This window comes from Amycolatopsis benzoatilytica AK 16/65 (assembly GCF_000383915.1).
In the GTDB taxonomy this organism is placed as follows: Bacteria; Actinomycetota; Actinomycetes; order Mycobacteriales; family Pseudonocardiaceae; genus Amycolatopsis; species Amycolatopsis benzoatilytica.
Genome location: NZ_KB912942.1, coordinates 3,221,819 through 3,277,294 on the forward strand (window position 1 = coordinate 3,221,819; position 55,476 = coordinate 3,277,294).

The window sequence follows — 55,476 nt, forward strand, 5'->3', positions numbered from 1 at the left end:
GGTCCTGGCGCGGCGGCGGCCAGCGCGCCGCCGAGCAGCGCCAGCACGGCGAGCGCCCTCCTCATCCCGGCGTGCCCGGGAAGTACGGGTTCTCGATCACCCCCACCAGGTTCCCGTCCGGAGCCCGCACCAGTGCGGTGCGTATCCCGCCGCCGAAGTCGGTCACCTTCGCGTGCTCGGTCGCGCCCTCCCCGAGCAGCCCGCGCACCGCCTCGTCCACGTCCGGCACGCCCCAGTACGTCACCGGGCCGTCGCCGTTCTCCGCCCGGCCCTGCGGATCCAGCGCCAGTTCGTAACCGTGCACGCTGAACCCGACATAGAACGGCTCGTCGAAGTAAGGCGCGATGCCGAGAACCCGGGTCCACCACTGCTTGGCGGCGGCCAGATCGTCGACCGGATACACGATCGTGCGCAGTCCCTCGAACATGTGTTCATCCTGGCATAGACTGGGTGCGTAGACCGAAACTTTTCGCGTTCCGCATATTTTTTCGCACCCCGCAACTTTCGCTGCTACGCTGGTCGCCGTGACCTCGACTGCACCAGTGGGCCTTCGCGAGCGCAAAAAACGAGCCGCGCGGCAGGCGCTGGCCCAAGCGGCACTGCGGATCGCCCTCGAACGGGGCGTCGACCAGCTGCGGGTCGAGGACATCGCGAACGAGGTGGGCGTCTCGGCGCGCACCTTCAACAACTATTTCTCGAGCAAGGAGGAGGCAGTCTGCTCGTTCATCGTCGAGCACCAGGAGCGCGTGCGGGAGGCGCTGCTGGCCCGGCCCGCTGACGAACCGCTGTGGGCGGCCGTGGTCAACGCCGCGGTCGACCGCTACGCCGAGGGCGACGGTCCCCAGCGCGAGGACGTGTGGCGGATGCGCGACATGATGCAGAACACCGCGCTGTTCAGCGAGATGCTGCGGGCGCACGCCACCGTCGAACGCGTGCTGTCCGAAGCCATCCTCGAGCGGGCGGGCAAGCAGGCAAATCCGTTGCACGCCCGGATGATGGCGAGCATTGTGCAAGGCGCCAGCCGCGTCGCCTTCGACACCTGGCTCAACGGGGCCGTCGAAGACGACTTCCTGCCGATCTTCACCGGTCTCCTGCGGGAGGCAGCAGCCGGGATGCCGGCACTCGCCGCGGCCGCCGCGGCGCGCTAGACCCGAACCGAACACTCTTCACCTGGGGGAGAAACCGACCGTGCTGGTCAAACTCATGCGCATGCACCTGCGCCCGTACCGGGGCGCGCTGTGGCTCGTCGTGCTGCTGCAGCTGGTGCAGACGATCGCCGGGCTGTACTTGCCCACGCTCAACGCCGACATCATCGACAGCGGCCTCGTCAAGGGCGACACCGGCTACATCATGCGGACCGGCGGCTTCATGCTGCTCGTCACGCTGGTGCAGATCGCCGGGTCGATCGGCGCGGTCTACTACGGCTCCCGGATCGCCGCCGCGGTGGGCCGCGACATCCGGGCCGGCGTCTTCCACCGGGTGCAGGACTTCTCCGCCCGGGAAATCGGCCGGTTCGGCACGCCGTCGCTGATCACCCGCACCACCAACGACGTCCAGCAGATCCAGCTGCTGACCGGGCTCACCTTCACGCTGATGGTGTCCGCGCCGATCATGTGCGTCGGCGGCGTGCTGCTCGCGCTGCAGCAGGACGTGCCGCTGTCCGGTCTGCTCGTGGTGATCGTTCCGGTGCTGGCCGTCGCCGTCATCACGCTGATCACCCGGATGCGCCCGGGCTTCCGGCTCATGCAGGAGCGCCTGGACAAGATCAACCAAGTGCTGCGCGAGCAGATCATGGGCGTGCGGGTGGTCCGCGCGTTCGTCCGCGACAGCCACGAGCGGGAACGCTTCGGCCACGCCAACGACGACCTGTACGCGGTGTCGATGCGGGTCGGCAGGCTGATGGCGCTGATGTTCCCGATCGTCATGCTGGTGATGAACGTGTCCACGGTCGCCGTGCTGTGGTTCGGCGGGCTGCGCGTGGACAGCGGCAGCATGCAGATCGGCGCGGTCACCGCGTTCATGGCCTACCTGCTGCAGATCCTCGCCTCGGTCATGATGGCCAGCTTCATGTTCATGATGGTGCCGCGCGCGGAGGTCAGCGCCGAGCGGATCGCCGAGGTGCTGGACACCGAGTCCAGCGTGCGCCCGCCAGTGCGGCCCAAACCGGCCGGCGCCGCGAACGGGCACCTGGACATCTCCGCGGTCGAGTTCCGCTACCCCGGTGCCGAAAGGCCGGTCCTGCAGGACGTGTCCCTGTTCGCCCGGCCCGGCGAGACCACCGCGATCATCGGCAGCACCGGCAGCGGGAAGACCACTCTGCTCAACCTGATCCCTCGGCTGATGGACGTCACCGCGGGCAGCGTCCGGGTGGACGGCGTCGACGTGCGCGAGCTCGATCCGGACGCGCTGTCGTCCGCGGTCGGCATGGTTCCGCAGAAGCCGTACCTGTTCTCCGGGACGGTCGCCAGCAACCTGCGCTACGGCAACCCCGAGGCCACCGACGAGCAGCTGTGGCATGCGCTGGAAGTAGCCCAGGGCAAGGACTTCGTCGAGCGGATGGAACAGGGCCTCGACTCCCCGATCGCGCAGGGCGGCACGAACGTCTCGGGCGGGCAGCGGCAGCGGCTCGCGATCGCCCGGATGCTGGTGCAGCGACCGGAGATCTACCTGTTCGACGACTCGTTCAGCGCACTCGACTACGCCACCGACGCGGCGCTGCGCCGCGCGCTGGCCGACGAAATCAACGACGCCACCGTCGTCATCGTCGCGCAGCGGGTCAGCACGATCCGCGGCGCGGACCGGATCATCGTGCTCGACGACGGCCGCGTCGTCGGCACCGGAACCCACCACGAGCTGATGGAAACCAACGAGACCTACCACGAGATCGTGCTTTCGCAGCTGACCGAGCAGGAGGCGGCGTGAGCGAGGAGACCAAGGCCCCGCCCGCTTCGCCGGGCGGCAAGGGCGCGATCGAACGGAAAAGCGCCGCGCGCAACGCGCATCAGCCCGCCGCGCGCGGACCCGAGCGGTTCATGTCCGGCGGGATGCCCGCGGAGAAGGCGCTCGACTTCAAGGGCTCGCTGTCGCGGCTGCTCCGGCTGCTGCGCCCGCAGCGGGTGATGCTGATCGCCGTGCTGGTGCTTGGCGCGGCCAGCGTCGCGCTGACCGTGATCGGCCCGAAGGTGCTGGCAAAGGCTACCGACGTGATGTTCGCCGGCGTGATCAGCCGCGACCTGCCCGCGGGGGCGACCAAGGAGCAGGTGATCGAGGGCCTGCGGGCACGCGGCAACAACACCCTGGCCGACACGTACAGCGCCATCGACCTCAACCCCGGGCACGGCATCGACTTCGCCGCGCTCGGCCAGGTGCTGATGATCGTGCTGGCGCTGTATGTGATCGCGTCGTTCTTCGGCGCGGTCCAAGCCCGGCTCACCACTTCCCTGGTGCAGGGCGCGGTGTTCCGGCTGCGCCAAGACGTCGAGGCGAAGTTCGCGCGGCTGCCGCTGCGCTACTTCGACCGCCAGCCGCGCGGCGAGGTGCTGAGCCGGGTCACCAACGACATCGACAACCTGGCGCAGTCGCTGCAGCAGACGCTGTCGCAGATCATCACGTCGCTGTTCACCGTCATCGGCGTGCTGGTGATGATGCTGCTGATCTCGCCGACGCTGGCGGTGGTCGTGATCGTGACGGTGCCGGCGTCGGTGTTCGTCGCGGCGAAGATCGGCAAGCGGGCGCAGCCGCAGTTCATCACCCAGTGGGGCACCACCGGCAAGCTCAACGCGCATGTCGAGGAGATGTACTCGGGCCACTCGCTGGTGCGCGTGTTCGGGCGGCGGGCCGATTCGGAAGCGATTTTCCGCGAGCACAACGAAGCGCTGTACCAGGCGAGTTTCAAAGCGTCGTTCATCTCCGGCACCATCCAGCCGGCGATGATGTTCATCGGCAACCTGAGCTACGTCCTGGTCGCCGTGGTCGGCGCGCTGCGGGTCGCCTCGGGTTCGCTGACCCTCGGCGACGTGCAGGCGTTCATCCAGTACTCGCGGCAGTTCAGCCAGCCGGTCACGCAGATCGCCAGCATGGCGAACCTGCTGCAGTCCGGGGTGGCCTCGGCGGAGCGGGTGTTCGCGCTGCTGGACGCCGCCGAGCAGGAGCCGGAACCGGAGCGGCCGCAGCGGCCCGCGGTCGTCCGCGGCCAGGTCGAGTTCGAGCACGTGTCGTTCCGCTACCTGGAGGACACGCCGCTGATCGAGGACCTGTCGCTGTCGGTCGAGCCCGGGCACACGGTCGCGATCGTCGGCCCGACCGGTGCGGGCAAGACCACGCTGGTCAATCTGCTGATGCGGTTCTACGAAATCGACGGCGGCCGGATCACTCTGGACGGCGTCGACATCAAGGCGATGAACCGGGAAGAACTGCGCGCGAAGACCGGCATGGTCCTGCAGGACGCCTGGCTGTTCGGCGGCACCATCGCGGAGAACATCGCCTACGGCGCGGACAACGTGACTCGCGAACAGGTCATCGAGGCCGCGAGGGCGACCTACGTGGACCGCTTCGTGCGCACCCTGCCAGACGGCTACGACACGGTCCTGGACGACGAGGGCGGCACGGTCAGCACCGGCGAGAAGCAGCTGATCACCGTCGCCCGTGCCTTCCTGGCCAAGCCCGCGATCCTGATCCTGGACGAGGCCACCAGTTCGGTCGACACCCGCACCGAGGTACTGATCCAGAACGCGATGAACTCGCTGCGCTCCGGCCGCACGAGCTTCGTGATCGCGCACCGCCTGTCCACGATCCGCGACGCGGACGTCATCCTGGTGATGGAGAACGGCAACATCGTCGAACAGGGCAACCACGAAACCCTGATCAACGCGGGCGGCGCCTACTCGCGGCTCTACGCCGCCCAGTTCGCCGAGGCGATGGCGGAGACGGAGTAGTCCCGGAGCCGATCACGCCGCCGCTGTCGTTCCTCTCCCCGTGCGGCGGCGTCCCCTCGGAGACGCACGTTCCGTGAAGGACCCCTTGAGGGACTCAGATTCCCGCAAGGGGCCCTTCACGGCCGGAAGACGCCACGGACCTGCCCAAACCGGGGCAGGGCGGCTAACCCCCGCCCCGCCACCTCGGTCTGCAGCGCCGACCGGACGGCTCAGGCTTCGGGACGGCAACACGGCATTCCCCGCGAAGCCCCCGACCGCGAAAACTCACCGCACCGGACCCCCGAGCACCCCGCCGTCAAGGCAGGGGAAGGTTCCGCAGATTGGACTTCGCCAGCTCCAGCATCTTCCCCACCCCGCCGCTCAACACCGTCTTGCTGGCCGCCAGCGCAAACCCCCGGACCTGCGCCGCGGTGATATTCGGCGGGATCGACAACGCGTTCGGGTCCGTGACCACATCGAGCACCGCCGGGCCGTCGTGCGCCAGAATCTCCCGGATCCCGTCCCGCACCTCCCCCGGCTTCTCCACCCGCCGCGCGTGCAGCCCCGCCGCCCGGGCGATCCCCGCGAAGTCCACCTGATCGTGATCGGTGCCGAACTCCGGCAACCCGTCCACGAGCATCTCCAGCTTCACCATCCCGAGCGACGAGTTGTTGAACACCACCGCCTTCACCGGCAGCGCGTGCGTCTTCAACGTCAGCAACTCCCCCATCAGCATCGCCAGCCCGCCGTCCCCGCACATCGCGACGACCTGCCGCCCCGGCGCGGCGGCCTGCGCGCCGATCGCGTGCGGCAACGCGTTCGCCATGCTCCCGTGCACGAACGACCCGAGGATCCGCCGCCGTCCGTTCGGCGAGATGTACCGCGCCGCCCACACGTTGCACATGCCGGTGTCCACAGTGAACACCGCGTCGCCGGCGGCCTCCTCGTCCAGCACATCCGCGACGAACTCCGGATGCAACGGGACGTGCTTGGCCACCTCGCGGGTGTACGCGTCGACCACGCGCTGCAGTCCGCGCTCGTGCTTGTGCAGCATGGAATGCAGGAACGAGTGGTCATCCCGCGAGCGCAGCATCGGCAGCACCGCCCGCACCGTGGCCCCGACGTCGCCCTGCACACCGAATTCCAGCACTGACCGGCGGCCCATCCGCGCCGGGTCGATGTCCACCTGCACGGTATTGCGCTGCGGCAGGAACGTGTCGTACGGGAAGTCGGTGCCGAGCAGCAGCACGAGGTCGGCAGCGTGCATCGCGTCGTAGCAGGCGCCGTAGCCGAGCAGGCCGCTCATCCCGACGTCGTAGGGGTTGTCGTACTGGATGAATTCCTTGCCCCGCAACGAATGCCCGACCGGCGCTCCGGTCGCGGCGGCGAGCGCGAGCACCTCGTCGTGCGCGTCGCGGCAGCCCGCCCCCGCCATGATCATCACCTTCTCCGCCCGGTTGATCCGGTCGGCGAGCCGGGCGATATCGGCCTCGGCGGGCACCACGGCGGGCGCGCTGCCCAGCGACGCGGACTCGCCGGTCGGGTGCGCGGCGGTTTCGTGCGACACGTCGCCGGGCAGCACCAGGACCGCTGCCCCGCGCCGGCCGACCGCGTTCTGCACCGCGATCCGCGCGAGCCTCGGCATCTGCTCGGGAGAGCTGACCAGCTCGCAGTAGTGCGAGCATTCCGCGAACAGCTGCTGCGGATGCGTCTCCTGGAAGAAGCCGGTGCCGATCTGCGTCGACGGGATGTGCGAGGCGATCGCGAGCACCGGGGCGCCGGAACGGTGCGCGTCGTAGATCCCCTGCAGCAGGTGCAGGTTGCCCGGCCCGCAGCTGCCCGCGCACACCGCGAGCCGCCCGGTCAGCTGCGCCTCGGCGGCAGCGGCGAACGCGCCCGCCTCCTCGTTGCGCACGTGCACCCAGTCGATCCCGCCCCGCGCGGACCCGCCGGTGCGCCGCACCGCGTCCACGACGGGGTTGAGGCTGTCGCCCACCACCCCGTAGATCCGGCGTACGCCGGACTGCACGAGAACGTCGATCAACTGGTCGGCCACGGTTGCCATGCGTCTGCGTCCCTTCGTCGAGCCTGTTGCGCAGTCTGGCGCCGATCGCCGGAACCGCCCACCGGATTGACAACTAATCTTGTCAATGGCACCGTGAACCCGACCGGCCCGGAGGAGGAGCCCGCAGATGCCCGGTGAATTCGAGGTGCGCAAGGAGATCTCGCTGCCCGCCGATCCCTCGGCGGTCTGGGACGCGGTGGCCTCCGGGCCCGGCATCGATTCCTGGTTCATGGGCAGGCACGAAGTGGACGCCGTGGCCAAGCGGGTCCGGTTCCGGCTCGGCGAGCTGAGCACCGAAGCCCGGATCACCGCCTGGGACCCGCCGCACCGGTTCGCCTACCGCGGCCCGGCGGCCGAGGACGGCACATTCGACGCGATGGAGTTCCTGGTCGAAGCGGCCGAGGGCGGCACATCCGTGCTGCGCTTCATGCATCGCGGGTTCGCCGCGGACGGCTGGGAAGACGAGTACCACGAGTCGTTCGGCGCCGGCTGGGAAATGTACCTGCACACGCTCGGGGAGCTGTTGCGACACTTCCGCGGCCGCTACGCCGCCTACGTGACCGCCGACGGCCCAGCGTCCTCAGCCCGCCCGGACGCCTGGCCGAAGCTGCTCGCGGCGCTGCGCCTGCCCGAGCCGGCAACCGGCCAAGAGGTCCGGTTCGCCTTCGGCGGCAACGAAATCGCCGGTGTCCTCGACTACTCGACCCGGCATTACGCCGGGATCCGCACCTCGGACGCGCTGTACCGGTTCCACGAGCGATCACTGCTCGGGATGCCGATCGCGGTCGGGCATCACCTGTTTCGCGCCGTGGACGAACCGGCCGAGACAGCCGGCTGGCGCGACTGGCTCGCCGACGCGCTCAGCTGAGCTCAGCGACGCCGCACCAGCACCGCGATCCCGCCGAGCGCAGCCACCGCGCCGGCGACGACATTGCCGATCGTCGCCCCGGTCGACGGGACTGTCTCGCCGCCGTAGCGCAGCACGAACGGCGACACCGCCGCCCATCCGCCGAGCACCGGCAGAACCCAGGTCAGTGTCGAGTTCCGGGTGCTGATCGACGCGAACACCACGATGGCCAGCCCGGCCACCGTGTTGCTCACCGCTAGTTCGGCCGCGCCGCCGAAGCGGGCCAGCCAAGGCGCGGCGATCAGATACAGACCGGCCAGAACGGCCAATCCCGCCGCGCCGCCGACGGTCGCGGTCTTGCCGGACATGGTGCTGCCGGACATCGGGTCATCACCTCACCAGAGCTCGGGTCCAGCTGCCGGGTACCCGAGATCGGCACCGGGAATCACTTCCCGGCGGCAGCGCTCGCCTCGCGCAGCCCCCGCCGCACCGGCACTTCGATGCCGGACACCGCGAACGCCCGCAGCACCAGCGGTCCGGTCGCCACGATCGACAGCGCCGGCCGCGCGCGGCGCGTCTCCTCGATCGCACGCAGCCCGGCACAGCTGAGATAGCCGACCCGCGACAGGTCCACCACCAGCTTCTCGCCGACCCCGCATGCGTGGCTCAGCGCGGCCCGGAACTCCGCTACCGACGCGACGTCGATCTCCCCCGCGGCGGTCACCAGCACGACGTCGTCCCGCTTGCTGGTGAAGACGGTGAGGCCGGCACCGCCGCGAGAAGAACGCATTCGGGGGACGGTACGCGGTCGCGCGGCCGCGGCAAACCGTCCGGCACCCTCCGGGTGGGCCGCCTCACCCGCCCGTCACCTCACAGCAGCGCGAGCAGTTTCTCCTGGAGTTCCGGCTGGCCGGCGAGCCCTTCCCGGACCAGCCGCTCGGTCCTCGGCCGCATCCACTCGCCGGGAGCGAGCGACCAGTCGAGCGCGCCCAGCGGCGGCTGCGGGTCGTATTCGACGCCGAACTGGACCAACCGCGCCACGTCCGGCCCGGCCAAGCGCTCCACCAGGTGCAATGCCAGGTCGATCCCCGCCGAGACACCGGCCGCGGTGATCACCTCGCCAGTGTCGACCCACCGCTCCCGGACCGGCTTCGCGCCGAACGCGCGCAGTGCCTCCAGGAACGTCCAGTGGGTGGTGGCCTCGCGCCCATCGAGCAGCCCGGCCTGGCCGAGCAGGAGCGAACCCGTGCACACGGACGTCATCAGCTCAGCGCTGGCCGCCGCCCGCCGGAGGTAGCCGACGAGCGCCGGGTCGCCGAGCGCCCGCAAGGTCGGCGCCCCGCCGCCGGGGACCACGACCCACGACGGATCCGGAATTTCCGCGAAGGTGTGGCTCGGCGCGATCCGCAGCGGCGTGTCGGTCCCGACCGTCGCGGGTTCCGCGCCCACCACCGCCACCCGCACCGACGGCTCGGCCTCGGCGAAGGCGGAGAGCACCTGAAGCGGCCCGACCAGGTCCAAAATCGTCAATCCTGGGTACACCACGAAGGCGAACGTCTTCTGGGTCATGCCCGCACCGTCCCGCGCCCGCTCGGCCGACGGGACTCGCGTGTCCGAAATCCTGCGAACCCTGTTAATCGGCCGGTCGACCTGCTACCGTGCCGGGCATGCCGAGTCCCGCCCGGCAGGTCGTGATCCTCGGGTACCCCGACGCGGAACTGCTCGACATCGCCTGCGTGTCCGACGTGTTCGACGCCGCGACCCGGCTCGGCGCGGCCCGGCCTTACGACGTCCGGCTGGCCACCGTCGAAGGGCGCCCGTTCGCCTGCCAGTCCGGCCTTGCCCTCGCCCCGCACCTGCGGCTGGACCAGGTCCGCGGGCCGATCGACACGTTCGTCGTCGCGGGCGGCATCGGCCACCGCGCCGCCGCCAGGGACGAACGGCTGCTCGCCCACACCCGCCGGCTGTCGCAGCTGAGCAGGCGCACCGCGTCGGTCTGCACCGGGTCGTCCGTTCTCGCCGCCGCCGGTCTGCTGAGCGGCCGCCGCGCGACCACGCACTGGGCGCACGCGGCCCGGCTCGCCGAGGAGTACCCGTCGGTGACGGTGGATCCGGTGCCGCTCTTCGTCCGCCACGGCGACATTTACACCTCCGCCGGCGTCACCAGCGGTCTCGATCTCACCCTGGCTTTCGTCGAGGAGGACCACGGCCCGACCCTCGCCCGCGAAGCCGCCCGCTCGCTCGTCACCTACCTGCAGCGGCCCGGCAACCAGGCGCAGGTGAGCATGTTCCTGTCCGGACCGCCGCCGGAGCACCGCCAGGTCCGCGACCTCACCGCCTACGTCGCCGAGCACCTCGCCGACGACCTCGGCACCCCGGCGCTGGCGGCCAAGGCCGGGATCAGCACCCGCCAGCTGACCCGGCTGTTCGACGCGCATCTCGGCACCACGCCGGGAAAATACGTGCGGACCGTCCGCGCTGAACACGCCGCCCGGCTGCTGTCCGGCACCGATCTGCCGCTCACCGCGGTCGCCCGCCGCTGCGGCTTCGGCTCCACCGAAACGCTGCGCCAGGCGTTCCTGGACCATTTCGACACGCCGCCGTCCGCGTACCGGCGGGTGCACCTGCGCTCCGCGCACGCCTGAACGAAACGCCGGGTACGCCCGTCTCCTCCCCCACCCGGTACCGGCGAACCCCGGACCGGGAGGGCAGGATGTCCGCCGTGGCACCGCGCGACTACTCCGACGACGACACCGGCCCCTTGTCCCGGGTTCCGGGCGAACCGCCTGTGTCCCCGTCCGATTCCGCGCCGCCACGCCCGCGTCCGGACCAGTCGCGGCGCCCTCGCCGCCCGGACGCGGCGCGGCAGTCCGAGCGCACCGGCGAGCCGCGCCTTCCCCGCGCCGACGACTCCGGCGTCGCTTGGCCCGCCGCGGACGAGAAGCCCGCTCCCCCTCGGCGGGCAGCGCCGCCCCGCGCTCAGCGCAGCGACGGACGAGCCGGTAACCGCCGTGCGACCCCCGGCTCCGGGCAGTCCGGCGAGCTGCGCCTGCCCTCCGCCGCCCGTGCTCCGCGAGACACCGCGAACCCGCGCAGGAGCACGCAATCCGACGAACTGCGCGTGCCGCCCCGTCCTGGCGGCCCCCCGCCCCCGACCGCCCGCCGTCGCCCGCCGAGCCAGCCGAAGCAGTCCGAAAAGGACGCTTCGGCCACGGATGACCCGATGGGCCATGGACACGGACATGGCCACGGACATGGCCCGGCCGCCCCGGCGTCGCAACGGGTCCGCAAGCTGCTCGTCTGGTTGCTGGCCCCGCTTGCCGTCCTGACCGTCGTCGGCATGGCGGTCCTCTACCCGTGGGGCACCTCCCTGCCGACCAGCACCGTCCCGCAGGGCACTCCGGTGCAGGCGACGATCACGACCGCCACCTCCGGTCCGTGCCTGCAGCAGGGCCAGGTCCAGGTCGGTTCGCAGCCGGACCCGAACGCCAAGCCGTGCCTCACCGCCGATCTGCAGATGACCGACGGCGCGGCCACCGGGAAACCGATCCGGCTCACCGTCCCGATCGAACCCGGCACCCCGCGGTTCTCCGCCGGCGACAAGGTCGTCCTCGCCTACAACGGCGGCAACCCGGCCGATCCGCAGTCCTACGTCCTGGTCGACTTCCAGCGCGGCACGCCGCTGGTGCTGCTTGCCGCCCTGTTCGCCGTCGCGGTGCTCGTGCTGGGCCGCTGGCAGGGCCTGGCCGCGCTCGTCGCGCTGGGCCTGAGCTTCGTGGTGATCGTCCTGTTCGTGCTGCCCGCGATCCTGGCCGGCGAGAATCCGCTGCTGGTCGCGATCGCCGGCGCGGGCGCGATCATGTTCATCGCGCTGTACCTGACCCACGGGCTGACCGCGAGAACCTCGGTCGCGGTGCTCGGCACCCTGGTCAGCCTCGCGCTGATCGGGATCCTGTCCGCGATCTTCTCCGCCGCCGCGTCGCTGACCGGTCTCGACGAGGGCACCACGACGCTCATCTCCTCGCTCGGCCACGGCATCGACGCCCGCGGGCTGTTGCTGGCCGGGATCGTGATCGGCGCGCTGGGCGTGCTGGACGACGTCACGATCACCCAGACCAGCGCGGTCTGGGAGCTGCGGCGCGCGAACCCGGCGCTCGGCTGGCGCGAGCTGTACCGCTCCGGTCTGCGGATCGGCCGGGACCACGTCGGCTCCGCGGTGAACACGCTGGTGATGGCCTACGCGGGCGCCGCGCTCCCGGTGATGCTGTACTCGGCGATCTCCGGCGTCGGCCTCGGCGCGCTTCTCGGCAGCGAGGACATCGCCGCGGAAATCATCCGGACTCTGGCCGGTTCGGTCGGCATCGTCGCGGCCGTCCCGGTCACCACCGTGCTGGCCGCCCTGATCGCCGCACGCGAGCCGGTGGACCACCTCCTCAGCACCACGAACCTCGCTGAGACACACGAGTAACACCCGGCATCCCCCGGCACGGGCGGACACCGCGCGGGCGGCTACGTTGGCCGCGTCGCCGCATCCGAGGAGGCGTCGTGTTCTCAGCCGTCCTGGCCGGACCCCGGGTCACCGTGCACCTGATCCGAAGGCTGTTCGCGTCCGCGCTCGAGGCAGCCGAGACCGTCCCGCGGATCGCGACCGCGCTCGACGAGGTCCGCGCGACGCTGCGCCACCTGGAACGGCTGCTCGCCTACGTCGCCGAAGAACTCCCCGAACTGACCGACCAGCTGGACCGCATCCGCGCCCAGGTGGCCGCCCTGGAAACCCGCGCCGAAGAACCCGCCGGACGCGAATAGCCCATTACAGCGTGGCGACAAAGCGGCTGACCGCTTCCATCGGGAATCGCTGCAGGTATTTTCCCGCCGGGGCCGCCGAGGCAAGCCGGTAGAGCGGCCGTTCCGGCACCGCGTCTCCGCGGGCTTCCGCGCGCAGCTCCGCGACCAGCAGCTCGGAGAACACCAGGCCGTTGGCATCGGTGTTGTTCAGCACCGCGTCCGCCAGCCGGCGCAGCTGCAGCGCGCCGAGTTCGCGGCCGCCGGTGCCGGAGAACACCGCCAGGTCGAGCTTTACCGCACGCCGCCGGCGCGGGACGGTCACCAGGAGCGAGACAGTGCGGCTGCCCCGGACGTCGCTGATCACCACGTCCATCCGGGGCGCTTCCAGCAGGTCCATCCGCCGGGTGCCCCAGGTGCGGACCACCAGTGTGGTGCCCTCCAGCCAGATCCGCCTGCGGTACGCGTAGAGCACCACGTACACCAGCGGCAGCCCGACGACCGCGGCGACGATCAGCCCGGGCAGCTGCCCTCCGATCAGGCCGACGATCCCGCCGAACCCGGCGGCGACGATCAGCACGCCGAACACGCCCGACCAGAGCCGGCGCTTGCGCAGTTTCGGCTCGTCGGCGAACAGCGGCACCCGCTCCGCGGCCGGTTTGTCGTCGGTCATTCCGCGGCCCCCGGCAGGAACGGGTTGGCGGCGCGTTCGCGGCCGATGGTCGTCGCCGGGCCGTGGCCGGGCAGGACGACCGTGTCGTCCGCGAGCGTGAGCAGTGTGCGCAACGATCTCTCCAGGTCGGCGCCGGATCCGCCGGTGCGCCCGACCGACCCGGCGAACAGCGTGTCCCCCGTGAACACCAGCCTGCCACCCTCGCCGGACTCGACGGCGAACGCCACCGATCCCGGCGTGTGCCCCGGCAGCGGGAGCACCCGGACGGCCAGCCCGGCCGCGTCGAGCACGTCCGCACCGCCGAGCGGTTCGAACGGGCCGTCATACCACTCCGCGTCGCGCGGGTGCAGCCAAAGCGGGGCGCCGTGGCTGCGTGCCAGCTCGGCGGCGGCCCCGACGTGGTCCGGGTGGCCGTGGGTGGCCAGCAGCGCGACCGGGGTCAGCCGGTGCTCGGACAAAGCCTCGGCCAGCGGGGCGGCGGCGCCCTCGCCGGGGTCGACGACGACGCACGGCCCTCCGGCGGCGGGCGCCAGCAGGTAGCAGTTGGACTGCAATGGACCGGCAGCGAACCCGGCGACGAGCACAGCGCTCACCTCCCGGGAAGCGGCCTTGATCACGACGCGGAGAAGACTAGCCGCCCCTGTACAGAGTCCTAACAGGCTGTGCCCATACACTGCCGCTACCTCAGACGTGTGACTTCGAGCGGAAACTGGAGGGCGGGTGGCGACCAACCAGCAGCGCCGAGAAGCCGCTAAGCGCAAACTCGAGCGGCAGCTCGTGCGCCGGGCGGAAAAGGCGAAGCGACGCAAGATCGTGGGCGCTGGAGTGGTCGGCGGTGTCGTCCTCATCGTCGCCGGGCTCGTGGTGTGGATCGTGAACAGCAACGGCAGCAGCGACACGCCCGCCGCCGCCGAGTCGCCGTCCAGCAGCGCGGCACCGGCGCCGAGCGCCACGAACATCCCCACGCAGCGCACCGCGCTTCCCAAGCGCACCAAGGCCCTGCCGAACCCGACGACCTGCTCCTACGCGGCGGACACCAAGCCGTCGTCGAAGAAGCCGACGGTCCCGGACGGCAAGAACGTGCCTTCGACCGGCACCGTGACGATCACGATGAAGTCGACGCAGGGCGACATCCCGCTGACGCTGGACCGCTCGCTCGCGCCGTGCACCGTGAACGCGTTCGAAAGCCTGGCCAAGCAGGGCTTCTACACCGACACGATCTGCCACCGCCTCGGCGTTTCCGGCCTGCAGATGCTGCAGTGCGGCGACCCGGACGCGAAGGGCGACGTGACCACGGACGGCCGTGGCGGCCCCGGGTTCACCGTGCCGGACGAGTTCATCGACGGCATGAAGTACGGCCGCGGCATCCTCGCGATGGCCAACACCGGCCAGCCGAACAGCGGCGGCAGCCAGTTCTTCATGGTCTACGGCGACGCCGAGCTGAACCCGCAGTACACGATCTTCGGCAGCATCTCTGACGAGGGCCTCAAGGTGCTCGACAAGATCGCGAAGACCGGCATCGGCGCGGTCGGCCAGGACGGCATGACCGGCGAGCCCAAGGAACCGGTCAAGTTCACCGCGGTGACCGTCTCCTGACGGCAGGTTCAGACCGAAAGTCCGGGAAGGGGCCCCTTGAGGGAATCTAAGTCTCTCAAGGGGCCCTTCCCGGACTGCGCGACCGTCAGCGGTAGGTGAACTGAGGGGCCCGCCGGTTCAGGAACGCGTCCACGCCCTCCGCGTAGTCCTCCCCGTGCAACGCGGCCAGCCGGATCTCCTCGACCTCCCGGTCCGGCTTCTCCGCCCCCGCCACGATCTTCTCGATGATCCGGTTCATCCCCCGGATCGACGCCTGCGACCGCCCGCACAGCGTCCCGGTGAACCGCGCCGTCGCAGCTTCCAGCCCGTCCGCCGGGAACACGTCGTTGACCAGCCCGACCTCCCGCGCCCGCCCGGCATCGACGAGTTCCCCGGACAGCAGGAAGTACTTCGCGTGCGCCGGCCCGACCAGCGACACCAGCTGCCGCGTCGAGGCGAAGTGGTAGACGATGCCCAGCTTCGCCGGGGTGATCCCGAACCGGGCGTCCTCGGCGGCGAACCGGAAATCGCAGGCCACCGCGATCTGGCAGCCGCCGCCGATGCAATTGCCCTGGACCATCGCGACCGACGGTTTGCGCATCGCGGTCAGCGCCGCGACCGCGGCATCCACCGCCTCGTCATACCGCGCGGCCGCGTCGGCAGTCGATCGCAGCTCCCGGAACTCGCCGATGTCCGCGCCCGCGGAGAAGTGCTTGCCCGCACCGGTCAGCACGAGCACCTTCACCTCCGGATCGGCCTCGACCTCGGCCACCACCCCGGGGATCGCCGCCCACATCCCGTGGCTGATCGCATTCATTTTCTCCGGCCGGGAGAACGTCAACCGGGCCACAGCACCGTCGCGGGTGAACTCGAGTCCGTCCATTCCCGCACCCTAACCGGCACCAGCCCGCAAATCCGGGCGCTGTGAGCCGATCGGCTCACCGCGCAGCCAGTTCCCTCACCTCGCCGAACACCGGCTCCAGCTGGTGCCGCACGATGTTCGCGCAGATCTCAGCCCGCGCCGCGGCGTCCGAAGTGGACAGTCCGGCGAGGGCACCCGACGCTTCCGCCGGGGCGCTTCCCGCCGCCGGCCGCGACCGCGTCGCGAGCTACGACGCCGAGGTCACCCGGTACACGTCGTAGACCCCCTCCACGCCCCGGACCACCTTCAGCACGTGCCCGAGGTGCTTCGGATCGCCCATCTCGAACGAGAACCGCGACACCGCCACCCGGTCCCGGGAGGTGGTGACCGACGCGGACAGGATGTTCACCTTCTCGTCCGCGAGCACCTTGGTCACGTCCGACAGCAGCCGGTGCCGGTCCAGCGCCTCGACCTGGATCGCCACCAGGAACACCGAGGACGACGACGGCGCCCACTCCACCTCGACCAGCCGCTCCGGCTGGTTGCGCAGATCGTCGGCGTTCGTGCAGTCGGTGCGGTGCACGCTGACGCCGCCGCCGCGGGTCACGAAGCCGAGGATCTCATCGCCCGGCACCGGCGTGCAGCAACGGGCCAGCTTCGCCCAGACGTCGCTGGCGCCCTTGACGATCACGCCGACGTCGTTCGACCCGCGACGCCGGGTAACGGTGGACGGCGTGGCCCTCTCGGCCAGCTCCTCCTCCGCCTCCTCGACCCCGCCGATGAGCGCGACCAGCCGCTGCACCACGTGTTTCGCGCTGGTGTGGCCCTCCCCGACCGCAGCGTACAGCGACGAGATGTCACCGTGCCGCAGCTCGGTCGCGACCGAGCCCATCGACTCCGCCGACACGAGCCGCTGAATCGGCAGCCCGACCTTGCGGATCTCCTTGGTGATCGCTTCCTTGCCCGCGTCGATCGCCTCGTCGCGGCGCTCCTTCGCGAACCACTGCCGGATCTTCGCCCGCGCCTTCGGCGAACCCGCGAACTGCAGCCAGTCGCGGCTCGGCCCGGCAGTCTCCGCCTTCGACGTGAAAATCTCGACGACCTCGCCGTTCTCGAGCTTCCGCTCGAGCGCGACCAGCCGCCCGTTCACCCGGGCGCCGATGCAGCGGTGGCCGACCTCGGTGTGCACCGCGTACGCGAAGTCCACCGGCGTCGAGTCCGCGGGCAACGTGATCACGTCGCCCTTCGGCGTGAACACGAAGATCTCGCGCGCGGCCAGCTCGTAGCGCAGCGATTCGAGGAAATCGCCCGGGTCCGCGGCCTCGCGCTGCCAGTCGAGCAGCTGCCGCATCCACGCGATCTCGTCCAGCTCCATGCCGCTGTTGCTGGCGTGAGTGCCCTTGGTTTCCTTGTACCGCCAGTGCGCGGCGATGCCGTACTCGGCCGTGCGGTGCATGTCGTAGGTGCGGATCTGCACCTCGAGCGGCTTGCCGTCCGGCCCGATCACCGTGGTGTGCAGCGACTGGTACACGCCGAACCGCGGCTGTGCGATGTAATCCTTGAACCGCCCCGGCACCGGCTGCCACAGCGCATGCACCACACCCATCGCGGCATAACAGTCGCGCACGTCCTCCACCAGGATCCGCACACCGACCAGGTCGTGGATATCGTCCAGGTCGCGGCCGCGGACGATCATCTTCTGGTGAATCGAGTAATAGTGCTTCGGTCGCCCCTCGACCTTCGCGGTGATCCGCGACGACACCAGATTGTTCGTCAGGTCCGCGATCACCTTGCGCAAGTAGGTGTCACGCGAGGGCGCGCGGTCAGCGACCAGCCGGACGATCTCGTCGTACTTCTTCGGCTGCAGAATCGCGAACGCGAGATCCTCCAGCTCCCACTTGACCGTCGCCATGCCAAGCCGGTGCGCAAGCGGAGCCAGCACTTCGAGCGTCTCACGCGCCTTGCGAGCCTGCTTCTCCGGCGGCAGGAAGCGCATCGTGCGCATGTTGTGCAGCCGGTCGGCGAGCTTGATGACCAGCACCCGCGGGTCCTTCGCCATCGCGATGACCATCTTGCGGATGGTCTCCGCCTCAGCCGACGTGCCGAGCTTCACCTTGTCCAGCTTCGTGACACCGTCGACGAGCTCGCCGACCTTGTCGTTGAAATCCGACTTCAGCTGCTCCAGCGAGTAGCCGGTGTCCTCCACCGTGTCGTGCAGCAACGCCGCGACCAGCGTGGTGGTGTCCATGCCAAGCTCAGCGAGAATGGTCGCGACCGCGAGCGGATGGGTGATGTACGGATCGCCGGACTTCCGCCGCTGCGAACGGTGCAGCTCCTCGGCCACGTCGTAGGCATGCTGCAGCTGCGTCAGGTCCGCGTTCGGATGCATCTCGCGATGGATGACGGCGAGCGGCTCGAGCACCTGCTTGACCGGAGCGGCACGCTGCGCGGTGATCCGCCGCGCCAGCCGAGCCCGGACCCGCCGGGTCGCCGAGGGACTCGGCGCCGCGCCGTTCACCCTCGCCCCGTTCGTCCCGGTCTCCGCGGCAGTGACCCCGGCGTCGAGCTCTTGGCTCACCCGCACCTCCAGCTTGCGTTCGTGCGGCCTGCGAAGCTCCAGCGTAGCCGCTGAAGCTGTGGCGACCGACACCCACGCCCGCTCCCGGGTGACCAGGCCGCCGCCTTCCCTGATTACAACGCGTGGCGAGGGCAATTAATTCGTGTCTTTGGCGCCGACTCCGTCGGCGCGGGCGGGATCGCCTTTAAGTCGGCGTCTGGAGGGAGCGGCGAGCCCGGCCGGGGGCCGGTCACGCCGCTCCCTCCAGACGCCGACGCGATCCCGCGGGGGTGGTCGGGTGAGGGGGGTAGCTGGCCGGAGGGGGGCAGGTGAGCGGTCGCGGAACTGCGGGGGCGCGTGAGCGTTAGCGGTCGCGGGACCGCGGGGGCGCGTGAGCGTTGCGGTCGCGGGACGGCGAGAAGGGGCGAGTGAGGCGGGTCATGCGAAAGGCGCTGTCCCGGAGAGTGGGACAGCGCCTTCGTCACGGCATCTCAAACGTCAGACCTTGCGCAGGGCCTCCACGCTCCGTCCGCCCAGCGCTGCCCGGCCGCCCAGGGAGGCCAGTTCCAGCACCACCGATACGCCGGTCACGGTGGCACCGGCGTCCTCTAGCAGCTTCGCGGTCGCCGCGACTGTGCCGCCGGTGGCCAGGACGTCGTCCAGCACGGCGATCCGCTGGCCCGGCTGGACCACGCCGGCGGGCAGTTCGACGCTGGCCGTGCCGTACTCCAGCGAGTAGTCGACCCGGCCGGCCACCGCCGGGAGCTTGCCCGGCTTGCGAACCAGCACCACTCCGAGGCCGCGCGAGTACCCTGCCGCCGCGGCGAGCAGGAATCCGCGGGCCTCGACGCCGGCGACCAGGTCGGCCTCCGGGTCCAGGCTTTCCGCCAGCGCGTCGGTGACCGCGGCGAAGCCGGGACCGTCGGCGAACAGCGGGCTCAGATCGCGGAACAACACGCCGGGTTCCGGGAAGTCCGGCACCTCCGCGATCAGATCCAGTGCTTCGTCGAGCCTCAACGCTTCTTCTTCCCCGCCGGCCGCTGCTTCGGGTGCCGCGCGGGGACGCCGGACGCCGCCGCGAGCGCCTTTTCCTTGCGGAGTTCGGCCGCCAGCTGGTCGTCGTCGTTGGCGTCGAAGCTGTCGTCGCCGGCTTCGCGCTTCGCGGCCTTCGCCCGGCGAGCCGCCACGCGCTCGGCCTGCTGCCGGTACTGCGGGTCGCGCATCTTGAAGTCGACCAGCAGCGGCGTCGCCAGTGCGACCGACGACAGGACACCGACCAAGGTGCCGGTGAGCTGCACCAGCGCCAGGTCCTGCAGTGTGCCCGAGCCGAGCAGGATGTACCCGACGATCAGCAGCCCGAGGATCGGCAGCAGCGCGATGAACGCGGTGTTGAACGACCGCATCAGAGTCTGGTTCAGCGCCAGGTTCGCCGCCTCGGCGTAGGTCCGCCGCGACAGGCCGAGCAGTCCGCGGGTGTTCTCCCGGACCTTGTCGAACACCACCACGGTGTCGTACAGCGAGAAGCCGAGGATGGTCAGCAGGCCGATCACCGTCGCCGGAGTGACCTCGAAGCCGACCAGCGAGTACACGCCCGCGGTAACCACGATGTCGTGCAGCAGCGAGATCAGCGCGGCCAGCGCCATCCGCAAGTCGAAATAGATCGCCAGGAAGAGCACGACCGCGACGAGGAACACCGCGAGCGCGATCAGCGCCTGGCGGGAAATCTCGTTGCCCCAGGACGCGCTCACCGCGCTGTCGCTGATCGCCTGCTCGCTGGACTTGCCGTTGCTGCCGATCGGGCCCAGGTCCTCGAAGATCTGCTTCTTGACCTTGGCGACCTGGTCCGCGGTGAGCGCCTCGGAACGGGTCTGGATGGTCGAGGCCGCGCCCGCGCCGACGGTCTGGGTCGAGGCCGGGGCCTCGCCGAGGGCCGTGTGGAACGACTTGATCACCTGGTCCTGGGTGATCTGGCCGTGCGAGCCGTGCGCGGGCAGCTGGATCTGCGTGCCGCCCTCGAACTCGATGCCGATGTTGAAGCCGCGGAACACCATCGAGGCGAGGCACACCAGCACCAGCCCGACGAAGAACAGGTACCACTTCTTGCGCGAGCCGACGATGTCGACCGCGCCGGTGCCCACGTAGAGCCGGTGGAAGAAGCTTTCCTTCTTGCCCGCCGGCGCGGAGCTCGTGCCCGACGGCTGTTCGGCGTCTGTGCCCAGGTCTTCGATACCCACGTCAGGCCTCCTTCACGTTCGCGCGACGACCCGGAGCCGGACGCGTGGACTTGCGCTGGGCGCCCAGCTTCTGCACGGCGCCGAGGCCGAGGTTCTTCGGGTTGGACAGGAACTTCGACTTCGACGTGGACACCATCGCCACCAGCGGGTGGGTGACCAGGTAGACGACCACCAGGTCGAGCACCGTGGACATGCCGAGGGTGAACGCGAAACCCTGCACGTCGCCGACCGCGATGATGTACAGGATGGCCGCGGCGAGGAAGCTGACCGCGTCCGAGGCGAGGATCGTGCGCCGGGCGCGGGCCCAGCCGCGCGGCACCGCGGACCGGAACGACCTGCCCTCGCGGATCTCGTCTTTCAGCCGTTCGAAATAGATCACGAACGAGTCGGCGGTGATGCCGATCGCGATGATCAGGCCGGCGACGCCGGCGAGGTCGAGCGTGTAGCCGATCCAGCGGCCGAGCAGCACCAGCACCGCGTACACGAGCAGGCCGGACATGATCAGCGACCAGATCGTCAGGATGCCGAGCAGCCGGTAGTAGAACAGGCAGTACACGAACACCACGAGCAGGCCGATCGCGCCGGCGATCAGGCCGGCTTCGAGCGAGGCAAGGCCGAGCGTCGCGGACACCGTGGTGGCGTCGGACGAGTCGAACGACAGCGGCAGCGAACCGTACTTGAGGATGTCCGCCAGGTTCTTGGCGTCGGCCTGAGTGAACTTGCCGCTGATCTGTGTGTTGCCGCCGAGGATCGCGTTCTGGACGGTCGGCGCCGACACCACGTCGGTGTCCAGCACGAACGCTGCCTGCTTGCCGACGTTGGCCGAGGTGAAATCGCCCCAGGCCTTGCTGCCCGCGCTCTTGAAGTTCAGGTCGACGACCCACTGCCCGTTCTGCTGGTTCAGGCCGGAGTTCGCGGACGCGATCTCAGTGCCGGGGATGATCTCCGGACCGAGCACATACTTGTTCGCGTCCTTGTCGCCGCAGGTGACCAGCGGCTGGTTCGGCAGGTCGTTGCCCTCCAGCGGGTCGGACACGTTCGGCGCGCACGTCAGCGCGGCCAGCGCCTTCTGCTGCGCGGCCTGCGCTGCTGCTGCTTCCTGCTGGTTCTTGGGGTCCTTCGGCACGAGCGCGGCCGCCTGGCGCAGCGCGCGGGCCTCCTCGATCGGGTTCTTGCCGTCGGCCGAGGCGGGCGCAGAGGGCGTCGCACTCGGCGGCTGCTGGGCCGGGGCACCGGCCGCTCCCCCGCCGCCGGCTGGCTTGCTGGGCGAGGTCGCCGGAGCGGACGGGCTGCCGGTCGCCGAGGGGGCACCGGACGCGGGCGGAGCGGCCGGAGTGTTCGGGACCGAAGTGATGACCTCGCGGATCCCGAGCTTCGCGGTGCGGCCGAGGTTCTTCGCCTCGTCGCCCTGCTCGCCCGGCACCGTGATCACGATGTTGTTGCCGTCGAGCAGCACCTCCGCGCCGCCGACACCGATCCCGTTCACCCGGGTCTCGATGATCTGGCGCGCCTGGTTCAGCGACTCTCGGGTGGGCTGGCCGCCGTCGGGCGTGCGCGCGGTGAGCGTGACCCGGGTGCCGCCCTGCAGGTCGATGCCGAGTTTCGGCGTCGCTTTGCCGCCGCCGGTGAAGAACACCAAGGCGTACAGCACGACCACGATCAGGGCGAAGAAGGCGAGATAGCGTCCCGGGCGCAGATGCCCGGCCGATGGTGCCACGGTGCGTCGGTCTCCTCGAACTGGCACGGACTGGGTCGACCCCAACTGGTGCGGCGCGCGAACCGGAAGGGGTCCTCCGGACGCGGCTGGGCGTGAACTATGACGTCGAACACGCACGCAGCACCGAGACAGTACTCGGTGCTGCGTGAGCCCTGCGTTCGCCCGTACCGACTTTCGTCGGCTGTGGGCGGTTCACTGCCCGGTGAGCGGGAAGCTACTTCTTCCCGTGCTCGAGCGGGGGCGCCACCTGCGCACCGGAGGTCTGGTTCTCCTCGGCGGAGATCGTCTCCTGCGCCGGGGCTTCGGCCGGAGTTTCGACGGCCGACGCGACGCCGGACTCCTCGGACTCCTCGGGCTCGACGGCCGGCTCGACCTTCTCGCGCACCGCGAGACGCAGCCAGGTGGTGACGAGGCCCGGCGCGATCTCGATGTCGATGGTGGTGTCGCCGGAAGCGTCGGCGACCGTGCCGTACAGACCGGAGGTGGTCATCACGCGGTCGCCCGGGGCGAGACCGTTCTGAAGCTCTTGCTGGGCAGCCTGCTGCTTCTTCTGCTTGCGGGTACCCATGACGAGCGGGACGGCCACCACGAGCAGCAGCAGCAGCGGCAGCAGCATTGAGTTCATGATTCTCCATTCGACGGACGCCGGCGCACGCCGCCGAGGCCCGGTTTGGGACGGGTGTGCTCTTCTCGAGTGTGCCAGGTACCGGCGGAAACGCCACCACCCGGCCCGCCGTCGGCCCTCGTCAGGGCTGGTCGAACAGCGTCGGGCCGCCTGCTTCTGCGCGGCCTGCCTCGGGCGGCGGAACCAGTCCGAGGTGCTCCCACGCCGCCGCGGTCGCGACCCGGCCGCGCGGCGTCCGGGCGAGCATACCGGCTCTGACCAGGTACGGTTCGCACACTTCCTCGACCGTGGTGGCCTCCTCGCCGACCGCGACCGCGAGCGTCGAGATGCCCACCGGTCCCCCGCCGAACGAGCGGGTCAGCGCGCCGAGCACGGCCCGGTCGAGCCGGTCCAGGCCCAGCTCGTCGACGTCGTAGACCTTCAGCGCGGCCTGCGCCACCTCCAGCGTCACCTTGCCGTCCGCCCGCACCTCGGCGTAGTCGCGGACCCGGCGCAGCAGCCGGTTGGCGATCCGGGGCGTGCCGCGCGAGCGGCCGGCGATCTCGGCGCAGCCGTCGCGGTCGATGTCGATGCCCAGGATGACCGCGGCGCGCCGGACGACCAGTTCGAGTTCGGCGGCGGAGTAGAACTCCATCTGGCCGGTGAAACCGAACCGGTCGCGCAGCGGACCGGTCAGCGAACCGGACCGGGTGGTGGCCCCGACCAGGGTGAACGGCGCGATCTCGAGCGGGATGCTGGTCGCGCCCGGGCCCTTGCCGACGACCACGTCGACCCGGAAGTCCTCCATCGCCAGGTACAGCATCTCCTCGGCGGGCCGGGCGATCCGGTGGATCTCGTCGATGAACAGGACGTCGCCGGGGGCCAGGTTGGACAGCATCGCGGCCAGGTCGCCCGCCCGCTCCAGCGCCGGGCCGGAGGTGATCCGGATGGCCGCGCCCAGTTCGGCGGCGACGATCATCGCCATGCTCGTCTTGCCGAGGCCGGGCGGTCCGGACAGCAGCACGTGGTCCGGCGGCACGCCGCGCCGCCGGGCGCTTTCCAGGACCAGTTCCAGCTGCTCGCGAACGCGTTCCTGGCCGACGAACTCGTCCAGTTTGCGGGGCCGGAGGCTGGTTTCCAGGTCGCGTTCGCCGGTCTGGGCGAGCGCGGACAGCGTTTCGTCGTCGGCTTCGTAGCCGCCGGTGTCGAACTCGGTCACTTCGTTCATCGGCTGTTACCGCTTGCGGCCCAGCGCGGCCAGCGCCGCGCGCAGCACCGATGCCGTGGTGTGGCCGTCGCCGTCGGCGAGCACCCGGTCGACCGCCTGCTCGGCCTGCTTCGCCGCGAAACCCAGCCCGGCCAGCGCTTCCACCACCTCGCCGCGCAGCGCACCCGGCGCGGCGACGACCGGCGCGTCGCTGGTCGAGCCGAGCGCGGTGACCTTGTCCCGCAGTTCGAGGCTGAGCCGCTCGGCTCCCTTGCGGCCGATGCCGGGGACCTGGGTGAGCACGGTGATGTTGCCTTCGACCAGCGCGGCCCGCAGCTTGTCCGGCTCCAGCACGGCGAGCGTGGCGAGCGCGAGCCGCGGCCCGATCCCGGACACCGTCTGGAGCAGGCCGAACAGCTCGCGCGCGTCCTCGTCGGCGAACCCGAACAGAGTCAGCGAGTCCTCGCGCACGACGAGCGCGGTGTGCAGCCGCGTCTGCTCGCCGCGGCGCAGCGTGGCCAGCGTCGCCGGGGTGGCCTGCACGGCGAAGCCGACCCCGCCGACCTCGACCACCACGTGGTCGAGCCCGACGGACAGCACTTCGCCGCGTACCGAGGAGATCATCGTCGTGCTCCAGTTTCGTTCTGCTTCATCGCTTTTTTCGCCGCCGCGGCGAGCCGGGCCTGGTGCGCGCGGGCCAGTTCGGCGGCCCGCGCCTCGGCCTCGGCGAGCCGGACCCGCATCGGCTCCCGCCAGAGGTGGCAGATGGCGAGCGCGAGCGCGTCGGCGGCGTCCGCCGGATGCGGTTTGACCTCAAGCCCGAGCAGCCGCATGACCATGGTGGTGACCTGCGCTTTGTCCGCCCGGCCGGAGCCGGTGACGGCGGCCTTGACCTCGCTGGGCGTGTGGAAGACGACCGGCAGCCCGCGCCGGGCCGCGGCCAGCGCGACCACGCCGCCGACCTGCGCGGTGCCCATCGCGGTGCGCACGTTGTGCTGGGCGAAAACCCGCTCCACGGCGACCGCTTCGGGCCGGTACCGGTCGAGCCAGCGCTCCACCTCGTCGGCGACGCCGAGCAGCCGGCGGGCGAGATCGTCCTCGGGCGGGGTGCGCACGACGCCGACCGCGACCGGGCGCACCGAGCGGCCTTTGCCGCCGTCGACCACGCCGAGGCCGCACCTGGTCAGACCGGGGTCGACCCCGAGCACCCGCACCGTTTCTCCTCCGCCCGCGCGAACATTAGTTCGAGATGCAGGCTAACGGTCGGGGTCCGGCGTCTCGTGGACGGACACGCGAAACCTCGCGGCGAAACCCGGTCAGGGGCCGTCGACGCCGGGAGTCCAGCTCTCCGGGTCTCCGCTTTCGGTCAGCACCGGCTGCCACTGCGCGAAGCCTTCCGGAGCGCCCGGATGCCACGGGAACTGCCCTTCCGGGGTCGCGACGATCATCTGCAGCGCCGGGAAGTCGCCGTCCGGGTAGACCAGGAACGCCGACCCGAAGTACTCCGGGTAGTGGCCTTTCGCGACCCGCTCGAACACCACCGGCGCGCCGTCGAAGAAATCGTCGTAGCGACGGCCGACCTCGAAGATCTCGCCGTTGGCGGAGCGGTCGACGTAGGCGTCGAGCAGCACTGGGGCCATCTGGTCGGGCAGCCCGACCACGACCGCCTCGGGGACGTTGTGCAGCGCCCACGCGCACGCGGTGAAGCAGTAGCCCGCGCCCTGGTCGTCGGCGGGCACGGCGATGACCGCGTTCCCCCGTTCCCGCGCCTGGGTTTCGATCCAGGCGATGAGGCTCTGCTCTTGCTCGGTGAGGGCGGAGGTCGTCACGGGCGACATTCTGCCCCACGCGCGCCCATGATCCCAGCCCCCGCGCCGGTCATTTTCCGCGGCATGCCAAGGATTCCGCGAATTCCCCTGCACCGCAACGGAATCCGCGACGCAAAACGGCCGCGCCCGGGAACCCCGGCGGCGCGGCCGTTTCGCTCTCGAATGGATCAGTCCACCGCGTCCGCGGCCTCGTCCGGCCCGCGGAATCCGGCGCGGTGCGCGGACGTCGCCATCGCCCCGGTCAGTCCACCGCGGCCATGACCTCGTCCGACACGTCGAAGTTCGCGTACACGTTCTGCACGTCGTCGCAGTCCTCGAGCGCGTCGATCAGCTTGAAGACCTTCTTCGCGCCGTCGACGTCGAGCGGCACGCTCACCGACGGCAGGAAGGTGAGCTCGGCCGACTCGTACTCGAACCCGGCCTCCTGCAGCGCCTTGCGCACCGGCACCAGGTCGGTGCCCTCGGAGACGATCTCGAAGTTCTCGTCGAGGTCGTTGACCTCCTCGGCCCCCGCGTCCAGGACGGCCATCAGGACGTCGTCCTCGCTGGCCCCCGCCTTGGGCATGATCACGACGCCCTTGCGGGTGAACATGTAGGCGACCGACCCCGGGTCGGCGAGGGAGCCGTTGTTGCGCGTGAGCGCGGTGCGGACCTCCATCGCGGCGCGGTTCTTGTTGTCGGTGAGGCACTCGATCAGCACCGCGACGCCGTTCGGGCCGTAGCCCTCGTACGTGATCGTCTGCCAGTCGGCGCCGCCCGCTTCCTCGCCGGCGCCGCGCTTGCGCGCGCGCTCGATGTTGTCCTGGGGGACGGAGTTCTTCTTCGCCTTCTGAATGGCGTCGTACAGCGTCGGGTTGCCGTCGGGGTCTCCCCCGCCGGTCCCGGTGCGAGCGGCGACCTCGATGTTCTTGATCAGCCGCGCGAAGAGCTTGCCCCGCTTGGCGTCGAGGTTCGCCTTCTTGTGCTTCGTCGTGGCCCACTTGGAGTGGCCGCTCATCTTTCCTCCATCTGTTCCCGCGGCCGCGTGCCTCCCGGAGCGGCCGCCGCAATCCTTTTGCTCAGGCTTCTCGCACGAGCTCGACGAACAGCCGGTGCACGCGCTCGTCCCGGGTGATCTCCGGGTGGAACGCCGTGGCCATCACCGCCCCCTGGCGGACGGCGACGATCCTATCCGCCCTCGGCCCGTCCGGCGGGTCGTCCGGGTCGGGCACGGTGGCCAGCACCTCGACCCCGTCGCCCGCCTTCTCCACCCACGGGGCCCGGATGAACACCGCGTGCAGCGGACCGCCGGGCAGTCCGGCGAACGGGAGGTCCGCCTCGAACGAGTCGACCTGCCTGCCGAACGCGTTGCGCCGCACGATCACGTCGAGACCGCCGACCTGCTGCTGGTCCGGACGCCCGTCGAGCACTTGCCGGGCCAGCAGGATCATCCCCGCGCACGAGCCGAACGCGGGCAGACCGCCTGCGATCCGCTCGCGCAGCGGCTCGAGCAGCTCGAACGTCTCGAGCAGCCGAGACATCGTCGTGGACTCCCCGCCGGGCAGGACCAAGCCGTCCACTTCGGACAGCTCGGACGGGCGGCGCACCGAAACCGCGCGGGCGCCCGCGCTCTCCAGCATCGCGACGTGCTCGCGCACGGCGCCTTGCAGGGCGAGCACGCCGACCGCCGGCCGTGCTCCCGTAGCTGTCGCCACCAAACCTCCCGTGAGACGTTCGCACCAGCTTAGGGGGGCCGACCGGTGCGCTTCCGGCCAGGTCAGGCGGGCGGCGCGGGGGCCGCCGACCACCCGGCCGGAGCTCCGGCGGCCGACCCCGGGCCGGCACGAAGTGGACTGCTGAAATTCGTCACCAGTGGACACCTCGAAGGTGATCTCCACTGGCACCGGGCCGACGGGCTTCCGCTCCGCCGTTCCCGTTGTCCATGGTAGGCCGACCAGGAACGCACTGGTCAACGCTCCCCGACCGGAGAACCGATCGATTTCCGGCTCGAAAAGTGGCCTTCCGAGATACCTCGTCAATGGCCTGCCTCAGCGGTCCACCGGCGGCCTACCCTTGAGAGCAGGACCCATCCGTCTTCCGAGAAAGGCCCGCAAGGTGTCGCAGCAGCAGAACGCCGAACCCCAGACCGTCACCGGCACCGCGAAGGTGAAGCGCGGCATGGCGGAGATGCTCAAGGGCGGCGTGATCATGGACGTCGTCACCGCCGAGCAGGCGAAGATCGCCGAGGACGCCGGCGCGGTCGCGGTCATGGCGCTGGAGCGCGTGCCCGCGGACATCCGCGCGCAGGGCGGCGTCGCCCGGATGAGCGACCCGGACCTGATCGACGGCATCATCGAGGCGGTGTCGATCCCGGTGATGGCGAAGGCCCGGATCGGCCACTTCGTCGAGGCGCAGGTGCTCCAGGCGCTCGGCGTCGACTACATCGACGAGTCCGAGGTGCTCACCCCGGCCGACTACGCCAACCACATCGACAAGTGGGCGTTCACCGTGCCGTTCGTGTGCGGCGCGACCAACCTGGGCGAGGCCCTGCGCCGCATCACCGAAGGCGCGGCGATGATCCGCTCGAAGGGCGAGGCCGGCACCGGCGACGTCTCGAACGCGACCACCCACATGCGCAAGATCCGCGGCGAGATCCGCCGCCTGCAGTCGCTGCCGGAGGACGAGCTGTTCGTCGCCGCGAAGGAGCTGCAGGCGCCGTACGAGCTGGTCAAGGAGGTCGCGGAGGCCGGCAAGCTGCCGGTCGTGCTGTTCACCGCGGGCGGCATCGCCACCCCGGCCGACGCGGCGATGATGATGCAGCTGGGCGCGGAGGGCGTGTTCGTCGGCTCGGGCATCTTCAAGTCCGGCAACCCGGCCCAGCGCGCCGAGGCGATCGTGAAGGCGACGACGTTCTTCGACGACCCGGACGTGCTGGCGAAGGTCTCGCGGGGTCTCGGCGAGGCGATGGTCGGGATCAACGTGGAAGAGCTGCCGGAGCCGCACCGGCTCGCCGAGCGCGGCTGGTAACGAGCAGGCATTCGCCGCTGCCGCGGCGGCGTATTTCCGGACAACCGGCGAGGGGCCAGCGCCCCTCGCCGGTTGTCGCGTGGACGCCCGATTCTCGTCTGCGCGGCCCGTGCGCGAACGCCGGTCCCCTCGCATGAGTCACCGAGCGAAACGGGCAGCCGAACCCTTCGCCTCCCGGCGCGGATTCGCCGCAGCCGACGGTTGCCCGGCGCGTTCGCGGGTATCCGTCAGCGTGCAGTCGCGAACCGGGCTCAGGGAATCCCGCATCGAGGGGGCGCTATGACCGAGACGACCGGACGGGAACGACGGACCTCGCGGGCGCACTTCCGGCCGAGCGCTCCCCGGCTGGCATCCCGCGGCGCTGGCGGGAACGCCGCGAGCCGGCCGGCAGGCTGGGCCATGGCGCTGCTGACGAGCGCAGGCGTGGTTCAGCTGTCCATGCTGGCGGACACGCTCCGGCCCGACCGTCCGGATCTCGGTTCCGGGTACGTGAGCGAGCTCGAGGCCAGCGGCGTCGCCGGCGCGCTCTGGTTGCGGTGCGGGTTCGCGCTCGCGGGCGCTCTCGCCGCCGCGGCCGGTTCGCTGATGGTGGCCCGGACCAGACGGCACGGTCCACTGTGGAGCGGCCACATACTCGAACCAGCAGCCTGGGCAGCGCTGGCCGGATACGGTGGCTGCTCCGCGACCGCCGACCTTATTCCGATGCCCTGCGCGCCGCATCTGTCCGCCGGATGCCAGGCAGGGCCGACCGGGCGAGCGCTGAGCTGGACCGACATTGCGCACAGCGTGCTGAGCACGCTGACTGTCGCCTGCCTTCTCCTCTGCACGGCTTGCTTGGTTCTGCTCTGGTGGCAGGCCAGCCGGCGGGATCCGCGGCTCCGCGGCTGGGCGGCCCGGGGTCTTGCGGTGCTCGTGGGGGGTCTGCTCGCGGAGTCGGCTTCGGGGCTCGGCATCGAACTCGGCCTCGCGACCGGCAGTCTCAGTCGGCTGGCCATCGGCTTCGAAGCTGTCTCGCTGCTGTTTCTGGCGACTGCGGTCGCCCCCGGCACGTTCCGGACCACGGTGCCCGCTTCTGCCCGAGGCGGCCCGGGAACGCGAAGCTGAGCGGCCAGCCGCCGCGACCGCGGGCTGTCCCCTCCGGTGCGCACGGCGGCGCTTTCCGCGAAGACTGCTGGCTTTTCTCTCGCGCAGAGCCGGAGAGCCCTATCCAGGCTGCTCCTCGGCCGCCGCGGCCAGCCCCTGCAGCACAACGCCGGCTGACGCCAAGCCGTCCGCGATGCTCCGCGCATCCGCCCGAGCCTGACCGAGAGCGTGGCCTACCGCGGTCACCGCATCGACAGCCGCGCCGACCGGGTGGCCACGCCGCTCGATCCGCCCGCCCAGCAAACCGTCCTCCAACAGACGCTGAAGCGCTGGCAACACTTCGGCTACGTCGTCGGCCAACAGCCGCAACGCGGCGACGACCCGAGACAGCTCCTCCGGCTCGCTCCGGGCCGTCGCCTCCAGCGTTCCGGCAAGACGGCGAGTCGCCGACCGAGCCTGCGCGGCGAGCAATGACGGCGGGACCGACACGACCAAGTTCATACTTCGAGATACCCGGCTGGCGACGAGCGAAACTTGATCATGGCGACCGGATGGACGGTTCGCGCGGAGGGCCCGCCGGTTCACGAACGCGCAGCGGGAGATCCGGTTCCGCGGGCCTGGCTGGCATCGCGCGCGCGACCGAATGCTTGCCAGCTCGCCGGCGGCGGCACGAGGAAGGCGATCACGAAGCTGACAAGCCAGGCCAGCAGGCCGGGATGAGCCGCGAGCGGCGCGGTCAGCGACAGGAAAACCCGCAAGGTGCCCGAAATCGTCCATCGCCACCACCGGGGAGTCATTCCGGACGGATACCCCGGAGCCAGAGCCGGAAACCCGGCGGCTACCGCCGTCCGGCTGCCGCGCAAGAGTTCTGTCTGCCCCGCGATCGCGCGCTCGGGTGCCAGCGGATCGCGCGCTTTCGGGATCGGAGACCCGGCCCGCTCAACCGGGACGGGAGATCATCGCCAGCCGGGGCCGCCGGGTCTCCCCCAGCATCGGCCCCGGCCGGTGCGCGCGGCACACCGTGCAGACCACCGCGTGGCTCACTGGCGTGCCGTCCTCCTTGACCAGCCGTCCGACGTGCACCGCTTCGCGTCCGCACTGTCCACACGGGACAGTCGCACTCTGCGGATCGACCAGTAACCTGCTCATTTCCCTCTCCCTTCGACAGTTGCGTCGCCCGGCGGATTACCCGGTGCGTTCCCGGGCAAACCGGACGCTTGCGCATTTTCGGCCTTTCGTTTCTCCCGGGGCGGCAAGCGATCCGGACGGACGGCAGCCGCCCGGCGACGGCTGGCGATTTCTACGCAGAATCCCTTACGCCAGCGCGGAAACCGCAGCGGTCGCCGGCAATTCGAGCACCCAGCCACTCCAGCGACAGCCGCTGTGATCACCTGCGGGTCGAGCGCGAACCCGACCGCGCGGAAGTCAGATGTACTCGGAGATCTCGACCCCGTAAGTTCCCGGTTCCAGCGCCTCGAAGAGGTGCGGCACGTCGCCCGGGTAGGAGATGTAGTCCCCCGGCTGCAATTCCTCGGGCGCCTCCAGCACGCCCACCCGCGCTCGTCCCGCGCACAGCACGATGTGCTCCATCACTCCGGTCATGTGCGGGTCCGACCGCCGCGGCGTGCCGGGCTCGGCGCGGATCAGGTAGATGTCGCGGCGCGCGGAGGGCGGGCAGGCGGACAGCAGCGTGGCCGCGTAGTCGGCGTGCTCGGCGAATACCGTCGGGCCCTTGCCCGCGCGGATCACGCGCACCTTCGGCCGTTCCGGTTCGACCAGGCGGGAGAACGGCACGTCCAGCGCGACGCCGAGCGCCCAGAGCGTCTCGACGCTCGGGTTGCCGGTGCCGGATTCCAGCTGCGACAGCGTGGATTTCGCGAGGCCGGCACGGCGCGCGACTTCGGTCAGCGAGAGTCCGGTGCGGGCCCGTTCGCGGCGCAGCGACTCCGCGATGATCTCCAGGGGCGCGCCGGTGCTCTCGTTCGCCATGTGTGTTCGCTCCATCAGTCTTCCCGTTCGTCTTGACGAACAGCCTGGGTCATGTTCAGCATAGGACACTATGCGTTCGATTTGGCGAACACTCGATCGCGGCCTCGCCCGCGACATCGGCCTGGTATGCCTGGCCGACACTCTCGTCGGAGTCTCCTACGGTGCCATCACGGTGAGCTCCGGCCTCCCGCTGTGGGCGCCGATGCTGTTGTCCCTGCTCGTTTTCGCCGGCGCGTCGCAGTTCATGTTCGTCGGCATCGTCGCCTCCGGCGGCAACCCGCTGGCCGCGGTCGCCGCCGGGCTGCTGGTGAACGCCCGGCACGTGCCGTTCGGGTTCGCGGTCGGCGACGTGCTCGGACGCGGCCGGCTCGGCCGGCTGGCGGGCAGCCACCTGATGATCGACGAATCGGTGGCGTTCGCGCTGGCCCAGCGTGACGCGGACCGGCGGCGCGCGGCCTACTGGGCGTGCGGCATCGGGCTGTTCGTGTGCTGGAACCTCGGCGTGGTGGCCGGTGCGTTCGCCGGTTCGGCGATCAGCAACACCGACGCGTTCGGCTTGGACGCCGCCTTCCCGGCAGTTCTGCTGGCCCTCGTGCTGCCGTCGCTGAAGGACCGCACGGCGCGGCTGCCGGTGCTGATCGGCGTGGTGGTCGCGCTCGTCGCGACGCCCCTGATGCCGGCCGGGCTGCCGGTGCTGCTCGCGCTCGTCGGCGTCGTCGCCGGTGCGGCGGCGAAGGAACCCAAGACGTTGGAAGGGGCGCACTGATGGACGGCGCGGAACTGATCGTCGCGACGCTCGTGCTGGCGGCGGGCACCTTCGCGTTCCGGCTCGCCGGCCCGCTGCTGCGGACCCGGGTCCGGCTCTCCCCTCGCGCCGAGAAGCTGATGACGCTCTCCGCGGTCGTGCTGCTTGCCGCACTGGTGGCGACCAGCGCGTTGACCCAGGGCCACGGTTTCGCCGGGATCGCCCGTCCGGCCGGGGTCCTGGTCGGCGGAGTGCTGGCGTGGCGGAAGGCGCCGTTCGTGCTGGTGGTGGTCGCGGCGGCGGCGACCGCGGCGCTGCTGCGGCTGGCCGGAGTGCCGTGAGCGAAGGCCGGGCGGAACACTCCCCAGCCTGGTCTCGGCTCTCTCGTCTTGCTTCCCGGCGGGTCGCGGGTGTGTGATCGAGGACACAGGTGTTCCGCCCGCCGTCGCTGAGGAGGCCGCCATGGCCGACAAGCAGAACAGGAGTGCCGACACCGGGGCCGCCGTCGCTGTGGACGACCCCGCCAAGGTGCGCAACGTCGTTCTCGTCGGGCCATCCGGCTCCGGGAAGACCACCCTGACCGAAGCGCTGCTGGCCGCGTCCGGCACCGTGCCGCGGGCCGGGTCGGTGGTGGAGGGCACCACGGTGTGCGACCACGACCCGGCCGCGGTGCGCCAGCAGCGTTCGGTCGGGCTTTCGGTCGCTCCGGTGCTGCACGCCGGACACAAGATCAACCTCATCGACACCCCGGGGTACGCCGATTTCGTCGGCGAACTGCGCGCCGGGCTGCGGGCCGCGGACGCCGCGCTGTTCGTGGTCTGCGCCGCCGAGGGCGTGGACGCGGCCACGGTCGCGGTGTGGGAGGAATGCGCTTCGGTGGGGATGCCGCGCGCGGTCGTGGTTTCCCGGCTCGACCACCACCGCGCCGACCCGCTCGCCGAGATCACCGCCTGCCGGGCCGCGTTCGGCGACGGCGTGCTGCCGCTCTACCTGCCCGCGCCCGACGGCCTGGTCGGGCTCATCACGCAACGCCGCTACGACTACTCGGCCGGCTACCCGCCGCGCGTCGGCGAACCGGTGCCGCTGGAAGCGTTCGCCGACCAACGCAACGAACTCATCGAGGGCATCATCGCCGAGAGCGAAGACGAAACCCTCATGGACCGCTACCTCGGCGGCGAAGCGATCTCCGAAGACGTGCTGATCTCCGACCTGGAAACCGCCGTCGCGCGCGGATCGTTCCACCCGGTCATCCCGGTGTGCGCGACCACCGGAGTCGGGCTCGCCGAGGTCCTGGACGGCATCGTGCGTGCATTCCCGTCCCCGCTTGAACACCAGCCGCCCGGCGTGACCAGCCCGGACGGCGCCCCGCACGAGGCGCTGGCAGCCGATCCGGACGGTCCGCTCGCCGCCGAGGTCGTGCGCACCGCGGTCGACTCCTATGTGGGGCGAGTTTCGCTCGTCCGGGTGTTTTCCGGGACGCTCCGGCCGGAGAACGCCGTGCACGTCTCCGGACACGGTCTCACCGAGCGCGGTCACGAGGACCACGACGCCGACGAACGCGTCGCCCACCTGTATTCGCCGCTCGGCGCGAACCTTCGCGAAGTCCCGTTCTGCGTGGCCGGCGACCTGTGCGCGCTGACCAAGGTGGGCTCCGCGGAAACCGGCGACACGGTGTCGTCGCCGGACGAACCGCTGCTGATGAAACCGTGGCGGATGCCCGAACCGCTGCTGCCGGTAGCGGTGGTGGCGAAGTCCCGCAGTGACGAGGACACCTTGTCCCGCAACCTGTCCCGCCTGGTCGCCGGGGATCCGACATTGCGGCTGGAACGCAACGCCGAAACCGGTCAGCTCGTGCTGTGGTGCATGGGCGAGGCGCACGCGGACGTCGTCCTTTCGCGACTGCGCGCGGGCGGCGCGGACGTCGGCACCGAACCGGTGCGGATCAGTCTGCGCGCGACGTTCGCGAAACCGGCGCGCGGGCACGGCCGGCACGTGAAGCAATCCGGCGGGCACGGGCAATTCGCCGTGTGCGACATCGAAGTGGAGCCGCTGCCCCGCGGCAGCGGATTCGAGTTCGTCGACAAGGTGGTCGGCGGCGCGGTGCCGCACCAGTTCATCCCGAGCGTCGAGAAGGGCGTACGCGCACAGCTGCAGCGGGGTGTCCACGATGGACATCCGGTGGTGGACGTCCGGGTGACGCTGGTGGACGGGAAGGCGCACAGCGTCGACTCGTCGGACGCCGCGTTCCAGACCGCGGGTGCGCTGGCGGTGCGGGAAGCCGCCGCGGCCAGCCGGATATCGCTGCTGGAACCCTTGGATTCGGTGCAGGTGACCCTGCCGGACGAACACCTCGGCACGGTCCTGGGCGACCTGTCGTCCCGCCGCGGCCGGGTCATGGGCACGGAATCCGGGCAGGGCGGGCAAACGCTGGTGTATGCCGAGGTCCCGGCGGTGGAACTGCTGCGGTACGCGGTCGATCTGCGTTCGCTGACCTCGGGGACGGCGACGTTCACCCGGCACCATGCCCGGTTCGAGCCGATGCCGGAAGGAGCCGTAGTCAGCTCGTGAGCGGGGACGAGCCGTGAAGGGCCCCTTCAGGGAATCTAAGTCCCGCAAGGGGCCCCTCACGGAATCCAAGTCCCTCAACGGGCCCCTCACGGAACCCAAGTCCCTCAACGGGCCCCTCACGGACGCGCGGTGCGGGGCAGGGCGGGACGCGCGTCAGAACTCGAAGCCGCCCGGCCGCCCGTTCCGGTCCGCGACCAACCCGGCCAGCGTCGCGATCGCGATCTCGGCCGGCCGGCGCGAGCCGATGTTCAGCCCGACCGGCCGGTGCACCCGGGCGATGTCCGGCTCCGCCACGCCCAGCGCGCGCAGCGCTTCCACGTGCGGTCCCGGAAGCCGCGGGTTGCCCAGTACGCCGATCCAGCGCGTCGGCACCGCCAGCACGGCCTGCAGCACCGGGCCCAGCTCCGGCCGGTGGTGATCGGTCACCACGACATCGGCGTCCGGCCCCGGCGACGGCATGGTCGTGCGGACCTCGACGCCTTCGGGAGCGTCGCTCGCGCGCGCCTCGTCCGGCTCGAACAGCACCACGTGATAGTCCAGATCCGCCGCATACCGCAGGAGAAACCGCGCTACCGGCGAAGCGAACACTGCCACCAGGGTCCGCGCAGCGGGCACCTCGACAGTTTCTCCGTGCGCGACCGCACAAGCATCGGGTTCGGTCATGGCCCCAGTCTGCCTCAGAGGTCCGGCTCGGCGAACTCGAAGTACTCCGGCAACGGCGCGGTCCCGGCCAGCTTGAAGTACCGGACCTTCCGCCGCCGCCGCAACGCCAGCGTGTCCCGCACCGCGTCGTTGTGCACCCGGCGCGCGATCACCACGCGGTGTTCCGCGTCGGTCAGTTCTTCGGACAGCACCACCGGCAGCCGCGACCGCTCGACGCGGGCCAGCGCCAGCGTCAGCTCGTTCTCCGCCGCTTCGCGATCGGCGCGGTCGGCCGACTCCGCTTGCGCGGCCGCGCTGTGCAGATCCGAACCGTCGTGCAGCACCGCCGCGACGGCACGGGCGACCACCGCGCGGCGAGCCAACGCCGCCTCGAGCGCGGCCCAGCCGGCGTCGGTCCGTACGTGCAGCCGGTCCAGCCGATTGGCAGTCGCGACCAGGAACAGGCCGCCGAGCACCACGATCACGGCCGCGGCGATCAGCAGCCATTCCAGGAACGTCACGCGAGCTCCCGGTCCCCCGCTGCGACCAGCCGCGGGTCCGCCGCGATCGCGGTTTCGTAGACCCGCAGCACCTGCGTGACCACCACGGCCCAGTCGTACGCGGTCACCCGCTCTCCTGCGGCCGCCGCGAGCGAGGCGCGGCGGGCCGGATCGCTCAGCAGCTCGCGCAGGCCGTCGGCGAGCGCGGCCGGGTCTCCGGTCGTGGCGAGCAGACCGGCCCGTCCGTCGTCCAGGACACGGCGGAACGAGTCGAGGCTGCTGGCCAGCACCGGCGTGCCGGCGGCCATCGCCTCGGTGAGGACCATCCCGAAGCTTTCGCCACCGGTGTTGGGCGCGCAGTACACGTCGACGCTGCGCAACGCCCGGGCTTTCGTCTCGTCGTCGACCTGGCCCAGCAGTTCGACGTGCGGCCACAGCCTCGGCCCGGCCATCCGCCGCAGCTGTTCCGGATCGCCGCGGCCGACGACCAGCAGCCGCAGCTCCTCGAACTCCGGCAGCAGCCGGCGCGCGGCTTCCAGGAGCACTTCCATGCCCTTGCGCGGTTCGGTGAACCGGCCGACGAAGCCGATCGTCCCGCCCGCCCTCGGGTAGCCGTCCAGCGGCAGCGCCCGGGAGAAGAATTCGACGTCGACGCCGTTCGGGATTTCCACCGCGTCGCCACCCGCGTGTTCCACCTGCACCCGCCGGGCCAGCGCGGACACCGCGATCCGTGCGGTGATCTTCTCCAGCAGCGGGCGCAGCACCGGCTGGAACGCCGACAGCGTCCGCGAACGCGTGGTGGCGGTGTGGAAAGTCGCCACGATCGGCCCGTCCGCGACCTTCAGTGCCAGCAGCGAGAGGCTCGGCGCGGCCGGCTCGTGCAGGTGCAGCACGTCGAAGCCGTTGTCCCGGATCCACCGCCGCACCCGGGCATAGGACACCGGGCCGAACTGCAGTCGCGCGACCGAGCCGTTGTACGGGATGCCCAGCGCCTTGCCCGCCGGGTGCACGAAGTCCGGCAGCTGCGCGTCCTCGTCCGCCGGGGCCAGCACGGACACCCGGTGCCCGCGTTCGAGCAGGGCTTTCGCCAGGTCGATCACGTGCCCCTGGACGCCGCCGGGGACGTCGAACGAGTAGGGGCACACGATCCCGATCTTCAACGCGCGCGCCACCGGGGTCAGCTCGCTTCTTCCAGCGTCGGCGCCGCGGTGTCGGCGGGCCAGAACGGCTGCAGCATGTGCCAGTCCGCCGGATGCCCGGCGATGTCGCCGGCGAACACGTCGGCCAGCGCCTGGGTCGCCGCGGGCACCTCGGCCCGCGCGGTGACCCGGATCCGCGGGTGGATCCGGATCTCCCAGCCGTCCTCGGTGAACCAGCAGCCGGTGGGCAGCAGCGCGGCGCCGGTGGTCGCGGCCAGCCGGGCCGGGCCGGGAGGCAGCGTGGTGCGCTCGCCGAAGAACCGCACCGGCACGCCGGACGCGGTCAGGTCCCGGTCGCCGAGCAGCACCACCAGCTTGTTCTCGCGCAGCCGGCGCAGCAGCAGCCGCATCGCCGCGCTGTCGCCGGTGAGCGGCACGATCTCGAACCCCAGCGACTCGCGGAACGCCACGAACCGGCGGTACAGCGATTCCGGCTCGAGCCGCTCCGCGACGGTGGTGAAGGTGCCGGCGTAGCTGGCCAGCCAGACCCCCGCGATGTCCCAGTTCCCGCTGTGCGGCAGCGTCATCACCGCGCCGTTGCCCTCGGCGAGCGCGGCGTCGACGTTCTCCGCCCCGCTGACCGTCACCTGCTTCGCGACTTCGGCGAGGTCCATCGCGGGCAGCCGGAAGGTCTCGAACCAGTACCGCGCGTACGACCGCATCGCGCGCCGGACCAGCTCGTCCAGCTCGGTCTCGTCGGCCTGCGGCACCACGCGCGCCAGGTTGGCACGCAGCTGCTTGACGCTCCCGCCGCCGCGCCGGGCGGCCAGGTCCGCGCCGAGGGCGAACGCCGTCGACCCGAACGACCGCGGCAGCCGGCGGGTCATCCGCCAGCCGGTCGCGTAGCCGAAGTCGGCGAGCCGCTGGGACAGTCCGCTCACGGTTGTGTCCCGCCCGCCTGTTTCGCTTTGGCTTCCCGCGCGGCCTTCGCGACCGCGTTCGCCCGCTGCAGCAGCGTGATCACCGACAGCACGGCGAGCAGCCACAGGGAGATCTCGACGGTGTAGGGCACGCCCAGGCCGTGCAGTCCGGTGCCGACGAGCGCGATGATGAGCCGCTCGGCCCGTTCCACCAGCCCGCCGTCGGCCTCCAGGCCGGACGCTTCGGCGCGCGCCTTCACGTACGAGATGACTTGGGCCAGCACCAAGCAGATCAGCGCGGCGGCGGCAGCCCGGTTGTTGTGGTCCTCGACGAAGCACCACCACGCGATGGCCGCGAACAGCGCGCCGTCGACCAGCCGGTCGCAGGTCGCGTCGAGAACGGCGCCGAACGGTGTGCCGTACCCGCGGGCGCGCGCCATCGCGCCGTCGAGCAGGTCGAGCATCGCGAAGCCCCACACGGTGAACGTGCCCCACAGCAGCATGCCCTGCGGGAAGAACGCCAGCGCGCACGCGACAGCGCCCGCGGTGCCGATGACGGTCATCGCGTTCGGGGTCAGTCCGGCGCGGACCAGCGCGGCGCCGATCGGGTCCGTCACGCGGGAGACCGAGGCACGGGCGAAAATGTTGAGCATCTTCCTCGTCTGTGCACCTGAGTCGGGAGCGGGTGGGCGACGAAAGCCTATCGACCCCGCCGCGCGCGCCCGACGTGCCCGCCCGCGACCCGCCGGAGGATCAGCCGGATGTTGCGGTCGCGGCGACCGGCGAGACCAGCTCAGCGGCCTCGTCGGCGGCGTCCGCCGCCTCCCGCACGGCCTGGCACCGGGGGCGCATCCCGTTCGCGATGGCCTCCGAGATCTCGCCGAGCTGCCGCACCTGCTCCGGCGTCAGCTGGTCGAAAAGGGCCTCCCGGACCGCCTCGACGTGCCCGGGCGCGGCTTCCGCCAGCGCGGAGAACCCGGAGTCGGTGAGCACCGCCCACGAGCCGCGCTTGTCCGTCGGGCAGGATTCGCGCCGGACCCAGCCCTTGGCCTCCAGCCGGGACACCGCGTGCGACAGCCGGCTGCGCGACGAGTCCAGCACCGAGGCCAGCTCGCTCATCCGCATCCGGCGGCCGTTCGCCTCGGACAGCGAGACGAGGACCTCGTAGTACGACGGCGGCATCCCCGATTCGTGCTGCAACTGCCCTTCGAGGTGTGCCCGCAGCATCGCGCTGGCGGCCTGGTAGGACCGCCAGACCTGCTGTTCTTCGGCGGTCAGCCAGCGTGGTTCGGACATAATGCCATCATACGCTGGTTGAGCACTCAATTACCGGCGCGCGACCGGCCTCACCACGCGCCCGCCAGCAGGTCACGGGTTTCGCCGAGCAGCTGCGGCAGCACCTTGGTGTGCCCGATCACCGGCATGAAGTTCGCGTCCCCGCCCCAGCGCGGCACCAGGTGCTGGTGCAGGTGCGCGGCGATGCCGGCACCGGCGATCACGCCCTGGTTCATCCCGATGTTGAACCCGTGCGCCGCCGACACCGCCCGCACCACGCCCATCGCGTGCTGGGTGAACTCGGCCAGCTCGCGGGTCTCCTCGGCGGTGAGGTCCGGGTAGTCCGCGACGTGCCGGTACGGAACCACCATCAGGTGGCCCGGGTTGTACGGGTACAGGTTCAGCACCGCGAACACGGTCTCGCCGCGCGCGATGATCAACGCTCGCTTGTCGTCGCCGAGCCCGGGCAGCCGGCAGAACGGGCAGCCGTCGGGCTCGTCGCCGTCCGGCTTCTCCTGGCCGCGAATGTAGGCCATCCGGTGCGGGGTCCACAGCCGCTGCAGCGCGTCCGGGACCCCGACCCCGTCCTGTTCGACGAGTTCCGGCCCGGTCACTGCAGGATCTTCTCCACGGCCTGGGCCGAGGGCGACGCGTTCTCCCGCCGGGCGACCCATTCGGCGATCGCCTCGACCGCCTGCTCGACCGGCACGCCGTTGATCTGCCCGCCGTCGCGGAACCGGAACGACACCGCGCCGGCCTCCGCGTCCTTCGCGCCGGCCAGCAGCAGGAACGGCACCTTCTGCGTGGTGTGGGTGCGGATCTTCTTCTGCATCCGGTCGTCGCTCGCGTCGATCTCGACGCGGACGCCCTTGTCGCGCAGCGCCTTCTCCACCCCGGAGAGGAACTCGACCTGCTCGGAGGTGATCGGGATGCCGACCACCTGCACCGGCGAAAGCCAGGCCGGGAACGCGCCCGCGTAGTGCTCGGTCAGCACGCCGAAGAACCGCTCGATCGAGCCGAACAGGGCGCGGTGGATCATCACCGGCCGCTGCCGGGACCCGTCCGGGGCGGTGTACTCCAGTTCGAACCGCTTGTTCTGGTTGAAGTCCAGCTGGATGGTCGACATCTGCCAGGTGCGGCCGATGGCGTCCTTGGCCTGCACGGAGATCTTCGGGCCGTAGAACGCCGCGCCGCCCGGGTCCGGGACCAGCTCGAGACCGGAGTCGATCGCCGCCTGCCGCAGTGTCTCGGTGGCCTCCTCCCACTCCCATGCCTCGCCGATGAACTTGTCCGAGTCGTCGCGGGTGGACAGCTCGAGATAGAAGTCGGACAGGCCGTAGTCGGCGAGCAGGTCCAGCACGAACTTGAGCAGCGACCGCAGCTCGGACGGCATCTGCTCCTTGGTGCAGTAGATGTGCGAGTCGTCCATGGTCAGCCCGCGCACCCGGGTGAGGCCGTGCACCACGCCGGACTTCTCGTAGCGGTAGACGGTGCCGAACTCGAACAGCCGCAGCGGCAGCTCGCGGTAGGACCGGCCGCGCGAGCGGAAGATCAGGTTGTGCATCGGGCAGTTCATGGCCTTGAGGTAGTAGTCCTCGTCCTCGAACTGCACCGGCGGGAACATGGTGTCGGCGTAGTAGGGCAGGTGCCCGGAGGTGTGGAACAGCTCGCCCTTGGAGATGTGCGGCGTGTTCACGAACTCGTAGCCGGCTTCCTCGTGCCGACGGCGCGAGTAGTTCTCCAGCTCGCGGCGGATGATGCCGCCCTTCGGGTGGAACACCGGCAGACCGGAGCCGATCTCCTCGGGGAAGGAGAACAGGTCCAGCTCGGCGCCGAGCTTGCGGTGGTCGCGGCGCTCGGCCTCGGCGATCCGCTCCAGGTAGGCGTCCTGCGCCTCGGCGGATTCCCATGCGGTGCCGTAGATCCGCTGCAGCTGCGGGTTCTTCTCGCTGCCGCGCCAGTAGGCGGCGGCGACGCGGGTGAGCTTGAAGACCGGGATGAACTTGGTGGTGGGCACGTGCGGGCCCCGGCAGAGGTCGCTCCACACGCGCTCCTTGGTGCGCGGGTCGAGATTGTCGTAGATGGTCAGCTCGCCGCCGCCCACCTCCATCACCTCGGTGGTGTCCACATCGGACTTGAGGTCCACCAGCTCGAGCTTGAACGGCTCGTTCGCCAGTTCCTGCTTCGCTTCTTCGGTGCTCTCGAAGACGCGGCGAGAGAACTGCTGCGCGCCCTTGACGATCTGCTTCATCCGCTTCTCGAGCTTCTGCAGATCCTCGGGCGTGAACGGCTTTTCGACCGCGAAGTCGTAGTAGAAGCCGTCGCGGACCGGCGGGCCGATGCCGAGCTTGGCGTCCGGGAACTCCTCCTGCACCGCCTGGGCCAGCACGTGCGCGGCGGAGTGCCGGATCACGCTGCGGCCGTCGTCGGTGTTCGCCGCGACCGCTTCCACCTGCGCCTCGGCTTCCGGGGCCCAGGCGAGGTCGCGCAGCTTCCCGTCGGCGTCACGGACGACGACGATCGTGTCCGGGCCTTTGGTGGGCAGTCCGGCCTCGCGCACCGCGGCGCCCGCCGTAGTGCCCGCCGGCACCACCACGCGCGGGGCGGGTACGGCGGCAGCTGACGACGGTTGGGACACGATCGGACTCCTTAGGAAGAAGGAAGGGAACGGCTTCCGGTGATGCTAGTCGGCGGCGGTCCTACCGCTTCGGGCGACGTCCCCCGCGGACGCGCAGAGGCCGCCCCGGGCGTGCGGGGCGGCCTCCGTGCGCGGGACCTGCGGGTCAGAGGGTCTCGACGACCTGCTCGAAGTCGAGCCGGGGCAGGCGGTCGAACCACGGGTTCTCGCCCGGCTTGCCGACGTTGACCACGACCAGCGAGCGCCAGTTGCTGTCGGCGAAGAACTCCTTGTCGACGCCCTCGGCGTCGAAGCCGGTCATCGGGCCGGCGGCCAGCCCGGCGGCGCGCACGCCGATGATGAAGTAGCCGACCTGCAGCAGCGAGTTCAGCTTGGAGAACTCGACGCGGCCGGACTCGTCGGAGAACATGTCCTTGACGCCCGGGTTGTGCGGGAAGACCTGCGGGATGTTCTCGTGGAAGTCGACGTCCGCGGCCAGGATGACGGTCAGCGGCGCGCTCTCGGTCTTGGCGCGGTTGCCCTCCATCAGGTGCGGGAGCAGGCGCTCGCGGGCCTCGTCGCTGCGCAGCACCAGAGCGCGCAGCGGCTGGGTGTTCATCGAGGTCGGCGCCCACTTGACCAGGTCGTAGATCGCCCGGACCTGCTCGTCGGTCACCGGCTCGGAGCTGAAGCTGTTAGCGGTCCGTGCCTCGCGGAAAAGCAGATCCTGCACCTCGGCGGGCACCTGCAGCTGCTTCGCGGACTCAACGAAAGTAGTCATCGGTTTCGGCGTTCCTTCCCGTGCTGTCGCCTACTTCGCGATGCAACCTGGTTGAACGCTTGACTATTTCGCGCCGACGATCTTTGTGGCCCAGCACACAGCGAGCGCCGCGGCTCAGTAGGCGCCTTTCCCGGCCAGCACGGCACGGAAGGTCTTCCAGAGGATCACCATGTCGAGCGCCAGCGACCAGTCCTCGACGTAGCGCAGGTCGAGGCGGATGCTGTCCTCCCACGACAGATCGCTGCGGCCGCTGACCTGCCACAGCCCGGTGAGCCCGGGCTTCACCAGCAGCCGCCGGCGCGCGGCCGGCACGTACTTCGCGGTCTCCTCCGGCAGCGGCGGCCGAGGCCCGACCAGCGACATCCGCCCGGCGACGACGTTGAACAACTGCGGCAGCTCGTCCAGCGAATACCGGCGCAGCAGAGCGCCCACCTTGGTCACCCGCGGGTCGTGCTTCATTTTGAACAGCGGCCCGGCACCCTCGTTCGCCGCCTCCAGGTCGCACCGGGCGAGGTGCGCGTCCACCACCATGGTGCGGAACTTCAGCATGGTGAACGCTTCGCCGTCCTTGCCGATGCGGCGCTGCCGGTAGACCACCGGCCCGCGATCCCCCGCCTTCACCGCGACCGCGATCGAGAGCAGCAGCGGAAGGAACAGCGTCAGCAGGACCGCCGCACCGCACCGGTCGACGACCTCCTTGACCAGCCGCCGCCCGCCGGTGAACGCGGGCGCGGTGACCCGCAGCAGCGGCATCCCGAGCACTCCGCTGACGTTCAGCCGCGGCCCGGCCACCTCCATCAGCACCGGCGCGACGACCATCTCCGAGGACGTCCCCTCCAGGTCCCAGGCGAGCCGCTGCAGCCGCTGCGGGTTCCAGTACTGGTCGGCGGTGATGGCCACGACGCGGTAGCCGCCGCGCCGCACGTGCCGGGACAGCTCCTCCAGCCGTCCGACGACCGGGACTCCCTTGATCTCGCCGTGCCCGCTCGAGGTGCAGACCGCTTCCACCCGCCAGCCGACGTGCGCTTCCTTCCGGGTGCGCTCGATCAGGTCGGCGACGGTTTCCGCGCTGCCCGCGGCCATCACCGGCAGCAGGCACAGCCCGCGCCGCCGTTTCCGGTGCAGAATCTGGCGCAGGACATACCGCTGCGGGAACAGCACCAATGCGACGGCCGGCACGACGAAAAAGACCCACGGCTGCACTTCGAGCGCCCCGAAAAGCAGTCCGCCCAGCGCGACGAGAACCGCGGCGGTAATCAGGCCGCGGCCGAGCGTGCGGTATTCCTCCGGTCCTTCGCCCAGCACTCGCGGGCTCCAGGCCCGGCTCACCGGCAGCGAGCACAGCACCGCGAGCGCCGTCCCGAACGCGTGCATGTCGTGCGGCGCCAGCCGGTCGATGACGAACGCGCTGATCGCGATGACCAGGCAGGCGGCCACGAGGTCGGCCGCGACGACGGTGAGCCGGTAGCGCTTCTCCCATTCCGGCGCGTGCGATTTCGGCGACACGGCGGCGGTTTCGGCCGGACCGGCAGTTTCCTCGGGCAGCGCCGCGTCGGCCGAGGGCGGAGCAGGCACCGCCTTCAGCTCGAACCGCGGCAGCGAAATGCCGTCCGCGGCCAACGGCCGCACCGGTTCTTCCATCAGTCCTCCCGCACTGGGCAAGCTCCCCGGACCTGATTCGCCGCCGGCACACCGAACTTGCACCAGTAGTCACAACCCGTGATCACCGGTCGAGTTCCGCTCCCTTGGCCGAAGGTGTGACACTCGCCAAGATATCGGTGCCCCACCAAGCGGTGTTACACGGATTTGAGCCACTGCCTGCGAATCTTCCGACCAGGAAGCACCGAGTGGATCACGACGCGGTCGCGATGGGTTATTTCCCGCAGCGCGAGGTGGCTACGTTAGGTAATCACCGATTCGGCTTCGTTGACCTGGCCGGCCTACCCGTTCCACAGTGGAGTGCCGCGCGCCCAGCCGCCCCGAGACGCTTCGCCGGACCTTTCGGCGCGAAACGCGAAAGCCCGGCGCGAGACGGTACCGGTAGCAATCAACGTACTTCCCGGAATACGGAACGAGCGGGCACCACCGAAGCTGCCTTCCGGATCCGGCGCGGTCGGTCGGAACCGCCACCGGAATCGTTGCCGGGCAGGCGTTTACCGCGGCAGTCCACCGGATCGCGCCCGCCTGGCAGGTTCTCCGCCGGGGCAAGCCAACCTGCCCGGTTCTCCCGCCTGGCACGAGGCCGGCCGCCGGGTCCGCTCCGGCGGGAGAGCAGCCGGATTGCCCCTCTCCCGCCCGCGGCATCACGCGATCGGCGGAGCAGCCGCGGTCGCGTTGAGCGCAGTAACAACGGCTCGCTCTTCGAAGTCGAAGTGCGCCTCCAGCTCGCCCGCGAGCCGGTCCAGGTCCGACCGCAGCCGCTCCGGATCGGATTCGCCCGGAACGAACCCGTCGACCAGCTGCTGGATCGAACGCTGCAGCCGCGCGACGGCCTGGTGCTGCTCGGCCAGCTGCGCGAGGGTCGGCCCGAGCGCCGGGAACTGCTCGGCCAACTGCGGGAACACCACCGCGTCCTCGCCGCCGTGATGCCGGCGGCTCAACGCGGTACAGAAGCCGGCGCACCGCATGCGCAGCTGCTGGGCCAAGTCCGGCGCCGGCCGGGAGATCGCGACCCCGGCACCGCCGACGATCGCGTCCGCCTGCGCCCGCACCGCCTTCAGCTCGGCGCGCAGCCAATCGTGCACCTCGACGAGCCAGTCCCCCCCCCCATCCCCTTGACGCGTTCTTCTCCGGCGCGCGGGTCGATCCGGTGCAGCACGACGACGGGGATTCGCCGGGTCGTCTTCGCTTGGTAATCGCCGTATCCGGGAGCTTCCGCGACCACTTGCGCGAACAGCTCCGCATAGTCCTTCCCTTGCGGAACGGCCGCGATGGCTCGATACTTTTCAGCGCCGGTCTCGACGGTCACGATCGGATTCTTCCGGATGTTGTGATACCAGCCGGGATTGCGGTCCGCACCGTTCGCCGAGGCGACGACGACGCCCTTGCCGCCGATTTCCAGATAGCCGAGCAGTGTTTCCCGGTCCCGTCCGGTCCGGGCTCCCACAGTGGTGAGAACGGTCAGCGACCAGCCCTCGAACCTGCCGGTCAGCGCTCCGCCGCTGGCCCGGAACTCGGCGATCAGCCGTCGTTGGAAGGCGTCGTGGCCGGTGTTGTGCGCATTGCTCATTCAGATCCTTTCGAACAACGGAAAGGAGGCAGCGCACCGATTTCGGACGCGAAAAAACCCCGCAGGCACAAGGCATGGCGCAGTGCTCCGGACAAGAAGCTGCGAGAGGCGGAGTTTCCGACTCGGTGCTGGCTGGTTAGCCGCTACCTCCATGCGATAGGCCCATACGGGGCGCGTCGCCAAATTAGCACAGCTTCGCCGGGCCGGGCAATTCCCGGTTCAGCCGGCGCCGAGGTAGGCCGCGGCGACCTTCTTGGGCACGCACATAGTCCAAGCGTTGATCACCAGTTCGGCGAGTTCGTCGGCGTCGAGCTCGCTCAGGCTCGCGTGCACCCAGTTGAACCTCAGGTCAGATTCCCGGGGCAGCTGGAACTTGCGCGGCTCGGCAGCGACCAGCCCGGCGCGATGCTCCTTGGGATACGCGAACCCCAGCGTCGTCTCGTCTCGCGACAAGGCGAGGTAGACCAGCCGGCCGACCCGGAATTTCACCTGGTCCCGCACGAGGTGCTCCTCGCTGCGGGGCAACGGCGAAGCGAGCGCGCGAACATCCTCGACGGTGACCACCGCTGCTCTCCCCCTCATGCGGGACCGGGACTGAACCCATGCTGTCACGCGCGCCGCCGGATCCTCCCGGCCAATTGCCCGCCAACGATCGCCGCCAGCGCCAGCGCGAACCCGAGCAACTGCAGCGGCCGCAACGCCTGCCCGAGGACCAGCCAGCCCAGTACCGCCGCCACGATCGGCGACAGCAAGCCCAGCAGCGCCGCGGAGGTGACCGGCAGCGTGCCCAGGCCCCGGAACCACAGCAGGTACGCCCCGAGCCCGCCGATCAACCCGAGCCACAGGTAGCCGCCCGCCGCCGCCCCGCCGATCGCCGGCGGCGCGCCTTCGATGGAGAACGTCATCGGCAGCAGCACCAGTCCGCCCGCCGTCAGCAGCCAGCTCACCAACACCGACGAACTGACGCCTGCCGGACGGCCCCAGCGCCGGGTCAGCACCACTCCGGTCGCCATCGACAGTGCACTGCCCGCGCCCGCGAGCAGCCCGAGCGGATCGAGTGCCGCACCCGGACCGAGGACCACCAGCGCGACGCCCGCGACTCCGGCAAGCGCCCACGCGATCTTCGCTGCCGCGGGCCGCTCCCCCAGCAACGGCAGCGCGAGCGCGATCACCAGCAGCGGCTGGATCGCGCCGATCGTCGCCGCTACGCCACCGGGCAACCGTTCCGCCGCGGTGAACAGGAGGGGGAAGAAGAAGCCGATGTTGAGCGCGCCCAGGACCAGCGCGCGCCACCACCACACGCCGCGCGGCAGCCGGCGGAAGATCAGAAGCAGGAGCAGCCCGGCGGGCAGCGCGCGGAGCAAGCCGGCGAAGAGCGGGTGGCCCTGCGGAAGCAACTCGGTGGTGACGAGATAGGTCGTGCCCCACACCGCCGGCGCGAACGCGGTCAGCACGGTGCGCCCGGCGACCCCGGGAGAGGAAGCGGCGGCCGGCGCTGCCGGGGCCGGAAGGTCAGTCGTGGTCATGCGTCGAGCCTGCGCCGAGCCGATCGATGAGTCCAACACATGCTTGTCATCGGATCAATCATGAATCACGATTGATCGCATGGAGCTCCGGCAGATGCGGTACGTCGTCGCGGTGGCCGAGCACGGCAGCTTCACCCGGGCGGCGGAGAGCTGCTTCGTCGTGCAGTCCGCGCTGAGTCACCAGATCGCGCGGCTGGAGAAGGAACTCGGCGTCCAGCTGTTCCACCGGACCAGCCGCCAGGTGCGGCTCAGCCCGGCCGGCACGGCCTTCCTGCCGGTCGCCCGCCAATGCCTGGACGCCGCCGACCGCGCCGCCGCGGAAGCCGCCGCCGCCGAAGGCGAGATCCGCGGCCCGCTCACCCTCGGCGTGATCCCGACGGTGGCCGCCGTCGACGTCCCCGAGGTGCTCCGGCTCTTCCGCACCCGCCACCCGCAGGTCCAGATCCGGCTGACCGGCGGCACGAGCGGCTCCTTCGTCCGGCAGGTCGCCGACGGCGCGCTGGACCTGGCTTTCCTCGGCTTGCCCGAAGGCTTCGAACTGACCGGCGTCGCCCACCGTCTGCTCGCCGAAGACCAGCATCGCGCCGTCCTGGCCGCCGGTCACCCGCTTGCCGCCCGACGGCGGCTCACCCTCGAACAACTGGCCGACGAGACGTTCATCGACTTTCCCGCGGGCTCGACCGGACGGCAGCAGGCCGACCAGGCGTTCGCCACGGCGGGACTGATCCGGCACGTCGCGTACGAAACGAGCGACATACTGCTGCTGAGCCGTCTGCTTCGGGCCGGGCTGGGCGTTGCGCTGCTGGCCGCTTCGTTCGCCGATCAGCTGCCGGAGCTGGTGAAAATCCCGGTCGCGAACGCCCCGACCCGCACCGAACACGTCATCTGGAGCACCTTCGGCCCGGCCCCGGCAGCTGCGGAATTCCTAGCCCAGATCGGGGTCGCCCCCTAGTGACTCGTGATCCCGGTGTTTTCAGTTTGCGTTGTTGTCGACGAGTTTCTTGTGGTGATCTGGCCGAGACGGACCTCGACGCCGGTGCCGGTGCCGGTGCCGCGATCCCGGCCGCGAAGGGCCGCTTGAGAGCATCTGAGTCCGGCAAGGGCCGTCGCCGGTGAGCTCGTCCGGCTTCGCCGGGTCAACTCCCACTTTCACGTCCTAGCGGGAAACCCGGTATCCCCATTGCCGTCCTGGGGCCCGTACGGGTCGCCGACGCCAGCGGAGGCGACTGACGCTCCGAACATCATGCAGGCGAGCAGTGCTCCCCCAGTCAAAGAGCCGCGTTTCATTACTGGTAACACGTTTTCTCCTTACGCTGGCAGCGGTTCAGAACGGAACGGCGTCGGACATCCAGTCGGGATGGCCGGGCATCGGCGACGCCTTCTTCCCGTATGACCACCGGCTCGACGGGCTGGCTGATCACTGGTCGAAGCCAGCCGGAGTTGCCGGGCTGGGATCGCTCTGGAGGTCCTGCCACTGCCGAAGGCCGGCTCGCCGGGGCGGTTTCTGACACGCCAGCACCAGCGCAACGCCGGCACCCGGTTCGTGTTCACCGGAATCCACGGCGAACTGCACCGGCGATCCCGCTTCCGCCGCCTCGTCCGGCTGCCCGCCTTCGCCGGCGGCGAGACGAAGGGGATGGTCACCGGTCAACCAGGCGCTGCACTTCCACGACTCCGCCACAGCCACACCGCCTCGCTGGTCGAAGACCAGGTGCGCGGATCATGCGACCGCTACGACTCGGCCGTCAACGCACGGACGTCGTCGACGGCGGATCGCAGCTCACCAACACTGTGATCGAACGCATACTCGACGTCCTCCAGCAACACTGGGACGCGACGGCCTGGGACTGGCCACGACAGCTGCGCAAGCCCAGAGAGCGGCCTGGCCTCTTCACGCGCCAAGTGCGGCCAGCAGGCCCGGCCACCCTTTTGGTCCCCACAATCACCAACGGCCCGCCGATGAAGATCATCGACAGGCCGGGTGAGCTGAACAAACGCTGGGTGGGCGATACTGGGATCGAACCAGTGACCTCTTCGGTGTGAACGAAGCGCTCTCCCGCTGAGCTAATCGCCCTCTTCCGTGCCACTGAAGGGTACCGCACGACTTTCGGAGGGCGTGCAAACGGGTGGTTTGCCTTCGACTACCGCCTGTCTGCCTGCGGATACGGAACGCACAACCCCGAGCTAGCCAAGGCCCTTCGGGACCGGGGCCGCTTGCGGCGGGGCGCGCCGTCCATGCGACGGTGCTACCGCACGACGGCCGAACCGCGCAGTATGTACCGGTGGCGCCCCATCGGGTGCCCGCTGAAGGCTGCGCGGCACGGACGGCGACGGACCGGACGGACCTCGGGCTGACGGTCCCGAACGGGTGATCTCGACCGCACTCGCGACGGATCCGGGCCTCTGGTGCGTCTCACCGTTGTCCTCGGTCGTCCGGGCCGGGAAGGGAGACGAAGGGTAGGACGATGCGCAACGATCACGTGACGCTCCGCTCGACGGCGGTCTTCGACCTGCTGGCGCCGCGGACCCCGGCGGTTCCGGTCAAGGTGGAGCTGCGCTACGACACCCGCGACCCGTACGCCGTCGTCGCCGCCTTCCGCACCGGCCGCGCTGGCTGGGTCGAATGGGTTTACGCGCGCGACCTGCTCGCCGACGGCCTGCTGGCCGACGCCGGCGACGGGGACGTTCGCATCCGGCCGTCGGTGGAAGACCCCGAGTCGGTCCTGATCGAGCTGAACTCGCCGTCCGGGCACGCCATGTTCGAGGCGTCCGCGCAGGAGCTCGCGGACTTCCTGGACCGCACCTATGACGTCGTGCTGCCCGGCAACGAGCACCTGTGGGTCGACGTCGACGACGCGCTCACTCACCTCATCCCGAACGATCGGGCCTGATCACCGGCCCGGCGACGGGCCAACCGCCCCCCGGTGCCAGCCCGGTTCCGGGGGTTCGATATGGTTCTTCCACACCACGGCGACACGGTGCGAACCGGAAATCCGGATCATTCCTCGCCGAGGCGTAGTGCGGACGTAGCGCAGCTGGTAGCGCATCACCTTGCCAAGGTGAGGGTCGCGGGTTCGAATCCCGTCGTCCGCTCGGAGGGCTCATGCCCATGCGGTGGAGTGGCCGAGAGGCGAGGCAACGGCCTGCAAAGCCGTGTACACGGGTTCGAATCCCGTCTCCACCTCGCGCGATTAGCTCAGCGGGAGAGCGCTTCCCTGACACGGAAGAGGTCACTGGTTCAATCCCAGTATCGCGCACCAAACGTTTACGCTCGACGGAAGCCCTGCTCCTCTTCGGAGGAGCAGGGCTTCCGTCGTTCAAAGGCGATGACAAGCCGATGGCCGCAGGAGCGCCCTCGAGCAACCGCCGCCGGACCCGGTCGACAAGCTGACCGTTGCCGAGCGCCGACGGACCTCGAGGTGCTCACCGGCGCACGGTTCGTGGACATCGCGGCCACAGCAGATCTACGTCCAGGGTGTCTACCTGTGCTCGGTGTCCACGATGTATCGGGTGCTGACGGAGAACTCCTGACGGCTATGCCCGGCACGGCGCCGATGCCCGTGCGGTCATCGGACAAGGCCCGCCACCGGTTCAGCCGTGTCGGCAACCGCCAACACAACGCCGCGTTGCACCGAGCCGCGCTCACCCAGGCCCGCTGCCACGCCGACGCACGGGCTTTGTTGGCCCGCCGTCGAGCGGCCGGCGACGGGGGCTGGAGTCGCTTCGCGCGCTCAAACGACACCGGCCCGACGCGGTCTACCGAGCCCTGCGCACCGACGGGGTCAACGATCGATCAGGCCTGGCTTGGCTTGGCAGAGGAGCGTTCTACGGTCCCCGCCAAGCCGGCACCAAGCAGAAGCTCAGCAGCGGAGAGCGGGTTATCAAGCCCAGCCGCCACAAACACCCCGCACGCAGGCTCGGATGTTTACAGTCCGCGACGCGTGCTGTCGTCCGCTCGCGACGTTGTCGATGATTTTGCCATCAGCCCTGACTTGAAGATGAGCATCAGCAGTGGTCGTCGAGGTGGTGGACCATTGGTATTCATCCGCACCGAGGTAACCGTAGGACCAAACGCTCGAAATCTGCATCACCACGCCATAACCGGGCACACTGAGGTCGGTGATGTACGTTTGAGCCGTGCCGCGTTCTGGCCTGGCAAGGGCGTCCGCGGTGGCAGCACCTCCGACCGACAGCGTGCACACGGCAGCGGTGGTGGCCAATACCGATGCGATCTTGTTCTTGCCTGCAGTGGACAAGATATTCTCCTCATTATTCGTAGGTGCGAGCCCTTACCAAATGAAAAGCCGAGCTCGATAACTTCAATTCGGCGACAGATTCTTCGGGGTCACAACACCGGAAGTTTCAATTCTTCGGGCAGATCCGCAGTTTCTCGAGATCGGACGCGTTGACTTTTCCCCGGTTTTGGTGGCGGTTGTGGCTGTTTGGTCCGTTCAGCGGGCGGCTTGCACCACCCAACATCCTCCGCAGCCGGTCGCCTCGACCCGGGAGATGGCGACGGTCATGGTGCGTCCGCGCGGCTCGCCGCAGCCGAGCGGGACGGTGATTTCGGCACGCCGTGCGCCCGCGTTGCCCAACTCTTCAACCCCAGCGCGCATCCATACCACCGCCTGATTGGACGGCAATGTCGTCGACTACGAATTCCTCGGGACGATCCAGGTGGCACTCCTAGCGTCTCGCAATACTGCTTTAGGGCGGAACTGCCGTGAAGGGACCCTTGCCGGACTCAGATTCCCTCAAGGGTCCCTTCACGGACCTGGTTCACCGCACCTTCACCGGCGTTCGGGCAGGCAGCTCACACGCTCACGAAACCGGCCGACCGCTCGCTAAGCTCGCCCCTGCGGGTCGCCGACGCCGCAGCACACAACCGGGTCGAATTCTCGGGTCTCACCCGAAGTGTTCGCGCCGTGCCCTGGGCGACAAATTCCTGCCCTCCGAGTGATTTACAGCTTGACCTCCAGCGCATCGCTGCAACCTGCCTGGTGGCAGACTACCGCCTTGAAGGAAGTATTGGCTTGATATGGGAAGATCTCCGAATTTCCGGTTGCCTTCAACTTCTGGGCAGCCCTGCCGGGAACTTCCCCAAATGCCACATGCCCGTCCGGCAGATAGCCACCCCAAGAAAGCTTGTTGAACTTGTAGGTCACGGTGTACGGAGGATGGATGGAACCACGTTTGTCGAAATAGAAGCAGACATCGGCAACAGTGCCGCCATTGATTTTGAAGATTTTACAGATCGATTTGTCCGAGGATGCCTGCAGATTACCTGTTTCGCGACCGGCAGAGGCCGAGGCGGTCCCCATACCAGTGAGCAGAAGCGCAGTGGCGACCACGGTTGCAGCCAGCGGTCTCGTCAATCCTTTACGCACACGATCTCCTTGAGATTCACCTATAACCGACAATTTACGTGCAACTATCCCGAAAAGGAAACAAATTTCACGGATCCAAGCCAAGCTCCCGTCACGAATCAGGCAGATTCTTCTCATTTATCCGCGTGCGCCGCAGATTCGCCGCCCGCGCCGAACTGGGCCCCGGAAACTCCGCGGCGCCCACGAACGGGTGCTATTACTCCTGCGACACTTCGCGGGAGAGTTCTGCTTCCAGTCGCTCCGCCGTGGCCTGGATTGCGCGGACGCCGTAACGTTCGCATTCGGCCAGCGCCCGCAGCCGGCATTCGCGGGCCTTGGCCCGTTCGCCCCGCTGGTCTGCCAGCTGGGCGAGTGCCACCAGCACGTCGATCCGGACCTCTGGTGCACGGCCGACGCCGGGCATCGACCGCAGCTCGTCGTCCGCCTCTTCCAGTATTTCTTGGGCGGGACCCGGCTGTCCCGCGGCTGCCATGCTCTCCGCTAGCCGGAACAGCACCGTCGGCAGCAACCGGTCGTTGCCCGGGCGGTCGGCCGCGCTCCGGAAGTATGCCGCCGCCACCCGGTTCACTTCGACAGCCTCCTCGAAATCGCCGAGCGTCTGAAGCAGCGAGCCCAGCAACGACAACGCCAGGTGGTGTCCGTCCGCGTCGCCAGCTCGTGAGAACAGGGCAACGGAGTGCCGGGCGAGATGCAGCGCGGACCGGGCGGAGGTCGAGCAACGTTCGATGCTCGCCCGCCCGTACCACGCCCATGCCTCACCCACCACGTCCTCGGCTTCCGCCGCGGCCGCGGTCGCGAGATCGTTCGTCACTTGCGCCTCGGCGACGCGGCCGCACAACTGGTGCTGAGTCCAGGCGAGAAGGTTCAACTGCTCGACGGTGGCTTCGGCATCTTCCAGCGCCCGGGCCGCGTTGACGCCCATGGTGTAGACCGCAGCCCACAGCCTTCCGGTGCCCCACCGGACCGAGTACCAGAAGATGGACCTGGTCACGGCGAGAACCAACCGATGTTCGTGGTGCAACGCAGCATTCCGCAGTGCGAAGAACCATGTCTCCGCCTCATGATCAAGCCATCGCATCGCCGACACCCGGTCGTGCACCGGGTCCGGTCCGGGTGCGGCCAGCGCCGCACCGGCCTTGCCCGAATCGATCACCTGGGCAGCCTTCTGCACGACGGCGAGCGACCACTCCCTCAGCCGTTTGGCCGCGGCCGTGATGTCCTCGGGCCGCTCGTCCTGTTCCAGCCGCTCCCTCGCGAAAATACGCAGTAGTGTGTCGCAGCGGTAGCGACCCGCCTCGCAGCCGATCTTGAGCAGGCTGGAATCGACCAGCTCTTCCAAACTCGCTTCGCACGTCTCGCGCGACTGCCCCGCGAGCACCGCGAGCACTTCCGCCGACGCGTCCGGCCCGAGAGTCAACGCCAGCAAGCGGAAAATCCTCGCCGTAAGAACTCCGAGCTGGCGGTAGGAAACTTCGAACGCCGCCCTGACCTGAAGATCCCCCGCCGCCAGCAGCGACAGCCTCCTCCGCTCGTCCTTCAGCTGATCAGCAAGATGAGAGATGCCCCAATTCGGCCGGCTCGCCAGACGGTTGCCTGCGATGACCAAGGCCAACGGAAAGCCACCACAGTGATCGACCACCCGCCGCGCAGCATCCAGCTCCGCGGCGACGCGACCAGAACCGACGACTGACGCAAGCAATTCCAGGCCGCTGCCCTGATCGAGGGTGGACAGCGGTATCCGGTGCCGCACGCTGAGACCGCTCATGGTGCTCTGGCTGGTCACCACTATCGCCGAGCCGGAACTGGCGGCGAACAGCGGGCGTACCTGTGCTTCGTCAGATGCGTCGTCCAGGATCACCAACACCTCTTGATCGGCGAGCAACGACTGATACAGCGCGACCCGCTCGTCCTCCGCTGCGGGGACTGCGCGCTCGTCCACCCCGAACGCGCGAAGCAACCGGTAGACCACCCGAGACGGGCACAGCGGCTGGGAACTCGTGCCGCGAAGATTCACATACAGGCACCCTCCGGAGAATCGTTCGGCAAGGGCATGCCCCGCTTCCAGGGCCAGCGCGGTTTTGCCCACTCCGGGCGGTCCGTGGATCACCGCCATCGGCACTCGGCGCGAAGCCTTCGCGTCCTGCGCGAACTGTCCCAGAGCCCGATACTCCAGGTCCCGGCCGACCAGGGGATGCAATATCGGC

Annotated in this window: 59 protein-coding genes, 4 tRNA genes and 1 pseudogene (2 of these 64 only partly in view); 21 read left to right on the plus strand and 43 right to left on the minus strand. The window is 70.0% G+C overall.

The features are described 5' to 3' along the window. Together AMYBE_RS41715 and AMYBE_RS0114740 are read right to left on the minus strand one after the other, a co-directional pair. A protein-coding gene (locus AMYBE_RS41715; protein WP_084470008.1) for a S41 family peptidase crosses the window boundary here: on the minus strand, nt 1–65 show its start. 880 nt of this gene lie to the left of the window's left edge; the window shows 65 of its 945 coding nt (coding positions 1–65); the start codon lies at nt 63–65; the stop codon falls past the left edge of the window. Further along, nucleotides 62–427, minus strand: coding sequence for a VOC family protein (locus tag AMYBE_RS0114740; protein WP_020660161.1), 366 nt, complete (start codon nt 425–427; stop codon nt 62–64). Before AMYBE_RS0114740 ends, AMYBE_RS41715 begins: the two co-directional genes overlap by 4 nt. Before the next feature lie 97 nt (nt 428–524). Between AMYBE_RS0114740 and AMYBE_RS0114745 the strand changes: the two genes are divergently transcribed. From AMYBE_RS0114745 to AMYBE_RS0114755, 3 genes are all read left to right on the plus strand, one after another. Next, the gene (locus tag AMYBE_RS0114745) at nt 525–1,148 is read left to right on the plus strand and encodes a TetR/AcrR family transcriptional regulator (protein WP_034286999.1); all 624 of its coding nucleotides are present in this window, start codon (nt 525–527) and stop codon (nt 1,146–1,148) included. A gap of 40 nt (nt 1,149–1,188) precedes the next feature. Continuing rightward, nucleotides 1,189–2,922 (plus strand): ABC transporter ATP-binding protein, encoded by a 1,734-nt coding sequence (locus AMYBE_RS0114750; RefSeq protein ID WP_020660163.1) that lies wholly within the window; start codon nt 1,189–1,191, stop codon nt 2,920–2,922. A gap of 110 nt (nt 2,923–3,032) precedes the next feature. After that, nucleotides 3,033–4,934, plus strand: a complete 1,902-nt coding sequence (locus AMYBE_RS0114755; RefSeq protein ID WP_169515327.1) for an ABC transporter ATP-binding protein — start codon at nt 3,033–3,035, stop codon at nt 4,932–4,934. A 295-nt stretch (nt 4,935–5,229) separates the two neighbouring features. On the opposite strand, the gene AMYBE_RS0114760 is transcribed toward AMYBE_RS0114755, so the two are convergent. Further along, complete coding sequence (locus tag AMYBE_RS0114760) at nt 5,230–6,978, minus strand: pyruvate dehydrogenase (RefSeq protein ID WP_020660165.1); 1,749 nt, start codon at nt 6,976–6,978, stop codon at nt 5,230–5,232. A 127-nt stretch (nt 6,979–7,105) separates the two neighbouring features. On the opposite strand from AMYBE_RS0114760, the gene AMYBE_RS0114765 reads away from it, so the two are divergent. Beyond that, nucleotides 7,106–7,846 carry an SRPBCC family protein gene (locus AMYBE_RS0114765; protein ID WP_020660166.1) on the plus strand — a complete coding sequence of 247 codons (741 nt, stop codon included), beginning with the start codon at nt 7,106–7,108 and terminating at the stop codon, nt 7,844–7,846. 2 nt (nt 7,847–7,848) lie between these two features. Here the strand turns inward: AMYBE_RS0114765 and AMYBE_RS0114770 are convergent, their stop codons facing one another. From AMYBE_RS0114770 to AMYBE_RS0114780, 3 genes are all read right to left on the minus strand, one after another. Continuing rightward, a complete protein-coding gene (locus tag AMYBE_RS0114770) occupies nt 7,849–8,208 on the minus strand; it encodes an SPW repeat domain-containing protein (RefSeq protein ID WP_020660167.1) in 360 nt (119 codons plus the stop codon). A 62-nt stretch (nt 8,209–8,270) separates the two neighbouring features. Further along, the gene (locus AMYBE_RS0114775) at nt 8,271–8,615 is read right to left on the minus strand and encodes an STAS domain-containing protein (protein ID WP_020660168.1); all 345 of its coding nucleotides are present in this window, start codon (nt 8,613–8,615) and stop codon (nt 8,271–8,273) included. Between the two features lie 80 nt (nt 8,616–8,695). Further along, a complete protein-coding gene (locus AMYBE_RS0114780) occupies nt 8,696–9,394 on the minus strand; it encodes a DJ-1/PfpI family protein (RefSeq protein ID WP_020660169.1) in 699 nt (232 codons plus the stop codon). 98 nt (nt 9,395–9,492) lie between these two features. Here AMYBE_RS0114780 and AMYBE_RS0114785 point away from each other — a divergent pair, with 98 nt between their 5' ends. The 3 genes from AMYBE_RS0114785 (at nt 9,493) to AMYBE_RS0114795 (ending at nt 12,631) form a co-directional block, all read left to right on the plus strand. After that, on the plus strand, nt 9,493–10,470 hold the full coding sequence (locus AMYBE_RS0114785; RefSeq protein ID WP_020660170.1) for a GlxA family transcriptional regulator: 978 nt from the start codon (nt 9,493–9,495) through the stop codon (nt 10,468–10,470). A 578-nt stretch (nt 10,471–11,048) separates the two neighbouring features. After that, the gene (locus AMYBE_RS45440; RefSeq protein WP_020660171.1) at nt 11,049–12,293 is read left to right on the plus strand and encodes a YibE/F family protein; all 1,245 of its coding nucleotides are present in this window, start codon (nt 11,049–11,051) and stop codon (nt 12,291–12,293) included. Between the two features lie 77 nt (nt 12,294–12,370). Next, the gene (locus AMYBE_RS0114795; protein WP_020660172.1) at nt 12,371–12,631 is read left to right on the plus strand and encodes a hypothetical protein; all 261 of its coding nucleotides are present in this window, start codon (nt 12,371–12,373) and stop codon (nt 12,629–12,631) included. 4 nt (nt 12,632–12,635) lie between these two features. On the opposite strand, the gene AMYBE_RS0114800 is transcribed toward AMYBE_RS0114795, so the two are convergent. Then, a complete protein-coding gene (locus AMYBE_RS0114800) occupies nt 12,636–13,280 on the minus strand; it encodes a hypothetical protein (protein ID WP_020660173.1) in 645 nt (214 codons plus the stop codon). After that, complete coding sequence (locus AMYBE_RS0114805) at nt 13,277–13,864, minus strand: MBL fold metallo-hydrolase (protein WP_027927657.1); 588 nt, start codon at nt 13,862–13,864, stop codon at nt 13,277–13,279. The genes AMYBE_RS0114800 and AMYBE_RS0114805 overlap by 4 nt, the downstream gene beginning before the upstream one ends. A 136-nt stretch (nt 13,865–14,000) precedes the next feature. Here AMYBE_RS0114805 and AMYBE_RS0114810 point away from each other — a divergent pair, with 136 nt between their 5' ends. Next, on the plus strand, nt 14,001–14,876 hold the full coding sequence (locus AMYBE_RS0114810) for a peptidylprolyl isomerase (protein ID WP_020660175.1): 876 nt from the start codon (nt 14,001–14,003) through the stop codon (nt 14,874–14,876). Between the two features lie 85 nt (nt 14,877–14,961). Here the strand turns inward: AMYBE_RS0114810 and AMYBE_RS0114815 are convergent, their stop codons facing one another. Then, nucleotides 14,962–15,738, minus strand: a complete 777-nt coding sequence (locus AMYBE_RS0114815; protein WP_020660176.1) for an enoyl-CoA hydratase/isomerase family protein — start codon at nt 15,736–15,738, stop codon at nt 14,962–14,964. Between the two features lie 113 nt (nt 15,739–15,851). Here AMYBE_RS0114815 and AMYBE_RS44870 point away from each other — a divergent pair, with 113 nt between their 5' ends. Beyond that, nucleotides 15,852–15,998 (plus strand): hypothetical protein, encoded by a 147-nt coding sequence (locus AMYBE_RS44870; RefSeq protein ID WP_154676207.1) that lies wholly within the window; start codon nt 15,852–15,854, stop codon nt 15,996–15,998. Here the strand turns inward: AMYBE_RS44870 and AMYBE_RS0114825 are convergent. From AMYBE_RS0114825 to pdxT, 11 genes are all read right to left on the minus strand, one after another. After that, a complete protein-coding gene (locus AMYBE_RS0114825) occupies nt 15,965–18,295 on the minus strand; it encodes a RelA/SpoT family protein (RefSeq protein WP_027927658.1) in 2,331 nt (776 codons plus the stop codon). The genes AMYBE_RS44870 and AMYBE_RS0114825 overlap by 34 nt on opposite strands. A gap of 477 nt (nt 18,296–18,772) precedes the next feature. Continuing rightward, nucleotides 18,773–19,291: an adenine phosphoribosyltransferase gene (locus AMYBE_RS0114830; RefSeq protein WP_020660178.1), complete on the minus strand. Its 519-nt coding sequence runs from the start codon at nt 19,289–19,291 to the stop codon at nt 18,773–18,775. Continuing rightward, on the minus strand, nt 19,288–20,508 hold the full coding sequence (gene secF / locus AMYBE_RS0114835; protein ID WP_020660179.1) for a protein translocase subunit SecF: 1,221 nt from the start codon (nt 20,506–20,508) through the stop codon (nt 19,288–19,290). Before secF ends, AMYBE_RS0114830 begins: the two co-directional genes overlap by 4 nt. Nucleotide 20,509: 1 nt before the next feature. Beyond that, nucleotides 20,510–22,225 carry a protein translocase subunit SecD gene (secD, locus tag AMYBE_RS0114840; RefSeq protein WP_020660180.1) on the minus strand — a complete coding sequence of 572 codons (1,716 nt, stop codon included), beginning with the start codon at nt 22,223–22,225 and terminating at the stop codon, nt 20,510–20,512. Between the two features lie 214 nt (nt 22,226–22,439). Then, nucleotides 22,440–22,850, minus strand: coding sequence for a preprotein translocase subunit YajC (gene yajC, locus AMYBE_RS0114845; protein WP_027927659.1), 411 nt, complete (start codon nt 22,848–22,850; stop codon nt 22,440–22,442). A gap of 121 nt (nt 22,851–22,971) precedes the next feature. Beyond that, a complete protein-coding gene (gene ruvB / locus AMYBE_RS0114850; RefSeq protein ID WP_020660182.1) occupies nt 22,972–24,057 on the minus strand; it encodes a Holliday junction branch migration DNA helicase RuvB in 1,086 nt (361 codons plus the stop codon). Between the two features lie 6 nt (nt 24,058–24,063). After that, complete coding sequence (ruvA, locus tag AMYBE_RS0114855; RefSeq protein WP_020660183.1) at nt 24,064–24,660, minus strand: Holliday junction branch migration protein RuvA; 597 nt, start codon at nt 24,658–24,660, stop codon at nt 24,064–24,066. Further along, nucleotides 24,657–25,250, minus strand: coding sequence for a crossover junction endodeoxyribonuclease RuvC (gene ruvC, locus AMYBE_RS0114860; protein ID WP_020660184.1), 594 nt, complete (start codon nt 25,248–25,250; stop codon nt 24,657–24,659). The genes ruvA and ruvC overlap by 4 nt, the downstream gene beginning before the upstream one ends. Nucleotides 25,251–25,352: 102 nt before the next feature. After that, nucleotides 25,353–25,874: a DUF4262 domain-containing protein gene (locus AMYBE_RS0114865; protein WP_027927661.1), complete on the minus strand. Its 522-nt coding sequence runs from the start codon at nt 25,872–25,874 to the stop codon at nt 25,353–25,355. A gap of 232 nt (nt 25,875–26,106) precedes the next feature. Further along, nucleotides 26,107–26,862, minus strand: coding sequence for a YebC/PmpR family DNA-binding transcriptional regulator (locus AMYBE_RS0114870; protein WP_020660186.1), 756 nt, complete (start codon nt 26,860–26,862; stop codon nt 26,107–26,109). A 61-nt stretch (nt 26,863–26,923) separates the two neighbouring features. Continuing rightward, nucleotides 26,924–27,559 (minus strand): pyridoxal 5'-phosphate synthase glutaminase subunit PdxT, encoded by a 636-nt coding sequence (gene pdxT, locus AMYBE_RS0114875; RefSeq protein ID WP_027927662.1) that lies wholly within the window; start codon nt 27,557–27,559, stop codon nt 26,924–26,926. 400 nt (nt 27,560–27,959) lie between these two features. Here pdxT and pdxS point away from each other — a divergent pair, with 400 nt between their 5' ends. Next, complete coding sequence (gene pdxS / locus AMYBE_RS0114880) at nt 27,960–28,871, plus strand: pyridoxal 5'-phosphate synthase lyase subunit PdxS (protein WP_020660188.1); 912 nt, start codon at nt 27,960–27,962, stop codon at nt 28,869–28,871. Between the two features lie 279 nt (nt 28,872–29,150). Continuing rightward, a complete protein-coding gene (locus AMYBE_RS0114885; RefSeq protein WP_084470010.1) occupies nt 29,151–29,975 on the plus strand; it encodes a DUF998 domain-containing protein in 825 nt (274 codons plus the stop codon). A 99-nt stretch (nt 29,976–30,074) separates the two neighbouring features. On the opposite strand, the gene AMYBE_RS0114890 is transcribed toward AMYBE_RS0114885, so the two are convergent. The 4 genes from AMYBE_RS0114890 to AMYBE_RS0114905 form a co-directional block, all read right to left on the minus strand. After that, nucleotides 30,075–30,455: a hypothetical protein gene (locus AMYBE_RS0114890; protein ID WP_020660190.1), complete on the minus strand. Its 381-nt coding sequence runs from the start codon at nt 30,453–30,455 to the stop codon at nt 30,075–30,077. A gap of 80 nt (nt 30,456–30,535) precedes the next feature. After that, on the minus strand, nt 30,536–30,751 hold the full coding sequence (locus AMYBE_RS44875; RefSeq protein ID WP_154676208.1) for a hypothetical protein: 216 nt from the start codon (nt 30,749–30,751) through the stop codon (nt 30,536–30,538). A 142-nt stretch (nt 30,752–30,893) separates the two neighbouring features. After that, complete coding sequence (locus tag AMYBE_RS44010) at nt 30,894–31,103, minus strand: hypothetical protein (RefSeq protein WP_084470012.1); 210 nt, start codon at nt 31,101–31,103, stop codon at nt 30,894–30,896. A gap of 276 nt (nt 31,104–31,379) precedes the next feature. Continuing rightward, entirely contained in the window at nt 31,380–31,943 is a 564-nt protein-coding gene (locus AMYBE_RS0114905; protein WP_020660193.1) for a helix-turn-helix domain-containing protein, read from the minus strand. Between the two features lie 70 nt (nt 31,944–32,013). Between AMYBE_RS0114905 and AMYBE_RS0114910 the strand changes: the two genes are divergently transcribed. From AMYBE_RS0114910 to AMYBE_RS0114920, 3 genes are all read left to right on the plus strand, one after another. Then, a complete protein-coding gene (locus tag AMYBE_RS0114910) occupies nt 32,014–32,709 on the plus strand; it encodes an AzlC family ABC transporter permease (protein WP_020660194.1) in 696 nt (231 codons plus the stop codon). Further along, nucleotides 32,709–33,029, plus strand: a complete 321-nt coding sequence (locus tag AMYBE_RS0114915; protein WP_020660195.1) for an AzlD domain-containing protein — start codon at nt 32,709–32,711, stop codon at nt 33,027–33,029. The genes AMYBE_RS0114910 and AMYBE_RS0114915 overlap by 1 nt, the downstream gene beginning before the upstream one ends. A 121-nt stretch (nt 33,030–33,150) precedes the next feature. Then, nucleotides 33,151–35,256, plus strand: a complete 2,106-nt coding sequence (locus AMYBE_RS0114920) for an elongation factor G-like protein EF-G2 (RefSeq protein ID WP_020660196.1) — start codon at nt 33,151–33,153, stop codon at nt 35,254–35,256. 153 nt (nt 35,257–35,409) lie between these two features. On the opposite strand, the gene AMYBE_RS0114925 is transcribed toward AMYBE_RS0114920, so the two are convergent. The 14 genes from AMYBE_RS0114925 to AMYBE_RS0114985 form a co-directional block, all read right to left on the minus strand. Further along, nucleotides 35,410–35,919, minus strand: a complete 510-nt coding sequence (locus AMYBE_RS0114925) for an XdhC family protein (protein WP_020660197.1) — start codon at nt 35,917–35,919, stop codon at nt 35,410–35,412. Nucleotides 35,920–35,933: 14 nt separating this feature from the next. Further along, nucleotides 35,934–36,419 (minus strand): LemA family protein, encoded by a 486-nt coding sequence (locus AMYBE_RS0114930; protein ID WP_020660198.1) that lies wholly within the window; start codon nt 36,417–36,419, stop codon nt 35,934–35,936. Beyond that, entirely contained in the window at nt 36,416–37,558 is a 1,143-nt protein-coding gene (locus AMYBE_RS0114935; RefSeq protein WP_027927663.1) for a glycosyltransferase family 4 protein, read from the minus strand. The genes AMYBE_RS0114930 and AMYBE_RS0114935 overlap by 4 nt, the downstream gene beginning before the upstream one ends. Before the next feature lie 17 nt (nt 37,559–37,575). Continuing rightward, complete coding sequence (locus tag AMYBE_RS0114940) at nt 37,576–38,478, minus strand: phosphatidylinositol mannoside acyltransferase (protein ID WP_020660200.1); 903 nt, start codon at nt 38,476–38,478, stop codon at nt 37,576–37,578. Then, nucleotides 38,475–39,110 (minus strand): phosphatidylinositol phosphate synthase, encoded by a 636-nt coding sequence (pgsA, locus tag AMYBE_RS0114945; RefSeq protein ID WP_020660201.1) that lies wholly within the window; start codon nt 39,108–39,110, stop codon nt 38,475–38,477. Before pgsA ends, AMYBE_RS0114940 begins: the two co-directional genes overlap by 4 nt. Nucleotides 39,111–39,210: 100 nt before the next feature. Continuing rightward, a complete protein-coding gene (locus AMYBE_RS0114950; RefSeq protein WP_020660202.1) occupies nt 39,211–39,753 on the minus strand; it encodes a MarR family winged helix-turn-helix transcriptional regulator in 543 nt (180 codons plus the stop codon). A 50-nt stretch (nt 39,754–39,803) separates the two neighbouring features. Beyond that, nucleotides 39,804–40,346: an HIT family protein gene (locus tag AMYBE_RS0114955; protein ID WP_020660203.1), complete on the minus strand. Its 543-nt coding sequence runs from the start codon at nt 40,344–40,346 to the stop codon at nt 39,804–39,806. Beyond that, a complete protein-coding gene (gene thrS, locus AMYBE_RS0114960) occupies nt 40,343–42,370 on the minus strand; it encodes a threonine--tRNA ligase (RefSeq protein ID WP_027927664.1) in 2,028 nt (675 codons plus the stop codon). Before thrS ends, AMYBE_RS0114955 begins: the two co-directional genes overlap by 4 nt. Nucleotides 42,371–42,515: 145 nt before the next feature. Next, complete coding sequence (locus AMYBE_RS0114965; protein WP_020660205.1) at nt 42,516–43,130, minus strand: malonic semialdehyde reductase; 615 nt, start codon at nt 43,128–43,130, stop codon at nt 42,516–42,518. A gap of 114 nt (nt 43,131–43,244) precedes the next feature. Beyond that, complete coding sequence (locus tag AMYBE_RS0114970) at nt 43,245–44,771, minus strand: sugar transferase (protein WP_020660206.1); 1,527 nt, start codon at nt 44,769–44,771, stop codon at nt 43,245–43,247. A gap of 662 nt (nt 44,772–45,433) precedes the next feature. Further along, nucleotides 45,434–45,874, minus strand: coding sequence for a hemerythrin domain-containing protein (locus AMYBE_RS46130; protein WP_051124701.1), 441 nt, complete (start codon nt 45,872–45,874; stop codon nt 45,434–45,436). Beyond that, complete coding sequence (locus AMYBE_RS46135; protein ID WP_051124703.1) at nt 45,847–46,359, minus strand: nitroreductase family deazaflavin-dependent oxidoreductase; 513 nt, start codon at nt 46,357–46,359, stop codon at nt 45,847–45,849. Before AMYBE_RS46135 ends, AMYBE_RS46130 begins: the two co-directional genes overlap by 28 nt. A gap of 219 nt (nt 46,360–46,578) precedes the next feature. Next, nucleotides 46,579–46,923, minus strand: coding sequence for an MmcQ/YjbR family DNA-binding protein (locus tag AMYBE_RS0114980; RefSeq protein WP_020660207.1), 345 nt, complete (start codon nt 46,921–46,923; stop codon nt 46,579–46,581). Nucleotides 46,924–46,967: 44 nt separating this feature from the next. Next, complete coding sequence (locus AMYBE_RS0114985; protein ID WP_020660208.1) at nt 46,968–47,885, minus strand: EamA family transporter; 918 nt, start codon at nt 47,883–47,885, stop codon at nt 46,968–46,970. Nucleotides 47,886–47,964: 79 nt separating this feature from the next. On the opposite strand from AMYBE_RS0114985, the gene AMYBE_RS0114990 reads away from it, so the two are divergent. Beyond that, nucleotides 47,965–48,837: a LysR family transcriptional regulator gene (locus AMYBE_RS0114990; protein WP_020660209.1), complete on the plus strand. Its 873-nt coding sequence runs from the start codon at nt 47,965–47,967 to the stop codon at nt 48,835–48,837. Between the two features lie 591 nt (nt 48,838–49,428). Beyond that, nucleotides 49,429–49,680 carry a hypothetical protein gene (locus AMYBE_RS44880; RefSeq protein WP_154676209.1) on the plus strand — a complete coding sequence of 84 codons (252 nt, stop codon included), beginning with the start codon at nt 49,429–49,431 and terminating at the stop codon, nt 49,678–49,680. A gap of 207 nt (nt 49,681–49,887) precedes the next feature. On the opposite strand, the gene AMYBE_RS0115000 is transcribed toward AMYBE_RS44880, so the two are convergent. Continuing rightward, a tRNA-Val gene (locus AMYBE_RS0115000) sits at nt 49,888–49,959 on the minus strand. A 391-nt stretch (nt 49,960–50,350) separates the two neighbouring features. Between AMYBE_RS0115000 and AMYBE_RS0115005 the strand changes: the two genes are divergently transcribed. The 5 genes and pseudogenes from AMYBE_RS0115005 to AMYBE_RS46860 all read left to right on the plus strand — a co-directional run. Then, the gene (locus tag AMYBE_RS0115005) at nt 50,351–50,776 is read left to right on the plus strand and encodes an SsgA family sporulation/cell division regulator (protein WP_020660211.1); all 426 of its coding nucleotides are present in this window, start codon (nt 50,351–50,353) and stop codon (nt 50,774–50,776) included. Nucleotides 50,777–50,905: 129 nt separating this feature from the next. After that, nucleotides 50,906–50,978 (plus strand) — tRNA-Gly (locus AMYBE_RS0115010). 20 nt (nt 50,979–50,998) lie between these two features. Then, nucleotides 50,999–51,069 (plus strand) — tRNA-Cys (locus AMYBE_RS0115015). A gap of 1 nt (nt 51,070) precedes the next feature. Further along, nucleotides 51,071–51,145 (plus strand) — tRNA-Val (locus tag AMYBE_RS0115020). A gap of 66 nt (nt 51,146–51,211) precedes the next feature. After that, nucleotides 51,212–51,553: pseudogene (locus AMYBE_RS46860) on the plus strand (transposase); the annotation flags it as partial. A gap of 213 nt (nt 51,554–51,766) precedes the next feature. Here AMYBE_RS46860 and AMYBE_RS46140 read toward each other — a convergent pair. The 4 genes from AMYBE_RS46140 to AMYBE_RS41735 form a co-directional block, all read right to left on the minus strand. Next, entirely contained in the window at nt 51,767–52,141 is a 375-nt protein-coding gene (locus tag AMYBE_RS46140) for a hypothetical protein (RefSeq protein WP_245573196.1), read from the minus strand. 195 nt (nt 52,142–52,336) lie between these two features. After that, entirely contained in the window at nt 52,337–52,501 is a 165-nt protein-coding gene (locus tag AMYBE_RS44885) for a hypothetical protein (protein WP_154676210.1), read from the minus strand. A 345-nt stretch (nt 52,502–52,846) separates the two neighbouring features. Beyond that, a complete protein-coding gene (locus tag AMYBE_RS44890; protein ID WP_154676211.1) occupies nt 52,847–53,272 on the minus strand; it encodes a hypothetical protein in 426 nt (141 codons plus the stop codon). Between the two features lie 196 nt (nt 53,273–53,468). Beyond that, nucleotides 53,469–55,476, minus strand: partial view of a helix-turn-helix domain-containing protein gene (locus tag AMYBE_RS41735; RefSeq protein WP_342663934.1) — the 3' portion only. It continues 329 nt past the right edge of the window; only the last 2,008 of its 2,337 coding nucleotides appear in the window; its start codon lies off the right edge, out of view; it ends in the stop codon at nt 53,469–53,471.

Bases quoted from the DNA above. Each gene is read 5' to 3' on its own strand.
- AMYBE_RS0114740 (WP_020660161.1), bottom strand. From the start codon at position 427: ATGTTCGAGGGACTGCGCACGATCGTGTATCCGGTCGACGATCTGGCC.
- AMYBE_RS44870 (WP_154676207.1), top strand. From the start codon at position 15,852: ATGTTCGCGCAGATCTCAGCCCGCGCCGCGGCGTCCGAAGTGGACAGT.
- AMYBE_RS44010 (WP_084470012.1), bottom strand. From the start codon at position 31,103: ATGAGCAGGTTACTGGTCGATCCGCAGAGTGCGACTGTCCCGTGTGGA.
- AMYBE_RS0114890 (WP_020660190.1), bottom strand. From the start codon at position 30,455: ATGAACTTGGTCGTGTCGGTCCCGCCGTCATTGCTCGCCGCGCAGGCT.
- AMYBE_RS45440 (WP_020660171.1), top strand. From the start codon at position 11,049: ATGGGCCATGGACACGGACATGGCCACGGACATGGCCCGGCCGCCCCG.
- AMYBE_RS0114970 (WP_020660206.1), bottom strand. From the start codon at position 44,771: ATGGAAGAACCGGTGCGGCCGTTGGCCGCGGACGGCATTTCGCTGCCG.
- AMYBE_RS0114885 (WP_084470010.1), top strand. From the start codon at position 29,151: ATGACCGAGACGACCGGACGGGAACGACGGACCTCGCGGGCGCACTTC.
- AMYBE_RS0114920 (WP_020660196.1), top strand. From the start codon at position 33,151: ATGGCCGACAAGCAGAACAGGAGTGCCGACACCGGGGCCGCCGTCGCT.
- AMYBE_RS0114910 (WP_020660194.1), top strand. From the start codon at position 32,014: ATGCGTTCGATTTGGCGAACACTCGATCGCGGCCTCGCCCGCGACATC.
- AMYBE_RS0114765 (WP_020660166.1), top strand. From the start codon at position 7,106: ATGCCCGGTGAATTCGAGGTGCGCAAGGAGATCTCGCTGCCCGCCGAT.
- AMYBE_RS0114950 (WP_020660202.1), bottom strand. From the start codon at position 39,753: ATGTCCGAACCACGCTGGCTGACCGCCGAAGAACAGCAGGTCTGGCGG.
- AMYBE_RS44875 (WP_154676208.1), bottom strand. From the start codon at position 30,751: ATGACTCCCCGGTGGTGGCGATGGACGATTTCGGGCACCTTGCGGGTT.
- AMYBE_RS0114780 (WP_020660169.1), bottom strand. From the start codon at position 9,394: ATGACCCAGAAGACGTTCGCCTTCGTGGTGTACCCAGGATTGACGATT.
- AMYBE_RS0115005 (WP_020660211.1), top strand. From the start codon at position 50,351: ATGCGCAACGATCACGTGACGCTCCGCTCGACGGCGGTCTTCGACCTG.
- AMYBE_RS0114755 (WP_169515327.1), top strand. From the start codon at position 3,033: ATGTCCGGCGGGATGCCCGCGGAGAAGGCGCTCGACTTCAAGGGCTCG.
- AMYBE_RS0114985 (WP_020660208.1), bottom strand. From the start codon at position 47,885: ATGACCACGACTGACCTTCCGGCCCCGGCAGCGCCGGCCGCCGCTTCC.
- AMYBE_RS46135 (WP_051124703.1), bottom strand. From the start codon at position 46,359: ATGAGCAATGCGCACAACACCGGCCACGACGCCTTCCAACGACGGCTG.
- ruvB (WP_020660182.1), bottom strand. From the start codon at position 24,057: ATGAACGAAGTGACCGAGTTCGACACCGGCGGCTACGAAGCCGACGAC.
- AMYBE_RS0114800 (WP_020660173.1), bottom strand. From the start codon at position 13,280: ATGACCGACGACAAACCGGCCGCGGAGCGGGTGCCGCTGTTCGCCGAC.
- AMYBE_RS0114915 (WP_020660195.1), top strand. From the start codon at position 32,709: ATGGACGGCGCGGAACTGATCGTCGCGACGCTCGTGCTGGCGGCGGGC.
- AMYBE_RS0114870 (WP_020660186.1), bottom strand. From the start codon at position 26,862: ATGAGCGGCCACTCCAAGTGGGCCACGACGAAGCACAAGAAGGCGAAC.
- AMYBE_RS0114925 (WP_020660197.1), bottom strand. From the start codon at position 35,919: ATGACCGAACCCGATGCTTGTGCGGTCGCGCACGGAGAAACTGTCGAG.
- pgsA (WP_020660201.1), bottom strand. From the start codon at position 39,110: ATGCTCAACATTTTCGCCCGTGCCTCGGTCTCCCGCGTGACGGACCCG.
- AMYBE_RS0114865 (WP_027927661.1), bottom strand. From the start codon at position 25,874: ATGTCGCCCGTGACGACCTCCGCCCTCACCGAGCAAGAGCAGAGCCTC.
- ruvA (WP_020660183.1), bottom strand. From the start codon at position 24,660: ATGATCTCCTCGGTACGCGGCGAAGTGCTGTCCGTCGGGCTCGACCAC.
- AMYBE_RS0114775 (WP_020660168.1), bottom strand. From the start codon at position 8,615: ATGCGTTCTTCTCGCGGCGGTGCCGGCCTCACCGTCTTCACCAGCAAG.
- AMYBE_RS44885 (WP_154676210.1), bottom strand. From the start codon at position 52,501: ATGCGCGCTGGGGTTGAAGAGTTGGGCAACGCGGGCGCACGGCGTGCC.
- AMYBE_RS0114760 (WP_020660165.1), bottom strand. From the start codon at position 6,978: ATGGCAACCGTGGCCGACCAGTTGATCGACGTTCTCGTGCAGTCCGGC.
- AMYBE_RS0114785 (WP_020660170.1), top strand. From the start codon at position 9,493: ATGCCGAGTCCCGCCCGGCAGGTCGTGATCCTCGGGTACCCCGACGCG.
- AMYBE_RS0114815 (WP_020660176.1), bottom strand. From the start codon at position 15,738: ATGGACGGACTCGAGTTCACCCGCGACGGTGCTGTGGCCCGGTTGACG.
- AMYBE_RS0114990 (WP_020660209.1), top strand. From the start codon at position 47,965: ATGGAGCTCCGGCAGATGCGGTACGTCGTCGCGGTGGCCGAGCACGGC.
- AMYBE_RS0114965 (WP_020660205.1), bottom strand. From the start codon at position 43,130: ATGACTACTTTCGTTGAGTCCGCGAAGCAGCTGCAGGTGCCCGCCGAG.
- yajC (WP_027927659.1), bottom strand. From the start codon at position 22,850: ATGAACTCAATGCTGCTGCCGCTGCTGCTGCTGCTCGTGGTGGCCGTC.
- AMYBE_RS0114770 (WP_020660167.1), bottom strand. From the start codon at position 8,208: ATGTCCGGCAGCACCATGTCCGGCAAGACCGCGACCGTCGGCGGCGCG.
- AMYBE_RS0114905 (WP_020660193.1), bottom strand. From the start codon at position 31,943: ATGGCGAACGAGAGCACCGGCGCGCCCCTGGAGATCATCGCGGAGTCG.